Here is a 57,671-nt window from a genome sequence, read left to right as displayed (position 1 = left end):
CGGCGTTCTGCCGCTCCGCCCGGGCGTCGACGGCCGCGAGGCCGGTCAGGAACCGCGCGACCTCGGCGGGGTCGTGGGGGTCACGTGCCTCCGTCGTTCCCATGGCGTCCTCCTCTCGGGTCGGTCACGGGGTTCGACGGGCGCGGGGCCCGCGCGGTTCCCTCGAGTTTCGCGGCAGGGTGCGCGGCGAGGTTGGCGGCAACGTTCGCAGCAAGGACGGGCTCACGTGCCCGCACCTGCACCGGGATGCGATTGTGGTCCGCCGGAGGACCGAGCACGCGGGCGGAGGGAGCGAGGTCGTGGCCGTGCCGCAGGAACCGCTCCGGATCGCGAGCGGATCGTCCGAGTTCACCCGTCCCGAGCACGACCCCGCCCTGCGCGACCGGGTCCAGCGCCTGGTCGAGGTGCTGCGACGGGTGGCCCTCGCCCGCGCCCGCCCCGTCCGCCACACCCGTCACCACGTGGGCGAGCTCGCCCTCGTCGACGTGGCCGACCAGAGCGCGGTCCGGCGCCCGAGCGAGGCCGGGGACGAGATCCTGCGCGCCCCCGCCGAGGGCCCGATGCGGGCGACGTTCGACGCGCTGTTCGACCTCATGCGCGCGGCGGCGGACCAGCCCGAGGCCGTCGAGCTCGTCCTCGCCGGCGGCCTGCTGCACGCGCCCGACCAGGACGTCCGGGTCCACCTGCTCGCCCGCCCGGTGCGCATCGAGCACGACGGCGACGAGATGGTCGTGACGCTCGCGGGCGACGCCGCGCGCTGGGAGCACGAGGAGCTGCTGGCCGGCACCGGGCTCGTCGACGACGCCGCGCCCGCCGAGGACGTCACCCCGGCGTCGCCGCTGGACCCCGACCTCGTCGCCGTCCTCGCCGGGTGGGCAGACCGGCACCTGCGGGTCGAGCACGCCCGCGGCGACGACTGGATCGCCCCGACCGGGCCCGGCACCACGCTCGTGCCCGCCCCCGCGCTCGTCGCCCGCCGGCGCGGGGCGGCGGCGCTGCGCACGTTCTACGACGCGATCGTCGCCGACCTGGCCGACACGGCACGCCCCCTCCCGGTCGGCCTCGCCCAGCTCGTCGAGGCGATCGAGCCCGCCGACCGCGCCGCCTGGCTCGCCCGCACGGGGCACGACGAGGCGCCCGTCGTCGACCCGCTCTTCCCGCTGCCCGTCGGCGCGGCGCAGGGCCGGATCCTCAGTCGGCTGGGTCGCGACTCGGGGGTCGTCGTCGAGGGGCCGCCGGGTACCGGCAAGACCCACACGATCGCGAACCTGCTCTGTGCGCTGCTCGCCGAGGGCCGCCGCGTGCTCGTGACCAGCGAGAAGGCGCAGGCCCTGCGGGTGCTGCGCGACAAGCTGCCGCCGGAGATGCGCGACCTGTGCATCTCGCTGGCCGAGGGTCCCGACGGCGGCGACCCCGGGCTCGGCGCGGGCATCGCGGGTCTCGAGGCGCGCAGCACCGAGTTCGACCCCGACGAGGCCGACCGCACGATCGCCGAGCTCGTGGAGCGCCGCGACGGTCTGCGCGCGGACCGCGACGCCGCGCTGGACGCCCTGGTCGCCGAGCGTGCGGCCGAGACCTCGGTGCAGCGCGACCTCGGGCCCGGCATGACCGGCACCCGCACCGAGGTCGCCCGTCGCGTGCTCGCCGCGCGTGCGCAGGACGGCTGGCTCGCCGACGTCGTCGGGTCCGACACCGAGCTCCCGATCGAGCCCCCGCTGACCGCCGAGGAGTTCGCCGAGCTCCGCACCCTGCTCGCCACCGAGACCCCGGCGCGCCGCGAACGCGCCCGCCAGGTGCTCCCGCCTCCGGTGGAGCTGCCGCCGGAGAGCCACGTCGCCGACCTCGCCGAGACCGTCACCCGGGGCCTGGACGCCACCAGCGGTGACGCGGGCGAGGTCGTGGCCGCGCTCGGGCGTCTGCCGTCCGAGGCGGCTGCGCACCTCCCGACGGTCAGCCGCCGGGTGGCCGACGCACTCGCCGAGCTCGAGGACACCGGCGAGGACGCGGAGTGGGCGCACGGGGTCGCCGACGCGGTGCTCTCCGGGCGCGCCGGGCACCTGTGGGGTCGTGCGGTCGACGGGCTGCGCGCGGTCGACGCGGTGCTCGACCACGACCGTCGCGCCGGGCCCGCCCAGGTGCGGGTCGACGACGGGGTGGACCCGGCGGCTGCGGCGCCGGTGTTCGAGCGCTTCGCGGCGTTCCTCGCCGACGGCGGCACGACGAAACGGCTGTTCAAGCCCGACGAGCAGAAGGCCGTCGAGCCGTACCTGGCGTCGATCCGCCTGCAGGGCGCCCAGCCGACCACGGTCTCGGGCGCCACCGCCGTCGCCCACCACCTGCGGATCCTCGAGATCACCGACCGCCTGGCCGAGGGCTTCGCGCCGCTGGGTCGCCCCGTGCGCCGCGCCGAGCACCGCGCGATGCTCGTCGAGCAGGTCCTCGCCCTGCGCGCGACCTGCCTGGCCGTCGGCAAGGTCCTGACCGCGGCGGTCGACGTCCGGCGCCTGCTCTCCGCCCTGCCCCCGGCCGAGCGCCCGCGGGTGGACTCACTGGCGCGGCTGCAGGTGCTCGCCGCCCTGAGCCTCGACGTCGACGACACCCGCGCCGCCGACCTCGCCCGCAGCGAGCTGGAGGAGGTCGTCGAGCGCGTCCAGGGCGGCGTGCCCCCGGCCCGCCAGGCGCCGGAGCTCGTCGCGGTGCTCGAGGCCCTGCGCCGTCGCGACGCCGACGCCTACGTCGACGCCGTGCTCGCGGTGGAGGCGGCGCACGACGAGGCCCGCGACCAGCGGCGTGCCGACGCCCTCGGCGAGCGCCTCGAACGCGCCGCGCCCGGGGTGCTCGCCCTGCTGCGCGCGCACGCGGGCGAGGCGTGGCCCGAGCGCGAGGCGCGCTTCGACCGGGCGTGGGCGTTCGCGCGGGCCGCGGCGCGCGTGACGCAGTGGGCCGCGGCCGAGGACGCCCCGGACCGCCTCGCCGACCTCGACGTCGAGCTCGCGCGGGTCACGGCCCGGCTGGCGGCGGCGCAGGCGTGGCGGGCGTGCCTGTCCCGGGTCACCGCCGAGCAGATGCGGGCGCTGCAGAGCCACCGCGCGTCGGTGTCCGCCGTGGGGCGGGGCACGGGGCGCTTCGCCGACCGCTACCGCACCGCGGCCCGCGAGGCGGTCGCCGTCGCCCGCGACGCCGTGCCCGCGTGGGTGATGCCGATCCGCGAGGTCCTCTCCGCGGTCGAGCCGCGGCCGGACGCGTTCGACGTGGTGATCGTCGATGAGGCCAGCCAGGCCGACCTGACCAGCCTCTTCCTGCTCTGGCTCGCCCCGCGCGTGATCGTCGTGGGCGACGACCGGCAGTGCACGCCCGCCGACGTCGGCGTCGGCTCGCTCGAGCCCGCGTTCGCGCGGCTGGAGACCGACCTGCCCGAGGTGCCGTTCTACCTGCGCAGCCAGTACACGCCGCGGTCGAGCGTGTTCTCGGTGTTCCGGGCGACGTTCGGCCCTCCGATCCGGCTGCGCGAGCACTTCCGCTCGATGCCCGAGATCGTCGGCTGGTCGTCGCGGGAGTTCTACTCGGGGCCCGACGACACGGGCGCGGGCGCGCCGCTGGTCCCGCTGCGCCAGTTCGGCGCCGACCGCCTCCCGCCGCTACGGGCGACGTTCGTGCCCGGCGCGACGGTGCGCGGCCAGGGCTCGTCGCTGGCCAACGACGCCGAGGCGGCCGCGCTCGTCGACGCCGTCGCGCGCTGCGCCGCGGATCCGGCCTACGCCGGCGCGACGTTCGGGGTCGTCGTGCTGCAGGGCCACGGGCAGGTCGAGCTGATCGACGGCCTGCTGCGCGAGCGGCTCGGGGTCGACGAGTGGGAGACCCGGCGTCTGCGGGTCGGCGTCGCCGCGGACTTCCAGGGCGACGAGCGGGACGTCGTCTGGCTCTCGATGGTCGTCGCGCCGGGGCACCGGCTGGTGTCGCTGACCGCCGAGCGCTACCGCCAGGCGTTCAACGTCGCGGCGTCCCGGGCCCGCGACCAGATGTGGCTGTTCCACTCGGTCCCCGCCGGGGACCTCGCCCCCGCCGATCTGCGTCGCAAGCTCCTCGAGCACGTCACCGCGCCCGAGCCCGACGGGTCCGCCGGCGCGCCGGAGAACCGCCCGGCGCCCGCTCTGGTCGACCGCGACCACCGCCACCCGGCGTTCGGGAGCCTGTTCGCGCAGCGGGTGTTCGCGGACCTCTCCGCATCCGGGTTCGCCGTCGTCCCGCAGGTCGAGGTGCACGGGCGGACCCTCGACCTCGTCGTCACCGGGGCGAACGGTCGGCTGGCGGTCGTGTGCGACGGCGACGAGCACCGGCGCGCCGCGACCCGCGCCGACGTCGAGGCCGAGCACGACCTGCGGCGGTGCGGCTGGCCGGTGGTCCGCGTCGCGGAGTCCCGCTACGTCACCGACCCCGAGGCGGCGCTGGTCCCGGTGCTCGAGGCGGCCGCCGCCGCGGGCATCACGCCCTCGGCGCCGACCGGGCCGCTCGCCGTCGTCGAGTCGGCGCCCGGCGGCCACACCGAGTACCGGCCGCGGCGCGGGCGCTCCGGGCGCGCCGTGCTGGGCGAGGCGGTGCCGGAGACGCTCGAGGACCTGGTCGACGACCTCGCCGCCCAGGGCTTCCCGCCCCCGCGCCGCGAGGCCCGGGTGCACGACCCGCGCGGCGGCGGCGTGCTCACCGACGCCGCGGCCCTCTGGCCCACGGGGCTCAGCCGGCGTGCGCTCGCCCCGCCGGTCGTCCTCGACCCCGACCTCACCGAACCCGCCCAGGACCGCCTGCGCGCCCTCGGCTACCAGGTGTTCACCTCCGTCGCCGACATCCGCGCCCACCTCGGGGAGTCGACGGAGCGTTAGGGGTTTGGGGTCAGCGGCGGCACGTCGCTGACACCCAGTGTCCGTATTCTTCCGTCGATCACCGCGGGCACTCAGGCCGCGAGGTCACGCTCCGCGAAGGTCGCGGCCGCGGTCAGGCGCCGGCGAAGATCTCGTCGCCCTCGTCGTCCGCGTCGTCGCCACCGTCGTCGGGCTCGCCGTCGACGTAGGGCCGGTAGGTCGCCGGGTCGAACGGCAGGTCGACGCCGAACGGCAGCTCGTACTTGTCGTGCAGGAAGCGCTCGCGGTAGAGGTGTTCGGCGGTGTCGACGACGGTGGCCAGCAGCCGCGCCGAGAGCACCGCCCCGACCCCGATCCCGAGCACCGGCACGAGCTGCGCGAGTTCCTTCTGCCCGATCTGGGCCAGCAGGCGGTTGTACACGGCCTGCCCGAGGCGCTTGATCTGCGCCTGTTGCTGCTTGCGCTTCTGGTTCTCCTCGGTCTTCGCCGTGATGAGCTCGGTGAGCTCCTGGTACGCGCCGGGTGCGTCCTCGTCGGACGACAGCCCGACCGCGAGCACCGCCAGCGCGATGATCTGCTCGGAGCGCTTGGTGACGTCGTAGCCGTAGTAGGCCGCGACGTGCGCGACGGCCCGCGTGCAGGAGGCCACGGTGATGAGCGTGTCGCCGGTGAAGGTCGCCACCGTCACCGCGATGCCGGGCAGGCTGCCGATGCCGGCGCCGTTGGTCCCGCCGGCGGCGGCGGTGATGCCCGCGCCGGACAGGAAGCCGGTGATCCCGCCCTGGATGCCCGCGAACACCGTGTAGCCGATGTCGAGGCGAGGCATTGCCGCCTCGACCTGCGCGATGTCGAGCTTCCGGATGTCCTTGAAATCCGTGACGTCATGGCCCAGCGCCCGGAAGTCCGCGAAGACCGTCTCCCGCCGCAGCGTCGCCGCGCCCGCACCCGCGCCCGCGGCGGCGAGCTGGTGCATCATCCCCTGGACGCTGTCGTCCACCTGGGAGACGCCCGGGACCCGGCGCAGGAACGACGTGATCTCTCCGCGGACGCCGGCGAGGCCGTTGAGGACCGGGCTGAGCATGCCGGACGAGCTCTGCAGCGACCGGTCCTTCCACTGGGCGACCTCGCGCCAGCGCTCCACGTCGCCGGGGGACACGTCCGGTGTCGTCGGTGCGGTGTCCTCGGTCGTCGCGGTCACGTGCGGGACGTTACCCACCGCAGGGGCATCCGACCTCATCCCCGAGGTGACGGACGCATGTCGAGGCGCCCGTCCGGGTGGTACCGGACGAGGGCGTCGGCGGCCTCCGGCAGCCCTTCCAGCACCGCGAGCGCCTGTTCGCGGCGTTGCCAGGCCTCGCGGTGTGGTGCGTAGACCGGCCAGTCCTCCCGATCGCGCAGCCGCCGCTCGCGCTCGTGCGGTGCGGCGTCGACCCACACCGTCAGCGCCTGGTGCGCCCGCAGCACCCGCGCTCCCGCGGCACAGCCCTCGAGGACGACGACGGGCCCGGGCAGCGGGCGCTCCCTCTCCGGGCCCTCGCGGTCGTGCTCCCAGTCCCACGACCTCCACCGGGGCGTGCGCCGGTCCCGCAACGGCTCGACGAGCCCGTCGACCGCGCGCGCCGGACCCTGCGCGAGTCCGTCCCAGCCGGGATAGAACTCCTCGATCGAGACGACCTGGATGCCCTCCCGGCGACCGAGCGCCTCGGACAACGCCGTCTTACCGGCCCCGGAGAAGCCGTCGACGCCGACCAGGATCGCGTCGCCGGCGGAGGGCGGGAGCGACGCGAGCGAGGCGGCGAACTCGTCGACCGACGCGGTCACTTCGGTGGCGACGCGGGCAGGTTTCCGATCACCATCTCGGATACCCGCGTGGCCCTCTCACAGGACCTCGACCTCGTGCCCGGTGCGACGCCGATCTCGCTGACGGTGACGTCTGCGGCCTGCCCGACCGCGATGCCCGTGGTGACGGTGCACGTCAGCGCTCCGGGGGTCGTCTGCTGGAGCACCGCAGGCAGGCCACCGACCGTCACGGGCTCGAAGAGCTGGTACATGCTGCGGGCGCGGTAGGTGTCGACCAAGTAGTCGCGATCGGGGTAGAGCGCGACCGAGGTCTGTCGGGTGAACGCGGAGTCCTCCCAGACGCAGGCGGGCCGTCCGGCCGGGAGCGGATCGAGCTGCCCGCGTGGCTCGAGGCCGACCGCCTCGAGCTGCTCCGCCCGCAGCACGCCACACGGTTGGTCGGCGACGCCGCTCGCGTCGAGCGAGCTGCTCGGCACGGGCGCGCCATACCGGTCAGGGGCTGGCGCGGGGCCGGGTGTCGGGGCCGCGGAGCAACCGCCGAGGATCGCGAGAACCGCGGCCGCACCGAGGAGGAGGGCCCGCCTCACGGCTCCCTCAACGCCGCTGCGCTCTGCGCGTCCGCCCCGCCGTATCCGGCCATCGCGCTGCGCAGACCCGCGATCAGGTCGTTGACCTGCTGGATGCCCTGGTCCAGCGCTTGGAGGAAGGACCCGTTGCCGCCGACGGCGGAGACCCCGAGCAGGGTGGCGGCGTCGAGGCTGACCTGGTCCCGCGAGGGCGGCGTGACCTTCCCGAGTCGCTCGGCCTCCCTTCGAATATCGAAGAGTTCCCTCGCCGCCTCCTCCAGCCCCCGGATCGCCCGGGGCGCATCGGCCAGGTCCACCGCGAAGTCCCCGCCCCCGACCCCGGGCGGCCGGTACCGCTCGACGACCCGGCCGTCGGACAGCGCGGTGGGGCTGTCGGCCTGGAGCGGCGGGGGTTGGGGCTCGGTCATCGGGCCGTCCTTCCGCTCGCCGCGCCGGTCGCGGATCACGGTAGCGAGATCTCCGTCCCGCAACGGCCCGCTTTGGAGAAGAAGCACCTCAGAACGGGCGCCGCCGACCCGCGGGCCCACCCGCCGCAGGCCGGACCTTCTCGCCCCGCGCCCGCTGCCCGGCCATGCGCATCGCCTCGACGATCAGGTCGCTGTTCCCGCGACCCGTCGCCGCGTCGGTGCGGGGGAAGACCAGCGGGCTCGGGTGCGGCGCGGTCTGGACCGTCGCCCCGCGCAACGCCTCGGGCAGGCCGGCGCGGACGAGGCGGTCCCAGGCACGCGCCGCCGGTCGTCCCAGGAGGATGACCTCGGTCGGCGCCGGGTCGAGCATCTCCAGCAGCTCGACCATGTACGGCTGGGCGCGCACCGACTCCTTCCACAGCGACCGCACCGGCTTCGCGGTGTTCGCCACCCACCACGGCACGACGTTCCAGTGCAGCGAGATGTCGTAGCCGAGCTTGGCCCGTTCGGTCGCGATGTTGGTGTTGTGCGCGGTCGGGTCGTTGTTGTGCTTGCTGACGAAACCCGAGCCCTCCTCCGCCTCGCCCGACGGGTCCTGGAGCAGCACGAGGACGTGCGCACCGGCACCGGCGCTCGCCGGGTCGAAGTAAGGGATGTTCTCGTAGGTCGTCTCCCGGACGTGGTCGACCCAGCGGTTGAGCGGCCCGACCGTGCCGTCGTAGCGCCGCGCCCAGCGCTCGGCGTGCACGTCCGGGGCCAGCTCACGGCTGAGCAGCTCGCCGCGCCTGTCGGCGAGCTTGTTCCACACCGGGCGTGGCATCAGCGGCGTTCGAGGAGCACGACGGGGATGGTGCGCGAGGTCTTCTGCTCGTAGCCGGCGAATCCCGGGTAGTCCGCCTTCTGCTTCTCCCAGATCGGGGCCCGCTCGTCGGCGGGCAGGTCGCGGGCGTGGAGCGCGACGGTCTCGGTGCCGACCTCGGCCGTGACGTCCGGGTTCGCGATCAGATTGTGGTACCAGGCCGGGTGCACGTCCTCGCCCGCGTACGACGCGAAGACGGCGAGGTCGTCGCCGACGGCCTGGTACATCATCGGCGTCACGCGCTCGGTGCCCGACTTGGCGCCGATGTGGTGCAGCAACAGCAGCGGGGCGCCCTCGAACGGGCCGCCCACGCGGCCCTCGTTGGCACGGAACTCGTCGATGACCTTGTCGTTCCAGGAACGCGTGTCGCTCATGGCACCCATCCTGCCGACCTCAGGCCGACAACGCCGCCGCGACGATCAGGAGGACGAAGGCGACGCCGACTGCGGCCCAGGCGAGCCCGGCCCGCCGCGTCGTCCGACGCCCGAGCGCACTCAGGGCCGTCCCGGCCAGGACCGCGCCGAGGACGGCCGTGAGCACGCCGAGCAGGGCGCTCCCGCCGGCGACGCAGGAGGTCGCGCGGGTGGCGCACGCCGCGAACTCCGAGACCGCGCCGGCCACGCAGATCAGGGCGAGGAGGGCGGCGACCGGCAGCGCGCAGATCGCCGCGGCGGTGCGCCCGCCGGTCCGGGCGGGCGGCGCGGCCGGCATCACCGGAGGCGCCGCGTAGCGCGGTGGGCCCGGCTGCCACGGCTGGGCGAAGGCGGGCGGTCCGAAGGCGGTCGCGGGACGGATCGGCGGTGCCGCGCCCGCCTGCGGGACCGGGCGGTCGACCGGTGGCGCCGGACGCGGCGGCACCTGGGTCTCGGCGCGTCCCTGCGGCGTGGGACGGGTGGGCGCGAGGACGCGGCGCGCGGCCTCGGGCAGGTCGCCCGCCCGGCTCCAGCGGTCGTCCGGGTCCTTGGCCAGCGCCCGCGCCACGACCTCGTCGAACCCGGCCGGCAACCCGCTCGTGATCCGCGACGGAGCCGTGGGCGCGGTGTTGAGGTGCTGGTACATCAGGCTCGCGAAGTCGCGGCCCGCGAAGGCGGCGCGGCCGGTGAGCATCTCGTGGAGGACGCAGCCGAGCGCGTAGACGTCGATCCGACGGTCGGCGTCGACGCCGTCGGTGAACCGCTCCGGAGCCATGTAGGCGGCCGTGCCGATGGCGAGGCCGGTCTGGGTCAGCCGCGTGCCCAGGGCGGCGCCGGTCGCGATGCCGAAGTCGATGAGGTAGACGAAGTCCCGCGGCGCCGCGGTGCCCTTCGACGGCGTGAGCAGGATGTTCGACGGCTTGACGTCGCGGTGCACGAGCCCCTCGTCGTGGGCGGCGTCGAGCGCGGACGCGACCTGCTCGAGCACCGAGACCGCCCGCGCCGGCTCGAGGGCGCCCTCCTTCTCGACCACGGCCCCGAGGTCGTCGCCGGCCACCAGCCGCATGTCGAGGAAGAGCCGTCCCTCGATCTCGCCGAAGTCGTGGATGGGGATGACGTGCGGGTCGTTGAGACGTGCGGCGGCGTGGGCCTCGCGCCGGAACCGGTCCTCGAACTCGCGCTCACCGGTCATCTCCGCCGGCAGGCGCTTGAGCGCGACGGTCCGCCCCTTGCGGGTGTCGACGGCCCGCCACACCTCGCCCATGCCGCCGCGCCCGAGGAGCTCGATGAGCTCGTAGGGCCCGAAGTGCTCGGTCACACGATCTCCCACCCCAGGTCCATCGAGGGCGCATCGTCGCAGGCGAGTACGGTCCACGCCGACGGGCTCCAGCGGAACACGGCGTCCTGGCCCCAGGCCGCGGCGAACGCGCAGGCCACGGCGTCGTCGAGGCCGACCACCAGCGCGCCGACCTCCGCCGATGACCCGTCCTCGGCGCTCGCCACCGTGGTCCACCGGCGCAGGCCCCGGGCGTCGAGGTCGGCCTCGAGGCGGGCCTGCCGCGCAGCGTTCTCGGCGTCCCCGGGACGCTCGGCGCCCGGGTTGTACGCGGTGACGACGTGCGCAGGCTCATCGAACGGGAACGTCCCGCGCACCGTCCCGGGCGGCCGCGGTCGCAGGACGAGCCCGAGGTCCGGGACGCGCAGGATCGCGCGCCCGTAGTCCCCGGTCCGCGCCGTCCTCTCATCCATGACGCCCCGGATTGTGCCGGGAGCGGGTCCGTCGAAAGCGCACCCACGGGACGGCGCCGGTGCCTAGCGTCCTCGTCGTGCCGGACGTGCGGGTGGTGATGCAGGCGCTGCTCGACGCCGCCCACGGGGTGGAGGCCGTCATGGACGAGCTCGCCGCGCACGACGTCGGTGATCTCGGGACGACGCCCGCCGTGTTCGGCCACGACATGCTCGGGGTGGTCACGGCCGACTTCTGTGCTCGCTGGTCCCACGGCCTGGCCAACCTCACCGACGACGGCAACGCCCTCGCCCGCGGTCTCGACGAGGCCGCGAGGGCCTACGCGAGCGCCGAGGACCTGGCCGCCGAACGGTTCCGCTGGGGCCGGTGAGCCGGACGTGGCCGAGCTCGGCGAGACCGCGGACCCGGCCGCGCTCCTGCCCGGCGACCCCGCCGGGGTCCGAGCCGTCCAGGCGATGATGTCGCGGCTCGGGTCTGCACTGATCGGCGCGGGCGACGGGCTGCGCCGCATCGACACCGGCGACTGGCAGGGCGAGGCGGCCGACTCCTTCCGCCGGGTGTTCGATCCGGTGCCGCCGCTGTGGACCGGAACGGGCGAGGCGTTCCTGGAGGCGGCCGACGCCCTGGCTGAGTACGCCGACGTCCTCGAACGGTCCCGCGACGAGGCCGCGACCGCCGTCCAGGAGTGGAACACCGCGCAGCGGCTGAGTGCCCAACCGCGCACCGTCGACATCCCCGATCCGGGTGAGGGCGGTCGCGTCGCTGCGCTGGACCGGCTGCGCGCCGCCCGCACCGAGGTTCTCGCGGCCGGCGACCGCGCCGCGACCCTCGTGGGGCAGGCCCGCGATCTCGCCCCACCGACGCCGTCGGTGGCCCAGCAGCTCGGGGGCTTCCTCGGCGACCTCGCCGGCGGGGCATGGTCGGAACTCTCCGCGACGGGACAGTTCCTCTGGCAGGTCAACCCCACCCGCTTCCTCGTCGAGCCTGCTGCCGCGGCCCAGGGGTGGGAGGACCTCGGCGCCGGCGTCGCGCGCGCCGTCACCCACCCGGCGGAGACCGTCGCGGCGGCACTGAACCCGCGCGAGGCGGCCACCAACCCCACCCGCTGGGCGGGCGAGGTGCTCACCGGCGCGGGACTCTCCGCCCTCGGCGGCGCCGGCGCTGCCGGACGGATCGAACGCGCCACCCGCGCCGCCGGGGCGGTGCCGGCCGGCGCACCAGGAGACGGCGGCGACCAGGCCCCACGCCTCGGGCGCTACAACGGCCTGACCGCCGCGGAGCACGCGGCGAACGAGGGCGTGCTCATCGGGCGCCCGGGGAGTGCGAAGAAGATGAAGGTGCCGACCCGCGAGCTCGACACGTCCCAGGAGGTCGACGAGGTGTACCGCGCGCTGGCGGAAGGTGGGCAGGTTGTCCAGGTGAACGAGAGGCGATCGGTCGTTCTGCTCGAGGACGGCACCTACATCACGTGGCGACCGACGGCTGCCTCGACGGAGGGAGAGTCCGCGGTCGACATCAACGCGCCTATCGACCAGCGCCTCAAGGTGCACACGCCGATGGAGGCGAACGGATGAGGGATGACGAACTCAAGTCGGCCCTGGTCGACGAAGCGCGCGACGATTGGATCGACCTCCTCCACGCCGTCGCCCTCGTCAAGATCGTCGAAGGGGGTGAAGGTCGGGTGACACTCCTGCGCCGCGCCGGGCCGATGATGGTCGATCTCGTGAGGGAGGGGCGACTGGTCTGCGGCGAGCCGGCCATCAACCCCGCCCGTGGGTTCGAGCCGTGGACCCTCGGTGCCGCGGAGGCGGCGACCGTAGTCGAGCAGCACGTACAACGGGTGCTGGACGGCGAGGAGTCGTTGGTGCCGTGGGAGCCCTGCAGCTTCGCGCTGCCCGAGTACGTCCCCGGAGACTCGTGCCCCACCCGCTGAGAACGCTTCGAAAACCGAAGCGTCCTGCGCGGCCCTGCAACCTCTCCCGCCGAGTTGTCCACAGGCCACGCATCGGCGGGAACCGCCGCGACCTCGCGGGACTCCAAGAAGGAGAGGAGACCCGAGGAGGCAGGCATGGGAAAGCCCGCGCGAGCGCGACGGGACAAGGAACGGCGGGTGGCCGGGCGTCGCCACGAGGACCGGGAGGAGCTCGTGCGGCGCACGCTCGGCCGTCGGGCGTTGCGCGAGGAACGGTGGGACGGCGAGCTGACGGTGCAACTCCTCCCGCAGCACCTCGCGGCGGGGGCGTTGCCGTCGGTGGCGGTCGGGCGGGAGCTCGAGGTCGCGCCGGCGATCTACACGGCGGGACACCTGCCGGCGCTCTCGGGCCGCGAGACGTGGATGGTCGACGAGTTCGGCTGCTTCGACGGCCGGGGCACGGTGATCGCCGCGCCGGTCAGCGGCGACGAGTGCACCTGTCACGTCGACGTGCTCGACGTCGCCGGGCGGCTCTTCCCCGTGAACTGGGCCGCGTCCGAGCCGAGCGACGGGCGCCTCTGGCTGGAGGGCGCGCTCTACCTCGACCCGGAGCTGTCGGCCGGCACCGAGCACGGCGAGGCGGTGGCGCTGTGCCGACGGCGCTACCGGGTACGGGAGATCCGCCGCTACCTCCGCACCGCCCTCCGCCCGGGCGCTCCGGTGCGACTCGATGCCGTCCCCGAGCCCGAGGAGGTCACCGACGAGGCGATGTACGTCGCCGACCTGCGTCTCGTCGACGACGTGCCGGACGCGGCGGTCGCGGGGGAGGTGGCCGCGCGCTGACGTCCCTGCCGGTTCGGCGCCCCGCCGGGTCTACGGCCAGACGAGGTCCGCGGTGCGTACGACGGTCTCCAGCTTGCGTCGCTGGTCGTCGGCGGAGAGCTCGTTGCCCTCCCAGGTGCTGGCGAAGCCGCACTGGGGGCTCAGGGCCAGACGGTCGAGGGGCAGGTGCTCCGCCGCCGCGTCGATCCGCCGGCGCAGGTCGTCGACGTCCTCGAGCTCGGGGTGCTTGGTGGTGACGAGGCCGAGGACGACGGTGCTCTCGGGCCGCACGTGGCGCAGGGCGTCGAAGCCGCCGGCGCGGGCGTCGTCGTACTCGAGCAGCAGCCGGTCGTAGCGGGCCTCGGAGAACAGCACTTCGCCCATCTCGTCGTAGGGCACCGTGCTCTCGAACATGCTGCGGTAGTTGCCTCGGCAGATGTGGATGCCGGTCACCACATCGTCGGGCAGCCCGTCGAACACGCGCCGGTCGGTGCGGACGTGCGTGGCGAGCTGGTCGGCCCAGTGCGCGGGGTCCGGGAACATCAGCCGGTTGTCGAGGAACGTGTACTTCGGGGCGTCGAGCTGCAGGTAGCGCACGCCGGCGTCGACCAGGGCGCGGGCCTGGCGCTGGAGGATCGCGACCAGGTCGTCGAGGAACTCCTGCGGGTCGGCGTAGGCCTGGTCGGAGACGCCCGGGGTCCAGTAGCTCAGGAAGTTGGTCGGCACCGGCAGCGTGACCTTGACGGGCCGGTCGGCGTGCGCGAGCACGAACGTCGCCTCGACGTCGACGAGGCTCCCGCGCTCGGTGAGGCGCGACGTCACCACCGGCGAGGTGTGCGAGGCGGTCCGGCCGTCGGGCGCGGTCCAGGTGCGCGTGAAGCCCTCGGGGTCGAAGCCGTCGGCGATGTCGAGCACGGGGCCGTGCCAGATCCGCCGCCGCATCTCGCCGTCGTTGACGACCGGCAACCCGACCTTCCGCTGCAGGGCCAGCGCATCCAGCACCGCCCGGTCCTGCAGCGCCCGGAGATCGGACGTCCCGGCGAGCATGGCGTCCCGCAGCTCGGCCGGGCGCAGGAGGCTGCCGACCGTCTCGGCACGCCAGGAGACGTCACCCATCGCGACGCACCCTCCTCGCCGCCTCCGCGGCGGCCGTCATCTTGGCCATCGCGAGGTTGCGTGGCACGCGCCGCAGCCCGCAGTCGGTGGAGATCTCCAGGGCGTCCGGGTTCCGGTACTTCAGGCAGGTGTGCAGACGTTCGATCAGGTCGTCTGGGGTCTCGGCGTAGTGCGTCTTGATGTCGACGAGGCCCGCCGAGAGGATGCGGCCCGGATCCCACTGGCCGACGAGGTCGATCTCGGCCATCTCCCGCCCGCCGAACTCCAGGCTGAAGCCGTGGACGTTCGCGTCGAGCAGCGTCGGGAAGAGCCACCGGTAGGTCCGCTTGGCGTAGGGCAGGCGCCGGAACGAGCCGAAGCAGATGTGCACGGTGAAGGTGCAGTCGTCGAAGCCGTCGACCACCTTGTTGATGATCTCGACCATCGACGCCGGGCTCCGGTCGTCGTCGGCGACGGCCGGGGTGATGGGTTCCTCGAGCTGGATGTAGTCGCAGCCGGCGTCGAGCAGCTCGCGGATGTGCCCGCGCAGCGCCGGGACGAGCGCCTCCGCGCACGCCTTGCGCGACGGGTAGACGTCGCGGAAATCGAGCTCCGTGGTCATCCCGTAGGGCCCGGGCATGCCGACGCGGGGGCGCCGGTCGGTGGCCGCGCGCAGGAAGCGGTACTCGCCGACGAAGTCCCACATCCACGTGAGCTCGTCGAGGGGCTGGGTGACCTTCCAGACGTCGAGCATGTCGTAGCCCAGCGCGCCGAGCCGTCGTGGCGCGGGCTGCAGGACCAGGCCCGGCAGCGCGGCGGTGATGTTCTCGATCCAGCCGCGTCTGCGGTGCTCGCCGTCGGTGACGATGTCGAGCCCGCAGCGCTCCTGGTCGGAGATCGCCAGGCGGCAGTAGTCGTCGTACAGCTCCTTCTCGTCGTCGGGCCCGAAGCGCCCGGCGGCCTCCGCGGGCTCGACGACGTCCCACCAGCCCGGGCGCGCCCAGCCGCCCGTCGTGGTGACGGCCAGCTCCGTGTTGACGGTCATCCGCCCTCCTCGAACTGCATGCCGGTCGCGGCGACGAGCTCGTCGTGCACCGCGCCGTTGCTGGCGACGACGTCGTGGCGCGACGACGCGTCCCGGGTCCGGCCCTCGAAGTCGGTCACGCGCCCGCCGGCCTCCTCGATGAGCAGGCGCCCGCCCGCGACGTCCCAGGGGTTCATGTCGCGCTCGACGTAAGCGCCGAGGTGACCGGCGGCGATGTGGGCCATCACGAGCGCCGGGGCGCCGGGGAAGCGCACGCCGGCCGACACCGTGAGCATCGCCCGCATCAGCCGGGCGAACTCGGCGATCACGACCGGGTCGGACGACTGCGCCTGGACGATGACGACCACCTCGGCGACCTTCTCGGCCACCGCCACCCGCAGCGGACGCCCGTTGCACGTCGCCCCACCGCCACGGACCGCGCGGTAGAGCTCGTCGCGCAACGGGTCGTACACCGCGGCGACCACCGGCTCGCCCCCCACGGTGATCGCCACGGCCGTCGCGAACCACGGGAAGCCGTCGATGTAGGCGCGGGAGCCGTCGAGCGGGTCGACCCACCAGACCAGGCCCTCGGACGCCACACCCGTGTCCGACGGCGACTCCTCGCCGACCACCACGTCGTCGGGGCGCTCGGCCGCGATCGCGGCGAGCACCGCCTCCTGCGCGGCGAGGTCGGCCGAGGAGCTCACGTCGACGCGCTCGTCCTTGAGCGTCACCTCCAGGACGCGGTCCTGGTACTCGAGCAGCACCGCGCCACCGGCCCGGGCGGCACGCTCGGCGGTGCCGGCGAGAGCCTCCAGATCGAGCGCTTCGAGATCGAGATCCGTCACGCCAGCACCTCCACCACGCCGCGGTCGCCGTCGATGCGCACCCGGTCGCCGGTGCTGATCGTCGACGTGGCGACGCCGGTCCCCACGACGCACGGGATGCCGTACTCGCGGGCGATGATCGCGGTGTGGCTCAGGGTGCCACCGGTGTCGGTGACGCACCCGACCACCAGCCCGAACACCGGCGTCCACTCGGTGGTGGTGCCGCCGCAGACCAGGACGTCGCCGTCGCGCACCTGGTCGATGTCCTGTGCCGCGCGCACCACGCGGGCGGTGCCGACGACGGTGCCGCGCCCGGCCGCGAAGCCGCTCAGCGACTTGGCCGTGCCCTGCGCCTTGATCGTGGCGAAGTACTCGGGGGTCAGCCCGAAGAGCTCGGTCATGATCGGGTCGTGGACCGCGTCCGGGACGCTCCCGACGACGGGCGGCAGCTCGCTGCCCCGGGCCGACCAGTGGTCGTAGTAGTCGCGGCGGGCGACGACGAGCGCCGGGACGTCCGAGGGGCCGCCGCCACCGAGCATGTCGAGCAGCTCGTGGCGGAAGAGGAAGAACACGTCCTCGCGCGCGCCGAGGCGCCCCTCGGCGACGAGGCGGTCGGCGACGGCCAGCGTCAGCCGGCGCACCGGCAGGTGGATGCGCCGGTCGATGAGGAAGTTGTGCTCCTCGTTCCACCAGACGAAGTTCGCGGACCGGTTGGAGGCCAGGGCCTGGTCGAAGGCCACCCGCCCCTCCTCGGTGAGGGTCGCGCGGGCCTCGTCGACGAGCCGGTCCCGCTCGGCGAGCACGTCCCGGCGGGCGGCGGCGAAGTCGTGGCCCTCGGGCCGGGTGAGGAACTCCCGGATCGACGCCAGCGGAGTGGCCGGGTGCTCGGCCCACGACGGCCGGTCCATCGTCGCGGTCTCGTCGGTGCGCTGGCCCCACACGGCGAGGAACGCCTCGAACTCCGCCCACCACGTCGCGCCCTGTGGCGCCGCGTCGAGCGCCGCGCGGACGGCCTCGACGGTGGGCTCGGTGAGGGCGACGGCGACGTCCAGCTCGCGGGCCCGCCCGGCGAGGCGCCAGAGCTCGGCGTCGGTGTGCAGGTACGACGTCTCCTCGCCGGCGAGCCACTGCGCGATCTGCCCGGTGTCGAGCCCGAGGTCGGAGGCGAGCTGGAAGAAGCCGACGTAGTTGGCCGCGAGCAGGTACATCACCTCGAAGTGCACGCCCCACCCGCGGCGGTGGAAGGCGTGGGCGTCCTTCAAGGCGTCGTGCAGCTCGTCCAGCGACAAGGCGTCGACGTCGAGCCCGTCGAAGTGCGCGTACGCGGCCTCGAGCTCGGCGCGGTAGCCCGCCCAGTAGGTCGCGAAGTCGGCGAGGCGGGGCCCGGCGAAGGCGCCGAAGCGCTCGGCGCGCGCACCGATCTGCCACGGCGAGGTGATCGGGCACTGGCCGAGGTAGACGTGCACGCCGGCGATGCGGTTGACCATCCCGGCGGTCGGCGGGATCCCGACGATCTCGGCGCCGTACTGCGTGCCCCAGGTCTGGGCGTCCTCGAGCAGGCCCATGCTCGCCGGGGTGATGCCCTCCGAGAAGTGCTGCGAGTCGCGCATCCAGAACCGCGACTCGTCGTCGCGGGTGAACGGCGCCAGCGGTTCGGCGAGGAACGGCCGGGACTCCAGGCGCGGCTCGTAGCCCGGGTAGAAGTCGCCGTCGGCGTACTCGCCGAGCGGGATGACGGTCTCGTTCGACACCGGCGTCACGTCCTCGTGGTTCAGCGGTGGTCGCGAACGTAGGAGCGGGTCGCGCCGATCGGTAGCCGCTTCCGGCGAGGGACGTCCTCTTCCGGCGGCCCTTGACACCCGCTCGCCGTCCCAGTGGTCTGGGTCACTGCGCGAAGGGAGGTGCACTTGTGGCGGCAGTGCTGCGGGGCGGGTTCCGCACCGACGACCCCGAGGACGCCCACGAGCGCACCGAGAAGCTGATGACCGGGCACCGGATGACGGTCGACCGCCGCGGTGCCCCGTTCCGCGCCGACGTCGGCTGGGTGGGCGGCGACGGGCTGGGCCTGCTGAGGTTCTCCTACGGCGCCGAGGTCGAGATCCGCTCGCACCCCCTCGACGACTTCGCCACCGTGCACCTGCCGTCGCGCGGCGGCTTCCGCGCCGAGCACCGGGGCATGCGCGTGCGTGCCGACCGGACGACCGGCGCGGTGTTCTCGTCGTCCGGGCCGCTGACGATGCAGTGGGACCCGGGCCTCGAGCTGCTCGTCCTCAAGATCGCCCGGGACGACCTCGAGCGCGAGCTCGCGACGCTGCTCGGACGCGCGCCCGAGCGGCCGGTGGCCTTCGACCTCGAGGCGCCCCGGGTCCGCGGCGCCCTCGGCGGGCCCGCCGAGCTGGTCCGCAGCACGTGCGCCGCCGCCGGCGCCGAGGGACCGCCGGCGCGGGTGTGGTCGTCGCTCAAGACCCTGGTGTGCACGACGCTGCTGCTCGGCCACCCGCACTCGTTCAGCGAGGCCCTGCGCGCGCCCGCCCCGCCTGCGTCGTCGACGGTCGTGCGCCGCGTCCTCGACCGCGCCGCCGAGGACCCCGCGTGCCCGCCGACGGCACCCGAGCTCGCCCGGCTCACCGGGGTCAGCGAACGCACGCTGCGCACGATCTTCCACGCCGAGTTCGGGGTCGGGCCGGTCACCTACCTGCGGCGACGGCGCCTCGACGCCGTGCGCGCGGACCTCCTCGCCCTCGACCCGGGCGCCGCCACGACGGTGGCCGACGTCGCCCACCGCCACGGCTTCGCCCACGCCGGACGCTTCGCCGCCGAGTACCGCGCCCGCTTCGGCGAGACGCCGAGCGCGACCCTGGGCCGGTAGACCGTGTCCCGAGGACACGGCTCCTCGTCCCGGACCCCGTGCGCCGGAGGGGTGACCCTGCAGCGCGGGGTGTGCCGCCACGAGATCATGGGGTAGCCGCCGCGTCGACACGAGCAGAAGGGGCTCCCAGCGATGTCAGTGATGACCACGGACGCTCCTCGCGAGCGCCTGCGGGGGCCGGTCGTGGTGGCGCTGGCCGCCACGGCGCCCCTCCTGCTGGTCGTCGGCGGGCTGGTCGCGGAGTCCGTGCAGCCGCCGGGGAGCTACGACGCGGTCGGCCAGACGGTCAGCACGCTCGCCGGCCGGGGGGCGACCGACCGGTGGATCATGGCCACGGTCCTGGCCGCCATGGGCGTGATCTACCTGGTCGTGGCCCTCGGGTTGCGCCACGTCCCGCGCCCGGCACGCCTGCTCCTGGGTCTCGGTGGCGCGGCCGTGGTCGTCGCCGCCCTGGCCGCCCAGCCCGCGCACGGCAGCTCGACGATCCACATGACGGCGACGGTCACCGGCCTGCTCTCTTTCATCGCCTGGACGATCCCGCTCGCCGCCGACCGCGGCCTCGACCCCGGCCTGCGACGGGACTCGGTCGTCGCGCTCGCGCTCATGGCGGCGGCCCTGGTGTGGCTCTGCGCGCAGGCCTGGACCGACGGCACGTGGCTCGGTGCCGCCGAGCGCGCGATCCTCCTGGTGCAGACGGTGTGGCCGGTCCGGGTCGCGGTCGCGTCGTGGCGCGGGCCCGTGGGCCGGGCGTGGGGCGGCGCCGGGTGGACGACGCTCGCGCTCGCCGTGCTCGCGCCGGCGGTGCTCGTCGTCGGCCTCGGAGCCGCGCAGTCCGCGTGGCCCGGGCCCGACCCGTGGAACCAGTCGCTGAGCGCGCTCTCCGGTCTCGCCGCGACCAGCCGGTGGATCATGGCGGCCACCCTCGGCGTCGCCGCGGTGCTGCACGTGCTCGTCGCGGTCGGTCTGCGTCCGCGGGTCCCCTCGGCCGCCTGGGTGCTCCTCGGCACGGCCGGGGTGATGCTGCTCGTCGCGGCGCTGAACCCGCAGCCGGTCGGCGGCTACTCCGCGGTGCACATGGTGGCCGCCGGCCTGGCGTGGCTGGCCTACTCGCTCTGGCCGCTGGGGCTCGCGTTCTCGCCGTCGGTACCGCTGTGGCTGCGGCGGGGGTCCGCGCTGGTCGTCGTCGTGCTGGCCGTCCTCGTGGCCTGGTTCACGATGCAGCTGATCACCGGCGGCACCTGGTACGGCACGTCGCAGCGCATCGTGATGCTGGTCCAGTCGGTGTGGCCGGTCGTGGTGGCCGCAGCGGTGCTCACGTACCGGCCCGGCGCCGTGGCGGCCGAGAAGCCGTGAACGCTTCGGAAATCGAAGCGTCCATCGTGGGCCGCAGGAGCACCGTCAGGCCGTGAAGATCCTCGTCAGGGCGGGCGCCACGTCGGTGTGATCGCGCACGGACCGGCAGCGGCCCCGGCCGGCGCGCGCGAGGTCGCGGCCCAGCTCGACGTCGCGCTCGCCCGAGACGTCGAGCAGCACGTCGAGGCGCGGCAGCCGGGCGGCGATGCCGCGCGGATCGGGGCCCGCGTTGTGCACGGCGTCGGAGAGCAGCAGCACCCGCGCGTCGCGCGTCCCGCCGACCATCCGCGCCGCGGTGGTGAGGGCGAAGGCGACGTTGGTCAGCCCGCGGGTGGGCACGCGCAGCAGCAGGTCGAGCACCGCGAGCGGGGCGACGCGCTCGCCGGGGCGCACGAGCACCGCGGCGTCGGACCAGAACGCGAGCACCGCGAGCCGGTCGCGGCCCAGCTCGCCCGCCAGGGCGCCGACGGTGGCGGCCGCGGTCAGCGCGCGCTCGCCGGTCATCGACCCCGAGACGTCGACGGCGAGCACCACCGTCCGCGCGCTGCGACGACGCTCGCGGACGATCAGGTCCTCGTCGGTGGGCATCGGGTTCGCGGCGAGCACCTCGAGCGTGCCGTCCAGGTCGAGGTCGTCGCCCGCGCCGTGCCACCGCGCGCTGACGAGCTCGCCGGCCGTGCCCGTCGCGTCCGCCTCGTGGGGCCGGCGCAGGGCGAGCCGGCGGGCGATCCGCCGCAGGCGCTCCCGGGCGACGGCGTCCCCGGGACGGTCACCCAGCTCCTCCAGCGGCACCACCTCGGCGGGCTCGTCGGACGCGCCGGGCGCGGTCGGACCGCCGGCCGAGCGGTCGCGACGACGCCGGCGACGGGTCCCGTCGGAGAGCACGAGCCCACCGCCCGCGCCGCCCCGCTCGTAGAGCGCCGGCTCCTCGCTGAGCTGCTTCGGTCTCCGGCGCAACGACCGCCTCGCCCGTCGGGTGACCGGGCCCTCGGCCGCGACCTGCTTTCAACCCGGCTCGGCGCGCGCCGGGTCGAGCACGAAGTACGACTCCCAGATGGAGCGCAGCACGTCCTCCGGCGTCGCCTCCACGACCTCGTCGAGGTGGATGCGCCCCGAGAGCGCGAGCAGCATCCCGTCGAGGACGAGGTCCGGGTACGCGTCGGTGTCACCGCGCAGCCGGGTCAGGCGGTCGACCACGAGCGCGAGGTCGATCGCCCCGCGCACACTGCTGCCCTGCCGGATCGCCTCGTGCTCGCGGGTGGCCCGGGTGAGGGCCACCGCGTCGGCGATCAGCTGCGGCTGCTCCAGGTCGGTGCGGGCCGCGACGATCGCCCGCTCGGCGGCCGCGTCCTGGTAGCCGACGGCGAGGCGGCACAGCCGGTCGCTCACCGACGTCGAGAGCCGCGTGGTGCCGATCGTGTCGTAGGGGTTCATCGTCGCGACGACCCGGAACGACGGCAGGGCCTCGACGGTGCCGACGCGCGGCACCGCGATCCGGCGCTCGGCCATCGCCGTGAGCAGGGTGTTGAGCGTGTCCTCCGGCGCGCGGTTGAACTCCTCGACGTAGAGGAAGCCGCCCGAGCGCATCGCGTCGAGCAGGGGCCCGGGCACGAACGTGTCGGCCGAGTAGTCCTCGCGCAGCACCCGCGCCGGGCTGTGGTGGCCCACCAGCCGGGTCGGGGTGAGGTCGGCGTTCCCCTCGACGAACACCAGCGGCACGTCCCACTCCGCGGTGATCGCCGAGAGGATCGTCGACTTCGACGTCCCCGGCGGGCCCTCGAGCAGCACGTCGCGCCCGGCCGCGACGGCGGCCAGGAGCAGGTCGAGCTCCCGCTCCCGGCCGACCACCCGCGCGGCGACCTTCTCCCGGACGTCGGGCAGGCGATCCAGTTCCGTCACTTGACGCTGAACCCCGCGTCGACCGGCAGGGTCACGCCGCTGACGTAGCGCCCGGCGTCGCTGACCAGGTAGAGGATCGCGTTGGAGATGTCGACGGCCTCCACCATCTCGACCGGCAGGAGGTTGGCCAGCGCGTCGCCCTTCTCGGGGTTCGCTGCCATCCACGCCTCGAGCTGCGGGTTCACGACCATCGGCGTGTTCACGCCGGTCGGGTGCACGGTGTTGACGCGGATGCTGTGCGGCGCGAGCCAGTGTGCGAACGTCCGCATCAGGCCGACGACGCCGTGCTTGGCGGCCGCGTAACCGCTCATCGCCCCGCCACCGTCGCCGCCGCGTCCGGACAGGCCCTGGGTGGAGCTCGTCAGCACGATCGCCCCGCCGTCGCCCTGTTCGATCATGCGCGGCGCCGCGACCCGCACCGTGTTGTAGACGCCGGTGAGGTTGATGTCGATGACGTCCTGCCAGCCGCGCTCCTCGTCCTCGGGCTCGCCGCCGACCTGGTTCGCGATGCCCGCGTTGGCCAGGATGATGTCGACCCGGCCGAGCTCCGCGACCCCGGCGTCGAACGCCTCCTGCAGGCCGCGCTTGTCGCGCACGTCGGCCTGGCGCGTGACGATCCGGCGGTCGAGGTCCTCGACCTCCTTGGCGGTCTGAGCGAGGTCCTCGGGCGTCGACATCGCGTACTGCACGGTGCCGACCTGCTCGCAGAGATCGATGCCGATGATGTCGGCGCCCTCCCGCGCGAGCCGCAGCGCGTGGCTGCGTCCCTGCCCCCGCGCTGCCCCGGTGATGAAGGCGACCTTCCCGTCGAGCTGTCCCATGCTCGCGGCTCCTTCGCGTTCGACAACGTTGTCCCCCCCACCGTGACCCACACCACGTCGATCACGCCACGGCCGGACGGCCGATCTTGTTGCTCATCGCTGGCGAGTACTCCCCGGGTACGGCACGGTGCTCGCCGTGTGGGGTCGCCTCCTGGCCGTGGTGCTGCTCGCGGTGATCGGCGTCTACGCCGTGCTCCTCGAGCGCCCGCCCGACCCGGCGCCCGCCTCGGCCCCGCCCGCCGACTTCAGCGCCGACCGGGCCGTCTCCGTGGTCGACCAGCTCGCCCGCGAGCCCCGTCCGATCGGCAGCCCGGCGTCCGACGCGGCCCGGGACGCGCTGGTCGGGCGCCTGCGGGCCGAGGGGTTGGCGCCGCGGGTCGACGCGACGGCCTCGCTCGCCGCCGAGGAGGGGCAGGCGCGGGCCGCGCGCGTCGAGAACGTCGTCGCCACCGTGCCCGGGACGGACCCGACCGGCGCCGTCGTCCTCATGGCCCACTACGACTCGGTCGCCGCCGGGCCCGGCGCGGCCGACGACATGTCGGGTGTGGCGGCGATCCTCGAGACCGTGCGGGCGTTGCGCGCAGGCCCGCCGCTGCGCAACGACGTCACCGTCGTGCTCACCGACGGCGAGGAGGCCGGGCTGCACGGGGCGCGGGCGTGGGTGCGGGAGCAGCTGGCTCCCGATCGCCCCACCGTCGTCCTCAACTGGGAGGCCCGGGGCGTCGAGGGCCCGTCGCTGATGTTCGAGACCTCCCGGGGCAACTCCGGGCTGATCGACGCGTGGGCCGCGAGTGTGCCCCACCCGCGGGGTGACTCGTCGGCGGTCGAGGTCTACCGCTTCCTGCCCAACGACACCGATCTCTCGCCCGTCCTCGACGCGGGCCGGCCCGGCATGAACGCGGCGTTCATCGAGCGGCCGTACGAGTACCACACCCCCGGCGACGTGCCCGCGAACCTCAGCCGCGCCTCGGTGCAGAACCACGGCGGCAACGCCCTCGCGCTGACGCGGGCTCTGGGGGCGCGGGACCTCGCGCCCCTGGACCCCGCGGCCTCCGGCGCGCCGGTCGTCGGCGACCGCACCTACTTCATCGTGCTCGGCCACCTCGTCACCTACGACAGCATCTGGGCCTGGGCGGTCGCCGGGCTGGCGCTGCTCCTGGTCGTCGTGCTGATCGTCGTCGCCCGCGTCCGACGGAAGGCGACGATCGGAGGCGTCCTCGGGGGCGCTCTGACGTACCTCGTCTCGCTCGCGGTCGCCGTCGCGGCGGGCATCGGCTTCTGGGCGGCGCTCGTCTGGATCCGCCCCGCCTACGCCGACACCGGCCCGTTCCTCGGCCGGCCCACGTTCTACGAGATCGCGGCCGGGGTGCTCGCGTTCGCGGTGACGACGCTCGCGGTGAGCCTGCTGCGGCGACGGCCCGGAGGCGCGGCCCTGTGCGCGGGCGCCCTGCTCGTGCTCGCGCTGCTCTCCGCCGCACTGGCGGTGGCGGCGCCCAGCTCGGTGTTCCTGCTCGCCTGGCCGGTCGCGGGCCTCGCGCTGGGGCTGACGGTCGTCCTGCTGGTGGGGGAGCGGCTCTGGCTGGCGGTGCCGTTCCTCGTGCTCGGCGCGGTCCCCCTCGTGGCGCTGCTGATCCCCTTCGCCGTGGCGTCCTTCGACATCGCGGGGATCTCCGACGGGCTGTCCGTCGCGGTGTTCGTGCTGGTCGGCGTGCCGATCGGGGCTGCGCTGTCCGCGCTGCCGCAGCCCGGCGCGGTCCGCGGCTACGCGCTGCCGATCCTCGCGGTCGTCTGGGTGCTGATCCTCGCCGCCGGGGGCCTCTTCCTCGACCGGCCCGACGCCCGCACCCCGTACGGCAGCAGCCTCGCCTACGTCGTCGACGCCGACCGGGGCGATGCCCGGTGGGTGACGGCCGACGAGGCCCCGGCGCCCTGGATCCGGAGCTACGCGGGGAGCGCGCGTGCTCCTCTGGCCGCCTGGCCCGGCGACGCGCCCGTGGGCACCGGATCCGCGCCGCCGCTGCCCCTCCCCGGCCCGGTCGCCACCGTGCTCGAGCGCACGCCCGCCGGCGTGCGCCTGCTGCTGAGCTCGCCCCGTGGCGCGCCGACGATGTTCCTGCGGAGCGAGCGCGGCGGGCCGATCACCGTGCTCTTTCCCGGCCGCCCGCCGGTGGCGGTGGACCCCGGTCCCGGCCCGCTGGATCTGCGCCTCGACGACGTCGGGCGCGAGGGCGTCGTGGTGGACGTCGCGATCCCCGGACCCGTGGCGCTGCGCGTCGACGACCAGACCCTCGGCCTCGGCGCCGTCCCGGGCTTCACCCCCCGCCCACCGGAGCTGCGGCAGGCCCGTGGGAACGAGAGTGACGTCGTGGTGGTGTCGCGCGCGGTGGCGGTGCCTTAGACGTCTCCGGGCACCCACTGCGTGAGGTCGCGCCAGGTCAGCCTCCGGTTCGGGCTGATCGGTCGCGGCTGCTCGGGAGCGGGGTGGCCGAGGCAGACGATCAACACCGGGTCCCACCCCTCGGGCAGGGCGAGCGCCTCCGCGACCGCGGCGTGGCTGAATGAGCTCACCGGCGCCGCGCCCAGACCGACCGCCTGGGCCGCGAGCAGGATCGTCGCCGTCGCGGTGCCGACGTCGATCCACGGTCCGGGCGCCTCGGGCCGGAAGCCGTACCGCTCGGAGAGCCCGCGGTCCACGCAGATCACGATCGCCGCCGGCGGGCGGGGGATCATGCCGGGCGACACCATGCGCAGCACCCGCAGCGTGCCCGGGTGGGTCGTGGCGACGTAGCGCTGGAGGTGCCGGTTGCCGGCCGTCGGCGCCCAGCGGGCGGCGTCGAGGATCGTCTCGACGTAGGCGCGCTCCACCGGCTCGTCGGTCATCGCCCGCGTGACCCGGCGGCGCCGGATGGCGTCGAGGACGGGGTCGGTCACGTCTCGGCCCCGTACCGCGCGCTGAGGTGCGCGGCCAGCGACCGGCAGGTGGCGTCGAGCTGCTCGACGTACTCGGTGCGCTCGCGCGGCACGGCCAGCAGGGGCATGTCCGCCAACGGCCCGGCCAGCGCCTCGGCCGTCGCCGCCGAGGAGCGCGGACCCATCGCCTCGGCCAGGCGGTGCGCGGCGGTCAGCAGGCGCATCGGCCCGTACTCGGCCGCCTCGTCCACCTGGGTCCGCGCCGCGGTCACGAGGTAGGCGAGCAGTTCCAGCGCGTCGTCCTCGTCGAGGACCCAGGGTGCGGTCACCCCGTCATCCTGGCCCGATCAGGCGCGCTCGTCCGAGACGACCTCGTACCAGCTCATGTCGCTCGGGCCGTCCTGCAGACCTTCCATGCGCTCGCGGGTCTCGAGGAACGCCTCGTCGGAGTGCCACGCCTCCCACGCCGCGCGGGTGGTCCAGGTGCCGATCACCGTGCGCTCGTTGGGGGCGTCGAGCGGGATGACGAGCTGGTTGCCCACCCAGCCCTCCTTGTCGCGGGCGGTCTCGAGCCGGTCGCGCATCGCGGCGTCCCACTCCGGCTCGCGGCCGGGCGTGAGGGTGACGTGGGTGATGACGGTCATCATGACGTCACGGCTACCCGCCTGCGGGCCGCGGGAACGCGACCTCCCCGACCGCCGTCCGCTCCGCGACCTGCGCGACCCGCCCCGCCCGCGTCACCGGCCGCTTGGCCTCGGCGATCCACGCGAGCATCGCCCGGCGCTTGGAGCGGCCGAACGCGTCCCACCGCTCGCGGGAGCCGGGGTGGGCGTCGAAGGCCTCGGCGAGGTCGGGTGGGACCACCAGGTCCTCGACGTCGTCGAGCATGGTCCAGGAGCCGTCGGCCTTGGCGTCGTCGATCAGCGCGCGCCCGGGGGGTGCCATCTGACCCGACGCCTCGAGCCGTTCGATGCGCTGCTTGTTCGAGCGCGCCCAGCCGCTGCCGCGCCGGCGCGGGGCGAACCACATCATCGAGCGCTCGTCGTCGAGCGAGCGGTTGGTGCTGTCGATCCACCCGAAGCACAGGGCCTGCTCGACGGCCTCCTCGTACCCGACGGTCGGGCGCAGCGTGCGCGCCTTCCAGGTCACGAGCCAGACGCCGACGCCGCGGTCGTGGTGCTCGGCGAGCCAGGCCCGCCACGCGTCGATGTCCTCGGGGTGCACCTGCTCGCCGGTGACCATGACCGTCCTCCCGCGCGTACCGTCCGGCGTCGTGGTGGCACCGGGTCCCGACCGAAGCGGCCGCCGCGGACGTCTGTTGCTGATCGTCGCGATCACGAGCCTGCTCGGTACTGCGGCCGTCGTCTACGGGCTGGTCGTGTCGTTGTGGGCGCCGGTCGTCCTGGGCGCCGTACTGCTGGTGGTCGCGGTCTACTGCGCCGTCGTCCTACGGGGTCTGCGTCGACGCTCCTGACGGCCGTCGACGTTCCTCGATCCTGTCGGCCAGCAGGCCCAGCGGGAACGCCAGCGCCCAGCTGATCCGCGCCCACATCGGCGAGACGAAGGCGAGCGGTATCGAGGGCAGGAACGCCAGCACGATGGCCCCGGTGCCCCAGTACTTCTCGTGCGCCCACTGCCGTGCGCGCTCGCTGCCGGCGACCCCGTCGCGCTCGGCGCAGAGCCACATGAACAGCGAGCTCAGCGACGTCGCGATGAGCGCGAGCGCGTAGATGATCGTCCCGGCCGCACTGTCTCCGTCGCCCAGCAGCGCGGTGGGGAAGGGCAGGAGCACGACGAAGAAGAGGAAGACGAGGTTGCCGACGAGCATCTTCGGGCCCGCGGCGGTCATCATCCGCAGGTCGTCGTGGTGCAGCAGCCAGAAGCGCCCGATCACCGCGAAGCTCAGGAAGAGCGCGAGGAACTGGTGCTGCAGCGCGAGCAGGTCCTCGACGACCTGACCGTCCCTGACCTGGGCCTCGGTCAGCGGGAGGATCAGCAGCGTGATCGCGATGGCGAAGATGCCGTCGCTGAACGCCTGGACGCGGTCGAGGGTCGGCGGTGGTGGCTTGTCCTCGTCGTCCACCACCGACGCCCCCTGGTACTAGCCGCTGATCTCGTAGGTCGGGGTGATGATCGCCCGTCCGATGCTGTGGAAGAAGAGATTGAACCCGAGGAACGCCGGGGTCGCGTCGGCGCCCACGCCGAGGTCCTCGACGTCGACGGCGTGGACGACGAAGAAGTAGCGGTGCTCGCCGTGCCCGGCGGGCGGCCCGGCACCGATGTAGCGCTTGGCGCCGGCGTCGTTGGGGAGGGTGATGGCCCCGTCCGGGAGCAGGCCCTTCTCGGGGTCGCCGGCATCGCGCGGCAGGCTCGTGGTGGAGGCGGGGATGCCGGTGACCGCCCAGTGCCAGAACCCGCTCGCGGTCGGTGCGTCGGGGTCGTAGCACGTGACGGCGAAGCTCTTCGTGCCCTCCGGCGCGCCGGACCACTCCAGCTGCGGCGACACGTCCTCGCCCCCGGCGCCCATGATGCCGCTGACCTGCGCGTTCGGGAGCGTCTGCCCGTCGCTGATGTCGGTGCTCGTGACGCTGAACGACGCCACGTCGGGCAGGAACTCGTAGGGGTCGGGCGGCTGGTGGGACACGGCACGGCCTCCTCGGTGCGGGGATCGTCTGTCCGCGCCAGTACCCGTGCGGTCCCGCCCGGCACGCCTCCCGGACGACCGTCGTCGTCAGACGGTCGCCGGCGCGGCGTCCCGATCCTCGGCGGGCACCGTCGGCGCGACCAGGAGCGCCACCCCGAGCACCGCGAACCAGAGCAGGCTGCTCAGCGCGGCGACGATCGGCAGCCAGAGGTGCAGCAACGGGAGGACGCCGAGAACGCCGGCCACGGCGACCCAGGAGGGCAGGACCCGGGTCCGCCACACGACGAGCGACGTCGCGAGGATCATCGCCGCCGCCCCGAGCTGGGCGTAGTGGTAGCTCCAGACGGCCAGCGCGAGCAGAGGCTGGGAGAGCACGGGGAGGACGACGCCGCCGAACCGCACGACCGCCGCGGGGTACGCCACCTCGGCCGCGAAACCCGCGGCGGTCAGGGCGAAGAAGAAGACCCCGCCGGCGAGGGCGAGGTGTAGACCGCCGCCGCCGGGCCCGCGGCCCGGCGCAGAACGTGGACCAGCACCGCGAGGAACACCAGCCCCAGCAGGACGTGCAGCATCGGCAGCGATCCGTTGACCGTGACGAACTCTGGCCGCGCTGTCGCAGCACCCAGTCGCCCCCTCCGGGGTGCGGCTGCCCCGGCTGGGACCCCACTCTTGGAGGCGCACGTTCGAGTGGCATCCAGGGGTTTCCCGGTGGGAGTCCCCGCTCAACCGGAAGCCCCGCTGGGTCTCGAACCGCTCCGGCGTTGTGTACTACCGCTTCTACTGCAACAGGAGGCAGCTAGGCCGCTCTGCCAAGGTCGCAGAGGTCGTGAGTGGATCTTAGGCTCTGCAGGATGTCACCCGGACCGGGCCTGAGCGCCAGCATCGAACGTCTCCCCGGTGAGACTGCGCGCGATACCTTCAGCCGGACAGCGTCACCTCTCGAGGGAGAACCGCAGGATGACTTTGCTCAGGACCCTCACGCCCCGCCAGGACGTGATGGCGGGTGAGCTGACGGAAGGCCGTTTTGCTGCGGGGCTTGAGGACGTCGCGTCGGGGACCGCCGCCGACGCCTACCGCAAGCCGGAGTCGTTCTTCGCCCAGACCTATCCAAGCGAGGGCCTGCGCACTCTGCTGAACGAGGCGCTCGGCCGGGTCGGAGGGACCCGCCCGGACGCGGCGAGCGTCCTGCGGCTGGAGACGAACTTCGGCGGCGGCAAGACCCATAATCTCATTGCGCTTTTTCACGCCGCGCGCACCGGAATCCCGGCCGACCTGGCCGTGACCTTTATGGATCCCGCCGTCCTCGCGGGCGCTGGCGTGACACCCGCCACGGTCGCGGTTTTCGTCGGCACTAGCGCAGGCGCGAGCACCTTCCCGACCGTGCACGGCATCGCCGCCCGAACGCCGTGGGGCTACCTCGCGCTCCAAATCGGCGGCCTCGCCGCCTACGAAATCGTCCGGGGAGACGACGAGGCGCTTAGCGCACCCGGCAGTGATCAGCTCAAGCGAATATTCGAGGGCAAGCCCGTCCTCATCCTCATCGACGAGATCGCGCGGTATCTCTCCGCAGCCGGCGCGCGCAAGGTCGCGGAGAGCACCCTCGCAAAGCAGACCCTGTCGTTCCTAATGGCCCTGTTGGAAGCGGCGGACAGCAGCGAGCAAGTCGTCGTAGTCATCACGACCGCTGGCGAGACCGACGCCTTTGCCGCCGACACGGAGGACCTCGCCTCAACGCTCAAGGAGGTCGCGAGCCTGCTCGCCCGCAAAGAGCTCGTTCTGCGCCCCAGCGGAGAAGCAGACCTCCCGAAGATCCTCGCCCGCCGGCTCTTCGAGACCGATTTGACACACCTGTCCGAAAAGAAGTCCGTCGCACTCCGGTATGCTGAGGCGGCCGAATCAGCCCACGCCGCCGGCCTCGACCTCCCGCCTGAGATGGTCAGTGGTAGTTACGCCAAGGACATTGAGACGAGCTACCCGTTCCACCCGGACCTTGTCCGAGTCCTCGACAAGCGGCTGTCAACAATCCCGAACTTTCAGCGGACCCGCGGGGCGCTGCGGCTGCTTGCCCGGGTGATCCGGCGAACCTGGGGCAACGGAGTCGACCTCGATCTCATCCACCTGCACAACCTCGACCTTTCGGACAGCGCACTCGCGGAGGACCTCTCGAGCCGCATTGACCGCCCCCTCTACGAGCCTGTAATTCGCGCGGATATCGCGCAGCAGGCAGGGGGCGCACCGAGCCATGCCGACGAGGTCGACTCGAGGATGGGCACGCCTTACGGGCGCCGCCTCGCCACCACGGCATACCTGTTCAGTCTCACGCGGGAAGTCCCGGGTGTCTCTGCAAGCGACCTCTATGGTGCAGTCCTGACCCCCGGCAACGACGCGAATTTGATCGTGAAGGCCCTCGACGGCCTGGAGACCACCTGCTGGTACCTGCACGCCGACGTCCGTGGATACCGCTTCTCGACCGAGGCGAGCCTGGTCCGGCTCGTCCAGGAGGCCGAGGATAAGATCCCCGGCAGTAAGGTACGTGAGCGGGCGACGAAGATCCTTAGTGAGCAGTTCAAGGACTCCGCTTTTAAAGTTCGCCGCGCATGGGAAGACGCGAAGATTCCTGATAACAGTGAGGATGCTTACCTCGTCGTCTATCACTGGGACGACTTTGGCGACGGCCTCGGCGTTGACCCCGACGGACCTGTACCCCGGAAAGTCGCGGAGACGTACGAGAAGTCTCCCGGTGGGGGCGTGCGCGAATATCGCAACCGGCTGGTGTTCCTCGCTCCGAGCTCCGGCGGTCACGAGCCGATGCTCAGGGCTGTCCGCCGGCTACTCGCGTTGGAGCAGCTGCGCGCGACCCCGGAGCTCCTCGCCACGCTCGGTGAGGAGAAGCGCGCCGACGTCGGTAAGCAGGCTTCCGCGGCAACCGGTCTTGCTCGCGTTGCGGTCTGCAACCACGTCAACGTCTTGTACGTCCCGGGCGCTGGCGAGCTGGAGACCGTCGTACTCGGGACGATCACATCGGCCAGCCTGGTCCCAAATCAGACCGATGCGATCCTCGAACGGCTGGAGTCGATGGATAAGACACTTGTTGCAGGGAGCAAGCCGCTCGACCCGGCGTATGTGCGCAGCAAGTTAGGCGCGCAGTTCGACTCGCCGCAGCCGACCATGGAGGTGGCACGCGCCTTCGCGCGGCGCCCTGATCTCAAGATAGTTCTGGACCGGCAGCAGCTCGTCAACTTGCTTATTGCAGGGGTGCGTAATGGCGTGTGGGAGTACCAGGCGCCGGGAGGTGGAGCGGACAGCTGGGCCACAGCAGCACGCCCTGGGCCGACCCCCCGTCTCGGCGAGGACGTACTGCTGAACCCACCCGGTTCATACAAGGACACCGGCCCCGAAGCCTGTCCGCTTTGCGACCAGGTCCACACCGGGCCGTGCGCCTCGGGCGGCGGTGCAGGCGGTGCAGGCATTAGTGGCGGAGGGGACTCCACGCCCGCCGTCAACCGCTTCCATGGCAGCGGTGCAGCCGGACCAGCCCTCGTCACGGCGCGCACGGCGGCGGCGGAAGCTGACAAGACTCACGTGACTGGCCTGCACGTTGAGGTCGCCGAACTCGGCGACCACGCGGGTAAGGAGCTCCAGCGGCTCCTGACTCTTGCGCCCGGTACCGGCCCGAAGGCGACAGTTACCTACGACATCACCGCCCGAATTCAGCTAGACAGCCCTGAGCACGAGGTCAACATCGTGTTCCGAGGCACGGCGGCTGAATACAGCCCCCTCAACGAGGCGCTCAGGGCGCTTCTTAAGCGTCCCGCCGACCTCAAGGCAACGGTAGATCTAGCCTGGCCCCAGGCCGTCGAACTGCAGGGGCCGGAGGTGGCCAACGTCGTCAAAGCCGCCCAGTCCACTGGACCGACGAAGTGCGGAATTTGCATCAACACCCAGGAAACTCCTTGACCAGAAACGAGCGGTACCAGTGTGTCGTCGAACGGGACGAGGACGGGCGTGTCGCCGCTCTGACCGTGCTGACGACTGACCTCGAGGGTACGGAACGGCAGGTCCGCGTTAACGGGTACCGCGCGATCCACCTCGTAGCGGGTTTTCAAGAGATCCTCCGATCGTCGAGGCTACGAGGACGCGACTGGACGAGCGGCGAGCCCATAGTCGTCGACCCTCAGCTCGGCGCTCAAGTCGAGCTGCTCCTACGTGCGGTCAAGCCGCTACAGCGCGTAGACCGCATCACCACAGTCGCTGAGGGCGTCGCGGCGATGAGCCGGGAGGAAGCGGCCTACTGGCACGCGCAGACCAGCCGACGCAACGGCCTGCGATCCCTGCGCCTACTCCTAGGGGAAGGACCGAAACGATGACCGTCCCCAGCCTGATCGACCAGTGGTTCCCCGCCCAGCAGATCGGCGCCGAGAGCCTGCGCGAGCGAGGCAGCGCCACCGCCATGCCTCCAGTGAACGTTGTGCACGTCTGGTGGGCCCGCAGACCACTCTCCGCTAGCAGGGCCGCGATACTCGGCAGCCTCTTGCCTGCCTGGCCTACCCCCGCTTCGGCGGGGCAGGACAGCGATGCCCAAAGGGTTTTGGACGGCCTCCTTAAGGAGTTCGTCAACGAGGCTGCCTATCACCAATGGTTCCTGCAAGTCGTCGGCATCCCGCGCGGCAAGGACCCGGTCCGGGCACGTGGCGAAATCGCAGCTGCAGTCGCAGCCGGAGTCCGGACGAAGGGGAATGCGTACGGCTATGAGCGGGCGTTCACCCGGGCCCCTGAGGCTGACGAGATCGCTACGCTCCGTAGACTCAGCGCCCTCCGAACAGGAGCCTCGCGAGACGAGCCGCCGCTCACTCTTGACCTGTTCGCAGGCGGAGGCAGCATCCCCTTTGAGGCCATGCGACTGGGGTGCGACGTCGTCGCCAACGAACTCAATCCGGTCGCGTCCGCGATCCTGCAGGGCACGCTCGGTGTTGCTCACGACTTCGGTCAAGATCTGGCCGAGGACGTCGAGGCGTGGGGCCGTCGCTGGGCTTCCGCTGCCGAGGCGCGACTCGCCGGCTACTTCCCAACCGACGCAGAAAACCCCGTCCAGTCCTACATCTGGGCCTTCGCGGTACCGTGCCCTGTGACTGGGCTCCCGACCCCGCTAGCGCCAAATCTGTGGCTCGCTCGCACTGACTCAGTTGGAACTCAAGTTGCTGTGCGACTTGATGTGGATCGAGACGCCGGGAAGCTATTGCCTAGCGTCGTCGAGGGCAACATGGCGGCACATTACGGAGATAGGGCGACCTACAAGGGCGGCGTAGCCGAGAGCGTTTGGACTCGGGACGCGACTTTCTCCGGGGAATACATCCAGCAGCAGGCCAAGGCAGGTAATGGCACATATGTGCTTCTCGCCGTTTGCTACCAGGAGGCCTCGGTAAAGGGGCGGCGCTTCCGTGGCCCAAACGACGCGGACATTTCTGCGATCGCCGAGGCGGAGAAGGAACTTGCATCTCTCCGACCTCACTGGGAGATCGACGGGCTGATGCCTGACGAGCAGATCCAGACCGGCCAAAAGACGGATGAGCTGCTTCGTATGGGTGTTGCACGCTGGTCGGAAGCTTTCCTACCCCGCCAGCTACTGTCCAACATGGTCCTGTTAGAGGAGCTCATCCGCATACAACCGGAGATGCGGCGCGAGCTCGGGAACGAGAGAGGTCGAGCCGCGGCCCTTCTCCTCGCCTTCGCCCTAGACCGAGCGCTTGACTACAACAGCAAGCAGTGTAACTGGGACGCTAGCAGGGTGAAGATCCGAAATAGCTTTGATCGTCACGACTTTGCGTTCTCATGGACCTGCGCGGAGTTCGAAACTGCACGACTACTCATTCCGTGGGTGGCTAATAAGGCAGCAAGTATCCATCGACAGCTCAGTCGCAATGTGCACGGGACCACACAGGCACGGCTGGAGGGCGACGGGGCGGTACTTGGTCGTCCGCGCGTGTTGCGCGGGAGCGCTACCTCAGTGGACATGCCGAGCGGCTCCGTCGATGCCGTCATCACGGACCCGCCGTACTACGACAATGTTATGTACGCGGAACTGAGTGACTTCTTCTATGTTTGGCTCAAGCGTTCCTTGAGTGGTATCTGGCCTGAGTTCTGCGACCTCATGATCACGGACAAGCTAGATGAGGCAGTGGCTAACCCATCTTTGTTTAAGGATGTCGCAACGCACTCCGGCCGCGGAAAGCGAGCGAAGGGAACGACCACAGCGTCGGAACTCGCCAGCGCGCATTATGAGGATTTACTCACGCAATCCTTCCGGGAGGCGCACCGGGTCCTCTCCGAGCAGGGCGTGCTGAACGTGATGTTCACGCATAAGCGGGTAGATGCCTGGGACACGCTGGGGGCGGCGCTCCTCAACTCCGGCTTCGCCATCACGTCGTCGTGGCCCATCGCAACTGAGTCTGAGAACTCCTTGCACCAGGCGAAGAAGAACTCGGCACAGTCCACCATCCTGCTGAACTGTCACAAGCGCGGAACCACGACCCCTGCTTATTGGGCCGACATCCGGCAAGAGGTAGGACAGGCCGCCGTGGATGCGGTCGGTCGGTTCAGCAGCCACGGGCTCAAGGGCGTCGATCTCACTCTCGCGACCTACGGCCCAGTTCTCGCGGTCCTGTCGCGTAACTGGCCGGTGTTTACCGGCGAGCTGGATGCCAACGGCAAGCCGGAGGTCCTGCGACCGGACATTGCCCTCGACCTTGCTCGCGAGAGGGTCGCGGCCTTGAAGAAGCGCGGGCTCCTAGGCGGCAAGGATGTTGAATTTGACCGAGTCACCGATTGGTGGTTGCTAGCTTGGTCGGACTTCCAGGCCGCGGAGTTTCCGGCCGGCGAGGCGCTGAAGCTTTCACTTGCAACGCACCTGGACCTCGACGCGCTAACTACGACGCACAGGCTCATCAAGGCGGTTTCCGGCAAGGTGACGCTGCTGTCCCCGGCGCAGCGGCGTACAGCAAGGGCGCTCGACACCGACGCGAACTCGTACAATACCCTTGTGGACGCGTTGCACGCGTTAATGCTCGTGTACGAAGAGGACGGGGTTCGCGCCGCCCAATCATGGTTGGATCGGCACAGGTTTGCAGACGAAACGCGATTTAGAGAATTGGTTCGCGCGGCATTGCACGCAGTGCCTCGGCGCAAACAGAAGGGCGTCTTCGTTCGCCCGGAGGCGCGCATCCTCGACTCGCTACGAACCTCTTTCTTCGACGACATCCACATGCTGCCGGACCCCGACGCGGTGCTCGCCGAGGCGCCCCCCGCGCTGTTCTAGCCGTGGCACATGAGATCGCGCCAGGCGCGCGCCGACCCCCCTTGCGGACTCTCGACCTGCCGCCCGGCTACGACAGCGGCGACGACGTCCTCAACTCGTTCTATGTCCCCGCGCTGCAGCGGGCGACATCGTACTCCCGGTCTGTCGGATACTTTCGTTCATCCTCACTATCTGTCGCGGCGAAAGGCTTGTCCCGGTTCGTCAATGGGAACGGCAGCGTCCGCCTCCTTTGCGGCGCGGAGCTGCGGGACGAGGACGTTGAGGCTCTCCAGGGAAAGATCATCACCGCTGGCCCCCTCGCGGACCGGCTCGCCGCCGGCCTAGTGACAAGCGACGACATTGGCCGGCGCCGAATCGAGGTGCTCGCATGGCTCGTCAAGCAGAATCGGCTAGTCGTGAAGATCGCTGTGGCGGTGGACGAGCACGGCAAACCGATTGTCGGCGACGGCAGCAAGCCGTACTTCCACGAGAAGATCGGGGTGCTCCGAGACGAGACGCAGGATGCCGTCGCTTTCCAGGGGTCAGTGAACGAGTCCGCGACCGCTTGGACCCGTAACTTCGAGTCGTTCAGCGTCTATAGCAGCTGGGGCGATTCCGCCCCGCATTTCGCGTTCTGGTCGAGCAGGTTCGAGAAGCGGTGGACAGGCCAGGTCCCCGGCTTCCGAGTCTACCCGCTGCCGGAGGCAGTCGAAGAAGCGCTAATCGCGCGTGCCCCCGACACGGTGCCCGGGGAGCGCGACCCCGAGGAGGCACCGCCTATGGGGGAGCCAAATACGGTTGCCCGGTTCCTCCACGCGGCGCCCCGCCTCCCGTGGGCTGGTGACCTTGCGGAGGCGACCAGCGGCGTACGGTTGTTCCCCCACCAGCGCCAGAATGTCGCGCGGCTCGCGGGCATGTACCCGCGCTCGTGGCTCGTAGCGGACGAGGTCGGCCTCGGCAAGACCATCAGCGCCGGCATGGGCCTCCGGCAGCTGGTCCTGAATGGCGAGGTTGCGAAAGCCCTCGTGTTAGCCCCCGCGAACGTCTGTCGGCAATGGCAGGACGAGCTGTTCGAGAAGTTCGCGCTCTGGGTGCCTAGACTCGATCAGGGCAAGATCTACGGCGCGCACCCCGATGACGTCCGACCCGCCGGCCCGAACCCCTATGCCGAACACCCCTTGCTCCTCGCCTCTAGCCACCTTGCGCGGCGACCTGACCAACAGGAGCTCGTCCTCGCCGCAGGCCCGTACGACCTGCTCATTGTGGACGAAGCGCACCACGCCCGGAGAAACCACGCGAACGAGGACCGGTACCGGCCCAGCCGGCTGCTGGAGCTCCTCGACAGGGTCAACGAAGGGAACGCGGCAAGGGCCATCTGGTTGATGACCGCGACCCCGCTACAGACGAACGCGGTTGAGCTCGTCGATCTCCTCCGGCAGACCGGCCTGTCAGGGCCGCTCACGGAGGAACGGGCCTTCATCCGCTTCTACGCCGAGCTGGCCAAACCCGATACCCGTCAAATCGCCTGGGCGTGGCTCGCGGAGCAGGTCCGGCGGACTCCTTCATTGCCCCAAACCCGCGCAGAGGAGAGCCTTGCCGCCGACATTTCCCGGCAGCTGGGACCGGTTATCGCAGAAATGGTCTTCCGTTTCGGCCTCGACGGGGTCGACTCGTCGCAGCGGATCGAGGAGGTTGGCGAGGCCGGTAGGGAGGCGCTGCGGGCCTGGTTGCGCGCTCTAAGTCCAGTCAGGCAGTACGTAGCCCGGCACAGCCGAGCGACCCTAAAGGCCTACGTGAAGCGAGGGCTCATAGCGGAGAATCTCGCGGACCGCGAAGTCCTCCCCGTCGTGGTCGACCTGCTCCCCGACGAGCAGCAGCTCTACGACGACCTCGAAGGGCTCATTGACCGGCTACTTGAGGCTCACGGGAAACGTCGCGGCGCGGGTTTCGTACTGACGGTCTACCGCCGTCGATTGACCAGCAGCTGGGCGGCGATATATAAAACGCTCCAGAAGCGGCTCGCTAGCGAGGAGACGTTCCTCGATCAGGTGCTGCTGGACGACGCGGCGGACGATCTCGACGACGAGGACGGGGCACCGGCGGTCAAGGAAGCGGACGCTATTCCACTCACCGCGAAGGACCTGCAGGAGATGCAGGATTACGCATCCCGGATCACACGGGTTCACGACAGCAAGTTTGAGGCCCTCGAACGGCACCTCGATGAGGCGCGTGGCAACGGCCACAGCACAATCGTCTTCACGCAGTTCACCGACACTCTTGACGCGCTGCGTGATCGGCTGCACCACAGGTATCGCAGTCAACTCGGGACATTCACCGGCGACGGCGGCAAGGTGTTCCGCGAGAGCGACGGTTGGACCGACATTGGAAAGCGGGACCTCGTCGAGGCGATCAAAGCCCGCGCGGTCACTGTTCTACTCGCGACCGACGCGGCCAGTGAAGGACTTAATCTCCAGACCTGCAGCTATCTCATCAACTACGACATGCCGTGGAATCCGATGCGTGTCGAGCAGCGTATCGGCCGCGTCGACCGTCTCGGTCAGATCAGGAACAAGGTCGTTGTCCGAAACTTCTTTATCGAAGGAACCGTCGAGGAGGAGGTCTACAGAGCGCTGGCGTCTCGGATCGACCTATTCAGCGGAATCGTTGGTGGTCTCCAGCCTATCCTTGGCGCGGTGGAGGGAGCCTTTCGCGGCGTCTTTCGGGCCGCTGCGAGCGAACGGGCGGCCGCCCGGCATGCTGGCGTGCAGACGCTCATCGGCCTGGTCGAGTCGAATCCAGGGGCAGACCTGCCACTCGATGTAGACGAGGACCCACTCCCGATACCCGGGCCCGTCCCCAGTGCCGTCACGCTCACTGATCTCCGCGAGGTCGTGATCGAGCGGCTAGGGGCTGTCCTTGACGAGCCAGATCGCCCCGTCACATCCGATCCCGAGCGCGTCAGCCGCGACCCGGAGTCTTGGGTCGCCCTTGCCACGTACGGGCACCCGCGGCTGGGTCACACCCTTGATAGTTACACAGCCCCCCAATCGTCCCTCGTCATTGTCGAGGCGTCAGCGCGCGGGCCCGCTATCGCCATGCGCTCGGACACTTCTCCGCCCCAGCCCGCCGCTCGGCTCGCCGATATTGACGAGATCGGGCCGTCAGTCAGTCGGTCCGAGGCCGAGGCTACCGCCGAGATTCAGCTCGCCAGGGCCACAGCCAGCCGCCAGGCTCGGTACGACGCCGTTAGAGATCGCCATCGGGAGGACGCCCGCGAGCGGCTGCGAGCCAGGTTCACCGACCTAGCTCGGTCCGTGCTCGCGGACGCCGCCGCCGCGGCACGCTCCGCCGGGACGACTACGGAGCCCGCCCTTCTCTGGCTCGAGCTTAAAGACGAGACCGGCATGATTCGCTACCTGGACACGATTCGAGACCAGCTTAGAGTCAGCAAGGGTCCACTGCTACGTCCCACGGACGACGACCACCTGCTGAACGAGGTCGAATGGAGCCGTCGTAAGTATCGGTACGGCGAGAAGCTCAGGTCGCTCGCGGCAGAGGTCCGACGGCTCGACGCCAGCTCGCCCTCCTGACTGACGCGTCAAGATCGAGAACCGGAGCTGAAGCAGTCGTCTCCACCTCACTGCGTGTAGCCCCGAAGTCGAGCTTCTTTCGGGGCGTAGGAGTCGTTAGAGCGATTCGCGGCCGGGCCCTGCCCTTATGGCAACCAGGCGACCCACCGCTAACGCGTCATCTGTCGGCTATCTTCTCGGAACAGAGGGGTGAGGCTGCGCATTGCCGGCTCTTATCGGGCTGCGAGTACGAGCGCGGCATCGGGTATGTGCAGTAGTTGAGAAGATTGCCGAACCTGAAACCGAACCCGCGGTGGCGCGGAGGGGGCTTGAGGCGGCTATCTCGGCTAGGCGGGCCGCTGCAGCCCTACGGTTGGATGTCATGATGTCTCGGTATCGCGAGCGGCTCATATCTCAACTGCGAGAGCGAAAGACCAAGGGGTGAGATCACCAGTCGCTTTCTAGTGTCGCCTGAGAGCGATAGCTTCGTTGGGCCGAAGGAAGAGCAGTGTGCTTCCCGCGATGGGAGCGAGGACCACATCGGCGAGCGCGCGCTCGTAGACGTCGAGTTGTCGCTGATATGCGGCCAAAGTCTCGTCGCTCGCAGCGGTGTCGGTCTTGTAGTCCACTAGCACGAGGCCGTTGTCGTCGCGAAAGAGCAGGTCGACGTACCCTTCGACCAGCTGCCCATCAATGACGCTTCCGACGTAGGTCTCACGCCAGTGTGGTCGAGCTGCAGCACGCCGTATGGTGTCTGAGTCAAGCGCGGACCGGACCGCACCCGTGATGTCGTCGACCGCGTCCGGCACCCCCTCGGCCAGGGCTTGGGACTCGGCGAGGTCCTGCAGCCCCTCGCCGGTCGCGAGGTCGATGGTCTGCAACACAGCGTGGACGGCGCGGCCGACCGCCGTGCCGTAGCGACCCTTCAACCAGGGCGGGAGCTCGATGTCGACCGGGTCCTTCGACAGGCCCGGCGGGAACGACGGAAGCTCGACCTCGCCATGCGCGATGGCGGTCGCCGACACGGCCTCGCGGATCGAGGCGTTCTCGAGGGACGCGGTGTGGAGCGCCTCCCATTCCTCCCATTCGGGAAGGGGGTCGGCGGGCTCCGGGATGCCGTTTCCCGACCACACCAGATCGTCGCCCGCCGAGAACTCGTGCGCCGGCGCGGAGGCAGCTCCCCGCGCGAGGAGCTCGGCGAAGACGCAGTCGAGCTCGGCCTTGTCCGGCTTGACCTCCTTGCGGTGAAGCGAGACGGCGAGGTGGCTCTCGGCACGGGTGCAGGCAACGTAAAGGAGGCGGAGTCGCTCGCCGTGTTCGATCTGCTTCTCGAGCGCATCGGCGTCGTCGTACCCGCTGGTGCGGAGCTTCGCCGACAACTGGGCCTCGACGCCACCGTCCGAGGGCCAGAGAATTGAGGGCCTTGTGTTCCGCCCACCCGACGACAAGCCGGCGACGATCACAAAGGGGAATTGGAGTCCCTTCGAGGCATGAATGGTCGTGATCCGCACCGTCTGGGTGTCGGTCTCCGGCAGCACGGTCTCGGTCACGCGCGCGGAGTCCTCCGCCTGCCGCGCGGCCCACGACAGGTACTCACGGAGCGACCCATGCTCGGCCTCCGACCACGCTCGGGCCTGGTCCACGACGAAGCGCAGGCGGCGCCAGACCTCGTGGTACCGCGGCGAGTCCACGACAGCTTCCAGCAGCCGTCGGCGCTCGACGATCTCCTCGAGCAACTCGGACGGGGTCCGGCGGGTGCGCGCTCGGGACCAAGCGCGCAGTTGGTCAAGGGCTTCGGCAACGGGCTCCTCGGAGTCGCGGGGCGCGAAGAGGTTCCACGACCCGCCGCTGGCACGCCACCGCCACAGCTCGCGGTCGCTGCACCCGAAGAGCGAGCTCCGCAGCGTCGCGACCACGGCGAGGTCATCGGTCGGGTCGTCGATCGCCCGCAGGCAGGTCATCAACTCCCGGACCTCGGTGGCGGCGTACACGATCGACGCCGCCTCGGTGCGGTAGGGCACCTGCGCACGGTCGAGGGCCGCCTCGATGGCGTTGATCGCGGTTCGGTAGGGCAGCAGGATCGTGATGTCGTCCGGCCGGATCGTTCGCTGCCGCCAATCGGCGCGGCGCTCGCCGACCGTCCACTCCTCCTGGAGAGCCGTCACGACCAGGCCCGCAATGTCCCGCGCCTCGGCGGCCCGCACCTCGTCGGCGGTGGGTGAACGGCCAGCCGGGTGGGCCGTGCGTCCCAGCAGCGTGACAGTGCCGGACCCTGCTGCGCGTCCGGGCTTCACCTGCAGCGGCTCATAGGCCGGCTGAACGGCGGGACGCGACTGGATCAACCCACCGAATACGCCGTTGATCCACGTCAGCACCTCGGGGGCGGACCGGAAGTTCGTGGTCAACGGCAGCGTGGTCCCGAGCGCCGCCTGTGCGGTGAGGTAGGTCCTGATGTCCGCTCGGCGAAAGCGGTAGATCGATTGCTTGGCGTCGCCGACCACGAAGAGGCTGCCAGCGGGCACGCTCACGTCGGTCCACGCGTCGGCGGACGCATCCCGCCCGCCGGCGATCCGCACCGCCAGCTCGATCTGGATGGGGTCGGTGTCCTGGGCCTCGTCGAGGAGGAGGCGGGGGTAGCGCTGCTGGAGTGCCGCACGCGCGTCGCCGCTCTCCCGCACCAGCCGCCGCGCGAGGACGAGCAGGTCGTGGAAGCGGAGCTCGCCGGACTCCAGCCGCAGACGCGCCGACGTCAGCACCTCATGGGCGAGCCGGGGGAGGAGGCAGCGCAAGACGCCGTCGACGACGTCGCGCTGTGCCTGTTTGCCGTCCTCGTGCAGCTGCTTCATCTCGTCGCGGATGGCCTGGGCCTGCCCGCCCCATGCCGGTCCTCGGCCCTTGTTGCTGCCGTGCGGAATCTCGTCGACGAGGTCGAGGAGCTGCGCTTCGTCATCGGTTGACTCGGCTCGGGCGAGCCACTCCTCGAGGAGGACGAACCGTTCGAGGAGAGCGTCCGACTGATCGGTGCACTCGCGCCGGCGCAGGAGCAAGGCGCGTGCGCGACGGATGTAGGAGCTGATGTCCACGTGTGGTGGCGGTGGCGGCACGACGCCGGTCAGCCGCTCCTCCACCACGTCCCAGTTGGCCTCGAGCCGGGCGACGAGTTCGCGGACGTGGTCGAGCTTCATATCGGCGGCGAGCCCGAGACGGAGCAGGGGCGCGACGTCGGCATCGGACAGCAGCTCGGTGCGGAGGTCGTTCCATCGGCGCTCGGCGGCGACGTCGGACCCGACCTCGTCGAGCACCTCGATCAAGGGCGGGAGGCCAACCTCGATGGGGTGCTCGGAAAGGACCCGACGGGCGAACGCGTGGAGCGTCCCGATGGCCGCTGTATCGAGCTCGGCGAGCGCGTCCTCGTGCCCGACAGCCTCGAGCTTCTCCCGCAGGCGATCGCGCAGCTCCGCGGCGGCCTTCTCGGTGAAGGTCACGGCGGCGATGTGACGCATCGGCACGCCGGACCTGACGACGTTGACGATGCGCTCGACGAGCACCGTCGTCTTCCCGGAGCCGGCCCCCGCGTCGACGAACAGGTTGCTGTGGAGATCAGTCCGGATGCGCTCGCGGACCGCCTCGTCGGGGGCGGTCACGAGTCCTCCACCTCGCCGTAGAAGAGCACCCGGACGTCGCCGGCCGCGACGCTCTTCCCGGGCCAGGCGCGCTTGGCGGCGGCCGTGCCGAGCCCGTCGACGTCGCACCACGGACAGGCATAGGCCCGGTTCCCGGTGTCGTCGGGAGGGCGGGCCAGGAACCACCCGCGACTGATGCCGTCGACGACGGTGCGCAGGACGCGGCGAGTGCCGTCGAGGACGTCGTCGGAGGCGTCGAAGCCGACACGCTCGAAGCCCCCGCGCAAGCTCGTGAACCAGTACTCGACGCGGACCGGTGTCGCGGCCTCCCCGAACGCCTCGCGCGCGGCGAGGGCGTAGACGGGGAGCTGGAGACGCTGGCCGTGGTCGGTCGGTTCCTCGGGCGTGACCTTGCCTCGGTAGGGCTCGGCTTTCCCCGTCTTGTAGTCGGTGACGACGAGGCCGCCGTCACGCCGGCGGTCGAGGCGGTCGATACGGCCGCGCAGCCGGAGCGTCCGTCCGTCGCCGAGATCGAGGCAGACGGGTGGAGCTGCTCCGTTGCCGAACGCGTGCTCCGCGCCGATCGGCACGGCCTCGTCCAGCCGCGCTCGACGCTCGTCGTCCTTGACCAGCCACTCTTCGAGGTCACGCAAGAGCACTCGCCGGTCCTGCTCCCACAGCAGCGGGAAGCCCGTGATGCCCCGTGCCTCGGCCTTGGCGAATTCATCCTCCGCCAGCACCGCGAGCCGTTCCCTGGCCGACTCCGGCCAGGCCTGCCCGGGCCCAGGCGCCCACCCCTCATCGAGGGCGCCGGAGACGAGGCGCTCCCAGACGGCGTGCAGAACGTTGCCGCGCTCGAGCGCGGAGATCTGCACGACCTCGTCGGGCTCCTCGACCGGCGCGACGCCCAAGAGACGCCGGAGGAAGTAGGCGTGAGGGCACTTCACCCAGTCCTCGAGCGCCGTGGGTGACAGCCCCTCTGCGTCTGTGGGGACTGGCATGTCCTCGCCGCCCAGGTCGCCGTCGTACTCGGTGAACTCCGAGCTCTGCCGGCCTCGGCGCAGCGCCCGAGCGCGGCGCAGGGCGAGGTCGAACTCTTCGTCGAGCGTCTCCTCGACCGCGGCACGTTGGCGCCACTCCTGGGCGTGGGCCGGCTCCGCCGTTGTCGTCAGGGCGCCTGTGTAGGAGGTGGAGGCGACGAGATGCTTCTCGATCTCTCGCCACCGCGAGGGCTGGAGGTCGGGTCGGTCTCCCAGCGTCCGCAAAGACTCGAGCAGCCACCGGCTGGGCTGACGCTCGCCGCCGCGGCGGAGGTCGCCCCGCGGGAAGCTCATCGTCCGGCCGCCCGTAGGAGCCGCCGTCAGGGCCGCCAGAACGTGCCGATGCTGGCGTGCGGACCGCTCGGCGACGGTAGGGAGGGCTCCGCCCGTGAGCTCCCGGACGCGTTCGGGCAGGAGCGGGTCATCGGCGGAGCGTGCGGGGAGGAGTCCCTCGGCGGCGCCGACGACGAACACCTCGTCCACGTCGCCACCGACACCCTCGGCGACGGGCCCCACGTGGACCCCGATGCCGATGGTCCCGACGCGATCGAGCACCGCGTCGAGTTCGAGCTCGAGGACCTCGCGCAGAGCACGCGCGGAGGGTTTGCCCGACATCCCGGCGGCGGCTTCCAGGGTCGACGCGACCCGGCGCGCCGCGGACGAGTCCTCCGGGTGGAGCGCATCGTCCGGCACGAGCACGTCGCCGAGGAGCTGGCGGGCGGATGCCACCAGCTCCCGCCACGTCGTCGCCGTGTTGATCGCTGCGAAGGTCGACTTCAGGAGGCTGACGAACTCGCCGAGCTCGTCCGCCGACGTGGCGTTTCGCTCGCGCCGGGCCGCCAGCCACTCCCGTGGCTCTGCTTCGGCGCGCTCCGCTGCCGCTTCCTCGCGCTGTTGACGAGCGAAGTCGACCAGGCGCGACCAGTCGTCACCGGCGACGATCCCGGCGTCGCGAGAGACGCGCTCCCAGGCGCTGCTGGGCGCCGGCCGGCCGGAGGCGTGCACGGGACCGCCGGCGATCATCGTGAGGACGTCGCGCCGTCGGAAGTCGCCCTCGGCGAGGGCGAGGAGACGGAGCACGGTGGAGCCGTACGCGCTCTCGACGGCGGGCCGGACCCCCCGCCCGAAGAACGTCACCCCAGCCTTCCGCAGGTGCTCGTGGAGGAGTCGTGCGTAGGGGTCGGTGCTCCCGTGGAGGACCGCGATCCGGTGGCCGGGGCGCCCGCGGAGCGTCGTGACGATACGACGAACGACGGCTCGCACCTCGTCGTCGGGGTCTGAGGCGTGCAGAACGGTGTCGGCCCTCGCCTCGTGACATTCCGCGTCGGGGAGGGAGACGCCCAGATGCGCCGCGCAGCTCCGTGGTCCCGCGTCGGTCCGCGAGCGTCCGGTCAGGCCGACGACGAGGTGCACGTCCTGGGCGGTCGACAGGGCCGACAGCAAGCTGAGTTCGGGGGCGTCGAGGTCCTGGGGCAGGAAGACGACCAACGGGCCGAAGTCCTGGCGGGCGACCGAGGTCGTCGCCTCGCCGAGAAGGGCTGGCTCGTCGTAGGTCGCTACCGCGAGACGGTCACGCACCGCGCGATGGACGCGGACGGTCTCCGCGACGATGGGCTCCGCGGCTTCTGCCAAGCCGCTGACCACGTGCTCGTCCAGAAGGCGGAGCGTGCGGTGGGCGTCGGCCAAGGCCCGCACCGTGCCGATGTGGTGGGCGACGCGCTGGAACTCGCCCGGCTGCTCGGTGAGCACCTCTCGTACGGCACCCGCCAGCGCAGGCCCGGTCAGCGGCCGGCGCCCCTGGGCGAGGAGCTGATCGGCCGCAAGGATCTCGGCGATACGCCGCAGGGTGAGCACGGAGAGGGCAGCGATACCGGGAGGCTGACCCTCGCCTCCACGGGCGAGGGCACGGCGAGCCGCGACACCGATGCGTTCGCTGGGGACGACGAGCGTGACCTGCCGCAGCGGGTCGTCGCCCTTGATTGCGTGGACGACGCGACGGAGCTCGGCGTACGCAGCGGCGCCGTAGGACGTCGTCGTCGCAGAAATCGGCACGAACAGGCCACCCCCCGGTGCTCGATCGTGTCCGCCGGCTGCCGACGGTCGGAAGCGCCCTGCGGTCGAGTCACTCCGACGAGCGACGGGCGGTCGGGGTTCAGGTGCAGTACCGATCGACCCACCGCTGGGCCCAGGAGGGCATCGCCGAGAGGTCGAGACAGCCGAAGGCCTGGCTCCAGCTGAGGTCGTGACCACCTCGTGCGGTGAGGAGGAGGTGGCGAGCCCCGATGCCGAGTAGCTCGCGCATGAGGTGCTCTTGGAGCTCAGTCTGTCCGACGCGTCGCAGACGTCGATCGTCGAAGATGCGCTTCTCTGCGGCCATCGCCGGATAGCTGCCCTCGGCGGATTCCACCTTGGCCTCGATCACGACGGCGTGGTGCGTCGTGCTGTGCACGACGAGGTCGGGCTTGATGTTGAAGGACCAGGAGAAGCGACAGGTGGCGAGGAAGTCGTCGTCGTCCGCGATCGTCGAGTGGAAAGCGCGCACCGACCAGCGGCTCGGGCTCTGCCAGTACTTGGTCGAGATCCCACCGAAGTGCGCGTTCCACGTCGCGGGGTCGGCGTCGGCAAGGGCCCGCACGTCCGCGGTGTCGAGCTTCGCGACGATGAAGTCGCGGCGCCGGGGGTCGGCCGGTGGCAGCACGTTCCACAGGTCGCGGAGGAAGGCGTACTCCACGTAGACCGCGACCTCGTCTCGGTCGACGGGAAGGTCCGGAGCGACCTCGTGGAGGAAGCGGTGCACGTTGTCGCCCTGCAGCAGGGCTGCGTAGAGCAGCGCGACGACGTTGCGCTCCTCGCGGTTGATCGTCCAGTACGGCGCCTCGGGCGCGGCGATCTCGCGAAGGTTCACGGACGCGGGCCGCAGACGACGAGGAGATCACGGGCCCGACTCATCCCGACGTAGCGCATCTCGCGCGCTCGTTCGGGCTCGCGGAATCCGTTCACGGCGAGCACCACCACCGGGCGTTCCAGCCCCTTGACGCCGAGGACGTGCCCGTAGAAGACGTCGCGGTCGTCCCAGAAGGTGTCCCAGTAGCCCTCACGGCCGAGGTGATCGGTGCGCGCGACCTGCTCGGGGTGTCGACCCCATGTGGTCAGGAGCATGAGGTGGTCGGCGGACCAGTTCTCCCGTTCGAGGAGGCGCTCGACCTCGGCGTCCGCGTGCTCGACGGCCTCGTCCGCCGGGCACGAGACCCACTCGACGCGCGGTCCCTTCGGGCCGGCCGGGGTGAAGGGGTGGCGACCCAGAGGCTCGAAGGCCTGGGCGATCGGCACGGAGTTGCGCAGGTTTTCGTCGAGGGAAGCCCGGGCGAACGCCCCGTCGAGGAGCGCTCCGCGGGAGAAGACGAGCTGTCCCTCGTCCGCGAACACGACCACGCGGCCTCGTTCTGCGTCGGCCAAGGCCGCGTACACCGGTTCCCACCAGTTGAGTGCGAAATCTTGAGCCTCGTCGACGACGACCGCGTCGAAACGTTCGTCGTCCTGCAGATAGTGCGCGAGCTGAACCATCTGGGCCGGCAGGTCGACGTCCCAGAAACTCTGTTGTGCGCCGACAGGGACCTTCGCGCCCCAGCGATGGCCCAACGAATGGAAGGTGCCCACGAACGACGGTCGCTCGTGCTCACTTAGCATTGCGACTCGGCGTTGCAGCCACTGGGCGAGGCCTCGCGAATAGCAGAGCAGCGCGACACGGGCACCGTCAGACGCCAACCGTCGGGCCTGCTCCACCGCCAGCCAGGTCTTCCCGGTGCCGGCGCCACCGAGGACCTGCACCCGACGGTTGTCCCGGAGGAGGTCGAGCACCGACGCCTGCCGCCGCGTCAGCGCGTCGACGGCATCTTCCCGTTCCTCGACCGCGACGGCTGTCGCGGTCACCTGGTCGATCTGCGGGGTCGATGGTCCTGCGAGGGCTTCGATGAGGCGGGAAGCGTCATCGTGGTCGACCGGCGCGTGCTTCGATGCTGCGCGCATGTGGATTCGTAGGCGCTCCGCGAGTTCGCTGATGTCAGCTCGGCCGCTGATCGCCTCGCGGGGGCACTGGGGAGTCTGGAAGTCGTCGGCGAGGTCGGTATGAGGCAGCACCACGTGGTGGACCATGGCCGGGTCGTTTCGCCGCCACCGCGAGCTCCGGCGCAAGTAGCTCCGCATGGCGTACTTCGCCTTGAGGGCTTGTTCGACGGGGTTCACACGCTTCGTCTCGCCCTGGAGGTGCTGGTGCCAGTCTCCACCGGCGTACTCGACCACCGCCCCCTTGATCTCGATGACCGCAACGCCGACACCGGGCCAGACGACCACCGCGTCGGCCTCACGATCCCCGTCGCGGTCGGTGAAGCGCAGGTTCGGGAGGACCGTCGCCACGTCGGGAAGCTGTCGGCACAACTCGTCGAACACCTGGCGCTCTGAGCGATTGATGCCTTCGCCGTCTTCGGGGATGCGACGTGCCACACCGGCATCATCACGGAGAGCGACACCTTGCGTCACCCCTGGGTGAGAATCTCGAGCCCTGTCCGGCGTGCGGCGAGCGGCTGTCACGATGCGACGCACTCGCCGACGTGTCGGAGGTTGCGGTGCCTGCTGAAGACATCGACCGGAAGTTTCGTGGCGCGTGGGGCGTGTTCGCCGCGACCTGCGGGGCCTACCTCGCGCAGGAGCCGTCGTTCCAGATGTGGTTCGGGCACTACGTCATCTCGCAGTTCGGGATCGACCGCGTCGCCCGCGAGCCGATTGTCCACACGAAGCCGTTCCCGCCGGGCTCCTGGCGTGCCCGTCTGGGGGCTCAGGAGGCACGCCTCGACCTCGTGGTGTCCCGCGCCCCCGGCATCCGCGCCATTCACTACGCGAACCGCCACTACAAGTCCGCCGACGGCACCGGGCTCTCCGCGCTGACCGACCTCGCAGTGATCAGCGAGCTCAAGGTCGCGGCGACGCAGTGGGAGGGACTCGGTCACGCCGAGGTCGTGCTCGACGCGGTCAAGCTGACCGTGTTGCTGCGGGAGTTCGAACGCGTGCACCCCCACGTCGCACCGCCGTTGGCGTATCTCTGCGTGCTGGACAACCATCCCAAGCGGACCTACAAGACCGAGGTCCTCGAAGAACGCCTGCACGCCGACCCGGAGGTCGAGCGTTCACGGTTCGAACTCCTCGTGGCGGAGGCATCGCCTCGACCGGCGCTTGAGGCGACCATGAGCTCGGGATGACGGGCTGCCGAAATGAGTCTCGCTGGCCGACGGTGATCTTCCGTCCACCGGGTCCCGAGACTCATCTGAGCCATGTGCCACTCTGCCGTCGTGGATGGGGGAGTCGACGACGGGCTGTACGAACTACTACGCACTAGGGGTCTCGAACGCCGGCTGCGTGGTCTGCCGGACGGCGCCGCCCGATTCGACGCGATTGATAAGGCGAGCGCGCCTGACGTTCTCGCCCGGCACGTCGCTGAGGTCGTCCGCCGTGCACTGTCCGACCAGGCGAATGACGACCGTCGTCGGGATCTTGTCAACGGGATCGTCGACATGGTGAACCAGAACCAGGGCGAGGACGCTGTCGTGGCCTTGGAGCAGCTGCTTGCTGTGGCGGTGGCCCCCGGCGTTCATCGGGTCGTCCGACCGACAGTGCCGCTGTCGGAAACGGCGTTGCTGACCAACACGCCGGACGAACCCAGTCTGGGTGCGGAGCTGAACGCTGAACTTGCGAGTGCCGACCGAGTCGACCTGCTGTGCGCGTTCGTCAAGTTTCATGGCACGCGCCTTCTCTCCGAGCAGCTCACGGCGTTGCGCGAACGCGGCGTGCCGCTGCGGGTCATCACCACGACGTACTTGGGCGGTACTGAACGGCGCGCCATCGACGAGCTAGTCCGGCGCTACGGCGCCGAGGTTCGTATCCGGTACGAGGAGCAGTCAACGCGGCTGCACGCGAAGGCCTGGCTGTTCAGGCGAGACGGCGGGTTCGACACGGGGTACGTCGGGAGCTCCAACCTGTCGAAGTCCGCGTTGGTCGACGGGCTGGAGTGGAACGTCCGCATCTCCTCGGTCGCCACGCCGACCTTGGTCCGCAAGTTCGAGGCCACCTTCGACACCTACTGGAACAACCCGGAGTTCCGGCCTTATGACCCAGACCGCGACGCCGAACTTCTCGACCGCGCGCTTGGCGCCCAGGCGGGCGCGGGTTCATCAAGCTTGGTCCTCTCGGGGCTCGAGGTCCGGCCGCGCCCGCACCAGGAGCGCATCCTCGAAGCCCTCGAGGCCGAGCGCACCGTGCACGACCGGCACCGCAACCTCGTCGTCGCCGCGACCGGTACGGGCAAAACAGTCGTGGCCGCTCTCGACTACCGGGGGCTCGGCGGCAGCGAGAAGAGCCTGCTGTTCGTCGCGCATCGTCGGGAACTGCTCGAGCAGGCACAGCGCACCTACCGCGAGGTGTTGGGCGACGGGCGTTCGGTGAGCTGCTCGTCGGTGGTCAGCGCCCTAGCCGGTGGAAGCACGTATTTGCTTCCGTTCAGTCGCTCCGCGAGGTAAATCTTCCGGCGTATGACGTGGCTGTGATTGACGAGTTTCATCATGCAGAGGCGCCCTCGTACCGCGCGCTGCTCGGGAAGCTCGAGGCGAGCGAACTCCTCGGTTTGACCGCCACGCCCGACCACGCCGACGGCGTCGACGTGCGGGAATTTTTCGGCGGCCGCACAGCCGTCGAGATCGGTCTCGGGGAAGCCCTCGAGCAGGACCTGCTGTGTCCATTCCACTACTTCGGCGTCGCGGACAACACTGACCTCAGAGCGCTCGAATGGAAGCGCGGCTCCTATGACACCGAAGCCCTCGATCAGCTCTACACCGGCAACGACGCTCGTACACGGATCGTCCTCAACGCCCTCCATGATCGGGTGGCTGATCCCCGGCGGGTACGTGCCCTCTGCTTCTGTGTCTCGGTGGCGCATGCCGAGTACATGGCGCGGAAGTTCAGCGAGGCCGGCATCCGGTCACGGGCGGTGCACGGTGGGACCGCGTCGGTCGAGCGCGACCAGGCGGCGGCCGACCTTCGCTCGGGCGCAGTCGCGTGCCTGTTCACCGTCGATCTCTACAACGAAGGCGTCGACCTCCCGACGGTCGACACCGTCCTGTTCCTACGGCCCACTCAGAGCGCGACGATCTTTCTTCAGCAGCTCGGCCGCGGGCTTCGGAGAGCGCCCGGGAAAGCGGTGCTCACCGTTCTCGACTTCATCGGGCAGCATCGCCGTGAGTTCCGTTTCGACGTCCGTTATCGCGCGCTGACCGGATCGACCCGTGCCGGGCTCGTTCGCGACATCGAGGATGGCTTCCCGTTCCTCCCTTCTGGTTCGCGGTTGATTCTCGATCGTGTCGCGGAGGGGGTTGTCCTCGAGAACGTGCGCCAGGGCCTGAAGGGCGGCCGGAAGGCGCTGGTGCAGGACGTCCGGTCGCATGGCGACCTGTCGCTCGAGGACTACCTCCAGGCGAGCGGGCAGGAGCTCGCCGATGTCTACGGTCGCGTGGCTGGGGTCAGCTGGACCGGCTTGCGGAGGGAGGCCGGGTTCGCGACGAAACCCGGGGGTCATCGGGAGGACGAACTGCTCCGGCGGGTCGCGAGCCTGATTCACGTGGACGATCCAGGTCGCGCCGCCACATACAGTGAGTTGTTGAGTCCTGAGGGTCCGGCCTTCCCCTCGCTGTCGCCGGACGACCAGGCCCTCGCGCGGATGCTCGTCTACACGATCTGGCCGGACCTCGGTCGCCATGCCTCCTTCGAGGAGGCGCTGCGGACGCTGCGCACGCACCCGGCTGTTGTCGAGGAGTTGGGCACCCTGATGGCGCTCGCCGCGGATCGGGCGCGGATGGTCCCGAGGGGCCTCGGTGTCCCGGGCGTCTCGCTTCAGTCGCATTGCACCTATCGGCGCGATGAGGTCTTGGCGGGTATCGGTTGGGCAGACGGGACACGCAAGACGCGTGGGCAGGCCGCCGGAGTCGTGTACTCGGAGGCGACGAACGTGGACGCGCTGTTGGTCACTCTGCACAAGGAGGAAAAGGACTTCGCACCATCGACGAGGTATCGGGACTATCCGATCTCGGCGGACCTCTTCCACTGGGAGTCGCAGAACGCCACAGCGCTCGCGTCGCCGATGGGTCAGCGCTACATCAAGGGAGCGAGCAACGTCGTGCTGTTCGTGAGGGCGACGCGCGCCGACGAGTTCGGGTCCGCGCCGTTCCTCTGCCTCGGGACGGCCTCTGCCGTAGAGCACGCGGGCGAGCGCCCGATATCGATCACCTGGCGTCTCGATCGGCCGATGCCGCAGTCTCTGCTTCAGGCTGGCGCCGTTGACACTGCTTAGGAGGAAGACCGTTCAGCGGGTGTCCGAGTCACATGTCGTCAAGCGGATCGATGGGGTGGGCCCGCCACACGTAGACGGGCTCGAGGCCCTCGAGGAACGCCGCGGCGAGCTCGCACCACCGTCGCGCGGGGATGGCCGTCGCCTCCTCGAGCTGGACGCAGGCTGCGGGTAGGTCCCACTCGTCGTCGCAGAGCTGGGGCACGAAGAGCCCGCTGGAGGAGCTCCACCGCGCGATGCGGCTCCCGCGGCGCCCGGAGCTGCGCTGCAGGATCTCGGCGAGTCTCGGGTGACGGCGGGCCGCCGGGTAGCGCGAGACCCACGGCCACGAGTCGAAGGCGGTCGTCAGCGCGGTGTCGAGCGGGGCGGTCGAGCTGATCGCGTTGACCCCCGCGACCAGGCAGCCCACGGCGAGACCCTCGCCGATCTCGGTCTGTTGCCGGGTCTTCGTCAGATCTTCGGGCATCGTCGTCATGGTCTCTCGGCCGAACGACGTGCCTCCCGGCGACGCGCCAGGCAACACCCCGCCGCAGAGCCGTGCCGAGCGGCGCGGCGGGTCGCTACGAGTCAGCAGTCTGTTGGGACGTCACCGGCGCTAGGCGCAGCTCATCACCGACCGCGACCTCACCCGGCACCAGCACCGTGTACTTCGCCCCGAACACGACGCCCTTGTCGGTGAGGCGGTAGGTCGCGAGGGTCTCCAGCGGCTCGGGGCCGGAGCGCTCGCCGGAGCGTTGGTCAACGGTGACCACGGCGCAGCGCACGGCCTGCTTCGAGAACGCCAGGTGAGTGCTCCCGAGAAGGACGCGGTCGAGCGAATCCTCCGCGTGGGCCGCGCAGTCGGTGAGGACGACGTTGGCGCGGAAGCGCTCGAGGGGGATCGGCTCGCCGGTGCGTTCGGCAGCGCGGTCGGAGAGGTCGTCGGCCGCGGCGCGGGAGAGCAGCAGGAGCGAGCCGCTGTCGGCCCAGCCGGAGAGTCCGGGCACGAGGCCGTCGGTGGGCCGGTGGTGTTCGGGCGTGACGCCGACGAGCCGGCTCTCCACCCCGAGCACGTCGGAGAACCAGGCAGCGGCCTCGTCGCCCTGATCGAGCGCGGGATGGTCCTTACCGAAGATCTCGACCTGGCGCCGCGGGCCATCGCTGACGATGTCGACCGAGCACTGCTCGCGGCTGTCCGCGGCGAGGGTGAGGCGGTCACCGTCGAGGTGCGGCCGCACCGTCGCGAGGAGGGGATGGCGCCGTTGGGTCTTGAACCGGCCGTCGGGGCCGATCACCATGAACTGCCGGTCGCCGACCAGCCCGGTCGTCGTGACCTCGCGGCGGTCGACCGCCATCCCCGCACAGCTCTTGATCGGGAAGACGGTGAGGGACGCCACGCGAGCGATCGGTGGTCCGTTCTCCTCGACCATGCCGCTCCCGACGCCGTGTGAGAGCTAGCGTGTCACGCCGCTGCGCCCCTGGCGGGGTCACGGCCAGGAGGCGTCGGGCAGACCGAGGGTCAGGCCGGGACCTGGTCCTCCGACACGGCCCGCACGCCGCCGTCGACGAGCACGAGGTGGTCCTTGCCCGGCTCGCGGACGAGGATCGCCTCCTCGATCTGGGCGAGCAGGGTCTGCAGGCAGGCGGCCTCGGGGTCGTCGAGCTCGTCCGGCTCGTCATCCAGCGACGGGTGGGCGCCGGGGGCGACGCCCTGCTCGTCGCACACGTGGGCGGCCAGCCGTTCGGGGCACACGTGCAGCCGCACGGCGGGGTCGACGGGCTCGCCGTCGAGGTCGATCAGGTCCACGCCACCGGACGGGGTCCCGTCGAGGTTGGCGCGGAAACCGAGGGCAGAGAGGAAGCGGTCGTAACGCTCCTGGTCGTTCAAGGCGTACCTCCGTGGACGGATGACCGATGGTGCGAGGTGCAGGGCTGGTCCTGCCAGTGCGGAGGGGTGTGACCCTGGCCAAGTGGACAGTGACGTCCGGCTCACGGACCCGTCAGGCGATCCTCCACCGGCGCCAGTTCGAACGGGCGGTGGGGTTCGGCCTGGTACCAGTAGGCCGTCGACGACCAGTCGTCGCTGCGCTTGTTGGCGTGCCCGTGCTCGATGCTGACGCGGATCGAGCGTTCGAAGACGACCGGGTCCTCGACGTGGAATCGGTAGAGGCTGACCGGGCCGCGCCAGTTCTTCCCGCCCGCGAGGGTGACCCCGTGGTACGGCGCGGAGTAGGTCTGCGTCGGGCACCAGGCGGTGTTGACGTAGTCCTCGGTGCCGGTCCCGTGCAGGGTCGGCGGCCACTCGTCGCCGTCGATGAAGATCATGTCGTCGCCCTCGCCGTACCAGTTCCACTTCCGGGTGCGGCGCCGGTTCTGGATGTTCAGCACGCAGCCGACGTAATGCCCGTGGCCCTCGGCCTCGAGGATCGTGTAGTTGTCACGGCCTGTCAGGTTCGTGCCGCCGAACTGGTAGGCGGCGTTGGACGGGCCGGGGCGCACACCCGCGGTCGGGTTCTGACGGCGCCACTGGGCGTGGAAGCGCCCGATGTCCGCGTCGAGCGAGTCGAGCTCCTCGTAGTCGACGTAGAAGTAGACGACGACGTCCGCGTCGTCGACCTCGCTCGTCACCTCCATCCGTGCCCCGGACCCGAACGGCATCGCGAACCAGCAGTTGAACGCCTTGCCGTCCTCGGGGCTCATCTGCAGCGGCAGCGACACGAAGTTGGTGGTGCGGCCGTGGCCGACGCCGAAGAAGTCGCCGAGCGGGACGGCGACGCTCGGGTGCTCCTCGCCGTCCCACCAGGCGCGTAGGACGAGACGGCGCAGCAGGTCGTCCGTCCCGCCGAGCGGCCGGCGCAGTGAGCGGGGTGCGGCGATGGTCATCCAGACGTGGGTGACGACGCCGGCTCCGGCGACGTCGAGCATCGTCGCGGTCTCGCCGGGGCGGAGGCTGGCGCGGTCGTCGTTGCCCCCGGTGCGGTCCCAGCTCGACGAGCGCCGCCGTCGCGTGCGCCGCAGCCGCGGCAGGTCGCGCAGGCTCGATCCGTGGGGGCCGTAGTCGACGGTCATGGGTCCAGCGTGCCCAACCGGAGCGAGTCGACCGAAAATGGAAGGAACCGCTCGGCGCCCGCGGGAGTCAGAACCAGATGACGACCCGAGGACAGAAGGAGGCGGTGGCGATGTCGACCGCGGAGGAGATGCCGACGGCGGAGGAGCTGGACGAGACTCCCCCACTCGGCCGGGTGAGGGCGCAGGTGTTCGCGCTCCTCCTGATGGAAGGGCTGATCCCCTCGATGGCGACCGGGGACGTCTGCGAGCTCGCCGTGTCGATCGACGACTGGAACGTCGTGGAGGCGGCGGACGACGGCATGGAGTACTTGATCACCGATGACGACTGCTGGTCGGTGACGCGAGGGCTTCTCCGGCGGGAGTCGGCTCCCGGCCCTGAGGACGGGCAGCTGCGGGTCGACACCTGCGGACAAGGGTTCCTGCTCCACGGCACCGCGGCCGACCATCCGCTGCCCGACCGACCGGTCTACATCGAGGGCTTCGTCTACGTGGAGCCCGCGAGGATGCCGATGTTCGGCGTCGACAACCCCAAGGCGCGGCCGATGCGACGCCCGTGGAGGGTGGTCGCGCTGCACCGAGAGGTCGTCGCGCGTCGTCGTGCCGAAGGGAAGTCCGCGACGTTGATCGATCGGCTCCCGGACCCCGCGGACGTCGACACCGGCAGCTACTACTTCGCCGACCTCGTGCTGGCCTGACGGGTGACCGCTGCCGGTCGTCGTCCGGTGTGTACCGACGTCAGCGGCGGTCGGAGGCTCCGGTGATGCGGTCGAGCCACTCGCGCAGGACACCGAGTTCCGCCGCGCTGAGGGTGTCGACGTCCGGCAGGGCGGCGCGCAGGGCGGCGGCCGCGGGAACGGGGCCGGGGTCGGGGAGGGCGGGCGCGTCGGTGGTGATCGCGGCGATGACGGCCTCGCGCGCGGACGTCGCGAGGAGCGGGTCGCGCTGGCCCTCGGGCGTGGCGATGAGCGTCAGCGTCGTGCCCTCGCCGACGGCCCGGACGAGGCCGACGGCCCGGTCCTCGGGCACGCGCAGGCGTCCGGCCTCGGCGATCCGCCCGATGTGCTTGGCGAGGACGTCGACGGCGGCGGTCGCGGCCGGCGAGCCCGGGCCGGTGCGGGCGTACATCAGGCGGTAGAGCGCGGGGTGGGCGAGGCCGAGCCCGACGTGCAGGTCCCAGCCCTCGCGCAGGTCCTGCACCGGATCGTCGCCCGGCTCGGTGGCGGTCTTGGTGGCGAGGTAGGACGCGAAGCCGTGCGCGGCGACGGCGTCGAGCAGGCCCTGCTTGTCGCCGAAGAGCCGGTAGATGGTCGGCGCCTGGACGCCGGCCGCGGCGCTGACCGCGCGGGTCGAGACCGCGTCCGCGCCGTCCTCCTCGAGCAGGCGCAGCGCTGCCGCGACGATCCGCTCGCGCGGGCCGTCCGCCCCGCCCTCGGTCTCCACGATTCCGACGATAGCGCGAACGCGCTTCCACTGCTAACAACAGTGCTACTGTTCGAGCGTTACCACTGGAAACGGAGTCCTCATGATCGTCGTGACCGGAGCGAGCGGCCAGCTGGGCCGCGCCGTCCTCGAGCGGCTGCTCGACCGCGTGCCTGCCGAGCAGGTCGGCGCGAGCGTCCGCGACCCGGGGAAGGCGCGGGATCTCGCGGAGCGCGGTGTACGGGTGCGCCGCGGCGACTACGCCGAGCCGTCGAGCCTCGTCGCGTCGTTCGAGGGGGCGGCGCGGGTACTGGTGGTGTCGGCGAACACGCTCGGCGAGGAGGGGCTGCGGCAGAACCGTGCAGCGATCGAGGCCGCCGTCGCGGCGGGCGCCGAGCGCGTGCTCTACACCAGCCACGCGGGCGCCCGGCCGGACTCACCGTTCCCGCC

At 71.4% G+C, this 57,671-nt stretch carries 51 protein-coding genes (2 of these 51 only partly in view); 18 read left to right on the top strand and 33 right to left on the bottom strand.

The window, feature by feature from the left end; genetic code table 11:
- Positions 1–103, bottom strand: the 5' end (the start) of a protein-coding gene (locus PH191_RS20300) for a DUF2786 domain-containing protein (RefSeq protein WP_274196437.1). It extends 1,094 nt beyond the left edge of the window; 103 of the gene's 1,197 nt are visible here — the first part of the coding sequence; it begins with the start codon at positions 101–103; its stop codon lies beyond the left edge, outside the window.
- Between the two features lie 196 nt (positions 104–299).
- Between PH191_RS20300 and PH191_RS20295 the strand changes: the two genes are divergently transcribed.
- A complete protein-coding gene (locus PH191_RS20295; RefSeq protein ID WP_274196436.1) occupies positions 300–4,877 on the top strand; it encodes an AAA domain-containing protein in 4,578 nt (1,525 codons plus the stop codon).
- Between the two features lie 112 nt (positions 4,878–4,989).
- Here the strand turns inward: PH191_RS20295 and PH191_RS20290 are convergent, their stop codons facing one another.
- The 8 genes from PH191_RS20290 to PH191_RS20255 all read right to left on the bottom strand — a co-directional run bounded on the left by PH191_RS20290 (position 4,990) and on the right by PH191_RS20255 (position 10,671).
- Entirely contained in the window at positions 4,990–6,054 is a 1,065-nt protein-coding gene (locus PH191_RS20290; RefSeq protein WP_274196435.1) for an EcsC family protein, read from the bottom strand.
- 35 nt (positions 6,055–6,089) lie between these two features.
- Positions 6,090–6,677 carry a nucleoside/nucleotide kinase family protein gene (locus PH191_RS20285; protein ID WP_274196434.1) on the bottom strand — a complete coding sequence of 196 codons (588 nt, stop codon included), beginning with the start codon at positions 6,675–6,677 and terminating at the stop codon, positions 6,090–6,092.
- Positions 6,674–7,243, bottom strand: a complete 570-nt coding sequence (locus PH191_RS20280; RefSeq protein WP_274196433.1) for a DUF3558 domain-containing protein — start codon at positions 7,241–7,243, stop codon at positions 6,674–6,676. Before PH191_RS20280 ends, PH191_RS20285 begins: the two co-directional genes overlap by 4 nt.
- Complete coding sequence (locus PH191_RS20275; protein WP_274196432.1) at positions 7,240–7,650, bottom strand: hypothetical protein; 411 nt, start codon at positions 7,648–7,650, stop codon at positions 7,240–7,242. The genes PH191_RS20280 and PH191_RS20275 overlap by 4 nt, the downstream gene beginning before the upstream one ends.
- A gap of 88 nt (positions 7,651–7,738) precedes the next feature.
- The gene (locus PH191_RS20270) at positions 7,739–8,470 is read right to left on the bottom strand and encodes a uracil-DNA glycosylase family protein (protein WP_274196431.1); all 732 of its coding nucleotides are present in this window, start codon (positions 8,468–8,470) and stop codon (positions 7,739–7,741) included.
- The gene (locus PH191_RS20265; RefSeq protein WP_274196430.1) at positions 8,470–8,883 is read right to left on the bottom strand and encodes a nitroreductase family deazaflavin-dependent oxidoreductase; all 414 of its coding nucleotides are present in this window, start codon (positions 8,881–8,883) and stop codon (positions 8,470–8,472) included. Before PH191_RS20265 ends, PH191_RS20270 begins: the two co-directional genes overlap by 1 nt.
- A gap of 19 nt (positions 8,884–8,902) precedes the next feature.
- Positions 8,903–10,240, bottom strand: coding sequence for a protein kinase domain-containing protein (locus PH191_RS20260; protein ID WP_274196429.1), 1,338 nt, complete (start codon positions 10,238–10,240; stop codon positions 8,903–8,905).
- Entirely contained in the window at positions 10,237–10,671 is a 435-nt protein-coding gene (locus PH191_RS20255) for a DUF3293 domain-containing protein (protein WP_274196428.1), read from the bottom strand. Before PH191_RS20255 ends, PH191_RS20260 begins: the two co-directional genes overlap by 4 nt.
- A gap of 77 nt (positions 10,672–10,748) precedes the next feature.
- On the opposite strand from PH191_RS20255, the gene PH191_RS20250 reads away from it, so the two are divergent.
- The 4 genes from PH191_RS20250 to PH191_RS20235 all read left to right on the top strand — a co-directional run bounded on the left by PH191_RS20250 (position 10,749) and on the right by PH191_RS20235 (position 13,424).
- Positions 10,749–11,039, top strand: coding sequence for a hypothetical protein (locus PH191_RS20250; protein ID WP_274196427.1), 291 nt, complete (start codon positions 10,749–10,751; stop codon positions 11,037–11,039).
- A 7-nt stretch (positions 11,040–11,046) separates the two neighbouring features.
- Positions 11,047–12,243 carry a putative T7SS-secreted protein gene (locus PH191_RS20245; RefSeq protein ID WP_274196426.1) on the top strand — a complete coding sequence of 399 codons (1,197 nt, stop codon included), beginning with the start codon at positions 11,047–11,049 and terminating at the stop codon, positions 12,241–12,243.
- Positions 12,240–12,602 carry a hypothetical protein gene (locus PH191_RS20240; protein WP_274196425.1) on the top strand — a complete coding sequence of 121 codons (363 nt, stop codon included), beginning with the start codon at positions 12,240–12,242 and terminating at the stop codon, positions 12,600–12,602. The genes PH191_RS20245 and PH191_RS20240 overlap by 4 nt, the downstream gene beginning before the upstream one ends.
- Before the next feature lie 135 nt (positions 12,603–12,737).
- Positions 12,738–13,424, top strand: a complete 687-nt coding sequence (locus PH191_RS20235; RefSeq protein ID WP_274196424.1) for a hypothetical protein — start codon at positions 12,738–12,740, stop codon at positions 13,422–13,424.
- Between the two features lie 30 nt (positions 13,425–13,454).
- On the opposite strand, the gene PH191_RS20230 is transcribed toward PH191_RS20235, so the two are convergent.
- Genes PH191_RS20230 through PH191_RS20215 form a run of 4 tightly spaced genes read right to left on the bottom strand, consistent with a single transcriptional unit; the run spans position 13,455 to position 18,100 of the window.
- A complete protein-coding gene (locus tag PH191_RS20230; RefSeq protein ID WP_274196423.1) occupies positions 13,455–14,519 on the bottom strand; it encodes a cobalamin-independent methionine synthase II family protein in 1,065 nt (354 codons plus the stop codon).
- On the bottom strand, positions 14,512–15,543 hold the full coding sequence (locus PH191_RS20225) for a cobalamin-independent methionine synthase II family protein (protein WP_274196422.1): 1,032 nt from the start codon (positions 15,541–15,543) through the stop codon (positions 14,512–14,514). Before PH191_RS20225 ends, PH191_RS20230 begins: the two co-directional genes overlap by 8 nt.
- The gene (locus tag PH191_RS20220; protein ID WP_274196421.1) at positions 15,540–16,370 is read right to left on the bottom strand and encodes an inositol monophosphatase family protein; all 831 of its coding nucleotides are present in this window, start codon (positions 16,368–16,370) and stop codon (positions 15,540–15,542) included. The genes PH191_RS20225 and PH191_RS20220 overlap by 4 nt, the downstream gene beginning before the upstream one ends.
- Positions 16,367–18,100: a PEP-utilizing enzyme gene (locus PH191_RS20215; RefSeq protein ID WP_274196420.1), complete on the bottom strand. Its 1,734-nt coding sequence runs from the start codon at positions 18,098–18,100 to the stop codon at positions 16,367–16,369. Before PH191_RS20215 ends, PH191_RS20220 begins: the two co-directional genes overlap by 4 nt.
- A gap of 158 nt (positions 18,101–18,258) precedes the next feature.
- On the opposite strand from PH191_RS20215, the gene PH191_RS20210 reads away from it, so the two are divergent.
- Entirely contained in the window at positions 18,259–19,218 is a 960-nt protein-coding gene (locus PH191_RS20210) for an AraC family transcriptional regulator (protein WP_274196419.1), read from the top strand.
- 141 nt (positions 19,219–19,359) lie between these two features.
- Positions 19,360–20,571 carry a DUF998 domain-containing protein gene (locus PH191_RS20205; RefSeq protein WP_274196418.1) on the top strand — a complete coding sequence of 404 codons (1,212 nt, stop codon included), beginning with the start codon at positions 19,360–19,362 and terminating at the stop codon, positions 20,569–20,571.
- A gap of 45 nt (positions 20,572–20,616) precedes the next feature.
- Here PH191_RS20205 and PH191_RS20200 read toward each other — a convergent pair whose 3' ends face one another.
- The 3 genes from PH191_RS20200 to PH191_RS20190 are packed head-to-tail and all read right to left on the bottom strand — an operon-like array spanning position 20,617 to position 23,291.
- Positions 20,617–21,528 (bottom strand): vWA domain-containing protein, encoded by a 912-nt coding sequence (locus PH191_RS20200; RefSeq protein ID WP_274196417.1) that lies wholly within the window; start codon positions 21,526–21,528, stop codon positions 20,617–20,619.
- Between the two features lie 48 nt (positions 21,529–21,576).
- On the bottom strand, positions 21,577–22,470 hold the full coding sequence (locus tag PH191_RS20195) for an AAA family ATPase (RefSeq protein WP_274196416.1): 894 nt from the start codon (positions 22,468–22,470) through the stop codon (positions 21,577–21,579).
- On the bottom strand, positions 22,467–23,291 hold the full coding sequence (locus PH191_RS20190) for a mycofactocin-coupled SDR family oxidoreductase (RefSeq protein WP_274196415.1): 825 nt from the start codon (positions 23,289–23,291) through the stop codon (positions 22,467–22,469). The genes PH191_RS20195 and PH191_RS20190 overlap by 4 nt, the downstream gene beginning before the upstream one ends.
- Positions 23,292–23,427: 136 nt before the next feature.
- Here PH191_RS20190 and PH191_RS20185 point away from each other — a divergent pair, with 136 nt between their 5' ends.
- The gene (locus tag PH191_RS20185; protein ID WP_274196414.1) at positions 23,428–25,689 is read left to right on the top strand and encodes a M20/M25/M40 family metallo-hydrolase; all 2,262 of its coding nucleotides are present in this window, start codon (positions 23,428–23,430) and stop codon (positions 25,687–25,689) included.
- Here PH191_RS20185 and PH191_RS20180 read toward each other — a convergent pair.
- Genes PH191_RS20180 through PH191_RS20165 form a run of 4 tightly spaced genes read right to left on the bottom strand, consistent with a single transcriptional unit; the run spans position 25,686 to position 27,443 of the window.
- A complete protein-coding gene (locus PH191_RS20180; protein WP_274196413.1) occupies positions 25,686–26,222 on the bottom strand; it encodes a nitroreductase family protein in 537 nt (178 codons plus the stop codon). The genes PH191_RS20185 and PH191_RS20180 overlap by 4 nt on opposite strands.
- A complete protein-coding gene (locus PH191_RS20175) occupies positions 26,219–26,530 on the bottom strand; it encodes a DUF6092 family protein (protein WP_274196412.1) in 312 nt (103 codons plus the stop codon). The genes PH191_RS20180 and PH191_RS20175 overlap by 4 nt, the downstream gene beginning before the upstream one ends.
- Positions 26,531–26,548: 18 nt before the next feature.
- Positions 26,549–26,848 (bottom strand): antibiotic biosynthesis monooxygenase family protein, encoded by a 300-nt coding sequence (locus PH191_RS20170; protein WP_274196411.1) that lies wholly within the window; start codon positions 26,846–26,848, stop codon positions 26,549–26,551.
- A 10-nt stretch (positions 26,849–26,858) separates the two neighbouring features.
- Entirely contained in the window at positions 26,859–27,443 is a 585-nt protein-coding gene (locus PH191_RS20165; RefSeq protein WP_274196410.1) for a YdeI/OmpD-associated family protein, read from the bottom strand.
- Between the two features lie 31 nt (positions 27,444–27,474).
- On the opposite strand from PH191_RS20165, the gene PH191_RS20160 reads away from it, so the two are divergent.
- Positions 27,475–27,675, top strand: coding sequence for a hypothetical protein (locus tag PH191_RS20160; protein WP_274196409.1), 201 nt, complete (start codon positions 27,475–27,477; stop codon positions 27,673–27,675).
- On the opposite strand, the gene PH191_RS20155 is transcribed toward PH191_RS20160, so the two are convergent.
- The 4 genes from PH191_RS20155 to PH191_RS20140 all read right to left on the bottom strand — a co-directional run bounded on the left by PH191_RS20155 (position 27,649) and on the right by PH191_RS20140 (position 29,417).
- The gene (locus PH191_RS20155) at positions 27,649–28,287 is read right to left on the bottom strand and encodes a TMEM175 family protein (RefSeq protein WP_274196408.1); all 639 of its coding nucleotides are present in this window, start codon (positions 28,285–28,287) and stop codon (positions 27,649–27,651) included. The two genes, PH191_RS20160 and PH191_RS20155, sit on opposite strands and share 27 nt — an antisense overlap.
- A 15-nt stretch (positions 28,288–28,302) precedes the next feature.
- Positions 28,303–28,845 (bottom strand): YbhB/YbcL family Raf kinase inhibitor-like protein, encoded by a 543-nt coding sequence (locus PH191_RS20150; RefSeq protein ID WP_274196407.1) that lies wholly within the window; start codon positions 28,843–28,845, stop codon positions 28,303–28,305.
- Positions 28,846–28,932: 87 nt separating this feature from the next.
- On the bottom strand, positions 28,933–29,268 hold the full coding sequence (locus PH191_RS20145; RefSeq protein ID WP_274196406.1) for a hypothetical protein: 336 nt from the start codon (positions 29,266–29,268) through the stop codon (positions 28,933–28,935).
- A gap of 23 nt (positions 29,269–29,291) precedes the next feature.
- Positions 29,292–29,417, bottom strand: a complete 126-nt coding sequence (locus PH191_RS20140) for a hypothetical protein (RefSeq protein WP_274196405.1) — start codon at positions 29,415–29,417, stop codon at positions 29,292–29,294.
- 325 nt (positions 29,418–29,742) lie between these two features.
- Here PH191_RS20140 and PH191_RS20135 point away from each other — a divergent pair, with 325 nt between their 5' ends.
- Genes PH191_RS20135 through PH191_RS20120 form a run of 4 tightly spaced genes read left to right on the top strand, consistent with a single transcriptional unit; the run spans position 29,743 to position 39,726 of the window.
- Positions 29,743–32,802, top strand: a complete 3,060-nt coding sequence (locus PH191_RS20135) for a DUF499 domain-containing protein (protein ID WP_274196404.1) — start codon at positions 29,743–29,745, stop codon at positions 32,800–32,802.
- Positions 32,799–33,212, top strand: coding sequence for a DUF7680 family protein (locus PH191_RS20130; protein ID WP_274196403.1), 414 nt, complete (start codon positions 32,799–32,801; stop codon positions 33,210–33,212). Before PH191_RS20135 ends, PH191_RS20130 begins: the two co-directional genes overlap by 4 nt.
- Complete coding sequence (locus tag PH191_RS20125; protein ID WP_274196402.1) at positions 33,209–36,157, top strand: DUF1156 domain-containing protein; 2,949 nt, start codon at positions 33,209–33,211, stop codon at positions 36,155–36,157. Before PH191_RS20130 ends, PH191_RS20125 begins: the two co-directional genes overlap by 4 nt.
- Positions 36,158–36,198: 41 nt before the next feature.
- Positions 36,199–39,726 (top strand): DEAD/DEAH box helicase, encoded by a 3,528-nt coding sequence (locus tag PH191_RS20120; RefSeq protein ID WP_274196401.1) that lies wholly within the window; start codon positions 36,199–36,201, stop codon positions 39,724–39,726.
- Between the two features lie 440 nt (positions 39,727–40,166).
- Here the strand turns inward: PH191_RS20120 and PH191_RS20115 are convergent, their stop codons facing one another.
- The 4 genes from PH191_RS20115 to PH191_RS20100 form a co-directional block, all read right to left on the bottom strand.
- Positions 40,167–43,349: a UvrD-helicase domain-containing protein gene (locus tag PH191_RS20115; RefSeq protein ID WP_274196400.1), complete on the bottom strand. Its 3,183-nt coding sequence runs from the start codon at positions 43,347–43,349 to the stop codon at positions 40,167–40,169.
- Positions 43,346–46,420, bottom strand: coding sequence for a PD-(D/E)XK nuclease family protein (locus PH191_RS20110; protein WP_274196399.1), 3,075 nt, complete (start codon positions 46,418–46,420; stop codon positions 43,346–43,348). The genes PH191_RS20115 and PH191_RS20110 overlap by 4 nt, the downstream gene beginning before the upstream one ends.
- Positions 46,421–46,520: 100 nt before the next feature.
- Positions 46,521–47,273, bottom strand: a complete 753-nt coding sequence (locus tag PH191_RS20105) for a hypothetical protein (protein ID WP_274196398.1) — start codon at positions 47,271–47,273, stop codon at positions 46,521–46,523.
- The gene (locus PH191_RS20100) at positions 47,270–48,868 is read right to left on the bottom strand and encodes an NERD domain-containing protein (RefSeq protein ID WP_274196397.1); all 1,599 of its coding nucleotides are present in this window, start codon (positions 48,866–48,868) and stop codon (positions 47,270–47,272) included. The genes PH191_RS20105 and PH191_RS20100 overlap by 4 nt, the downstream gene beginning before the upstream one ends.
- On the opposite strand from PH191_RS20100, the gene PH191_RS20095 reads away from it, so the two are divergent.
- From PH191_RS20095 to PH191_RS20085, 3 genes are all read left to right on the top strand, one after another.
- Positions 48,862–49,620, top strand: coding sequence for a hypothetical protein (locus PH191_RS20095; RefSeq protein ID WP_274196396.1), 759 nt, complete (start codon positions 48,862–48,864; stop codon positions 49,618–49,620). The two genes, PH191_RS20100 and PH191_RS20095, sit on opposite strands and share 7 nt — an antisense overlap.
- 90 nt (positions 49,621–49,710) lie before the next feature.
- Positions 49,711–50,934, top strand: coding sequence for a DEAD/DEAH box helicase (locus PH191_RS20090; protein WP_274196395.1), 1,224 nt, complete (start codon positions 49,711–49,713; stop codon positions 50,932–50,934).
- Positions 50,862–52,757, top strand: coding sequence for a DUF3427 domain-containing protein (locus tag PH191_RS20085; RefSeq protein ID WP_337994085.1), 1,896 nt, complete (start codon positions 50,862–50,864; stop codon positions 52,755–52,757). The genes PH191_RS20090 and PH191_RS20085 overlap by 73 nt, the downstream gene beginning before the upstream one ends.
- Positions 52,758–52,785: 28 nt before the next feature.
- On the opposite strand, the gene PH191_RS20080 is transcribed toward PH191_RS20085, so the two are convergent.
- The 4 genes from PH191_RS20080 to PH191_RS20065 form a co-directional block, all read right to left on the bottom strand.
- Positions 52,786–53,220 carry a hypothetical protein gene (locus PH191_RS20080; RefSeq protein ID WP_274196393.1) on the bottom strand — a complete coding sequence of 145 codons (435 nt, stop codon included), beginning with the start codon at positions 53,218–53,220 and terminating at the stop codon, positions 52,786–52,788.
- Between the two features lie 94 nt (positions 53,221–53,314).
- A complete protein-coding gene (locus PH191_RS20075) occupies positions 53,315–54,130 on the bottom strand; it encodes an MOSC domain-containing protein (protein ID WP_274196392.1) in 816 nt (271 codons plus the stop codon).
- Positions 54,131–54,252: 122 nt separating this feature from the next.
- Positions 54,253–54,621 (bottom strand): hypothetical protein, encoded by a 369-nt coding sequence (locus PH191_RS20070; RefSeq protein ID WP_274196391.1) that lies wholly within the window; start codon positions 54,619–54,621, stop codon positions 54,253–54,255.
- A 101-nt stretch (positions 54,622–54,722) separates the two neighbouring features.
- Positions 54,723–55,802: a glycoside hydrolase family 172 protein gene (locus PH191_RS20065; RefSeq protein WP_274196390.1), complete on the bottom strand. Its 1,080-nt coding sequence runs from the start codon at positions 55,800–55,802 to the stop codon at positions 54,723–54,725.
- 77 nt (positions 55,803–55,879) lie between these two features.
- Here PH191_RS20065 and PH191_RS20060 point away from each other — a divergent pair, with 77 nt between their 5' ends.
- Positions 55,880–56,497, top strand: a complete 618-nt coding sequence (locus PH191_RS20060; RefSeq protein ID WP_274196389.1) for a hypothetical protein — start codon at positions 55,880–55,882, stop codon at positions 56,495–56,497.
- Positions 56,498–56,537: 40 nt separating this feature from the next.
- Here PH191_RS20060 and PH191_RS20055 read toward each other — a convergent pair whose 3' ends face one another.
- A complete protein-coding gene (locus PH191_RS20055; protein ID WP_274196388.1) occupies positions 56,538–57,242 on the bottom strand; it encodes a TetR/AcrR family transcriptional regulator in 705 nt (234 codons plus the stop codon).
- A gap of 82 nt (positions 57,243–57,324) precedes the next feature.
- Here PH191_RS20055 and PH191_RS20050 point away from each other — a divergent pair, with 82 nt between their 5' ends.
- Positions 57,325–57,671 carry the 5' end (the start) of an NmrA family NAD(P)-binding protein gene (locus PH191_RS20050; RefSeq protein WP_274196387.1) on the top strand. Its footprint extends 520 nt past the window's final position, so the window shows 347 of its 867 coding nt (coding positions 1–347); its start codon is at positions 57,325–57,327; its stop codon lies off the right edge, out of view.

Origin of the sequence: Actinomycetospora callitridis (assembly GCF_028737265.1) — a bacterium.
GTDB lineage: Bacteria > Actinomycetota > Actinomycetes > Mycobacteriales > Pseudonocardiaceae > Actinomycetospora > Actinomycetospora callitridis.
The sequence above is the reverse complement of the archived record's forward strand: the minus strand, read 5'-3'. Positions and strand labels throughout refer to the sequence as shown.

What these genes read in the sequence shown, in the direction of transcription:
- PH191_RS20275 (WP_274196432.1), bottom strand. Translation starts at nt 7,650, where the DNA reads ATGACCGAGCCCCAACCCCCGCCGCTCCAGGCCGACAGCCCCACCGCG.
- PH191_RS20270 (WP_274196431.1), bottom strand. Translation starts at nt 8,470, where the DNA reads ATGCCACGCCCGGTGTGGAACAAGCTCGCCGACAGGCGCGGCGAGCTG.
- PH191_RS20265 (WP_274196430.1), bottom strand. Translation starts at nt 8,883, where the DNA reads ATGAGCGACACGCGTTCCTGGAACGACAAGGTCATCGACGAGTTCCGT.
- PH191_RS20255 (WP_274196428.1), bottom strand. Translation starts at nt 10,671, where the DNA reads ATGGATGAGAGGACGGCGCGGACCGGGGACTACGGGCGCGCGATCCTG.
- PH191_RS20240 (WP_274196425.1), top strand. Translation starts at nt 12,240, where the DNA reads ATGAGGGATGACGAACTCAAGTCGGCCCTGGTCGACGAAGCGCGCGAC.
- PH191_RS20235 (WP_274196424.1), top strand. Translation starts at nt 12,738, where the DNA reads ATGGGAAAGCCCGCGCGAGCGCGACGGGACAAGGAACGGCGGGTGGCC.
- PH191_RS20230 (WP_274196423.1), bottom strand. Translation starts at nt 14,519, where the DNA reads ATGGGTGACGTCTCCTGGCGTGCCGAGACGGTCGGCAGCCTCCTGCGC.
- PH191_RS20225 (WP_274196422.1), bottom strand. Translation starts at nt 15,543, where the DNA reads ATGACCGTCAACACGGAGCTGGCCGTCACCACGACGGGCGGCTGGGCG.
- PH191_RS20205 (WP_274196418.1), top strand. Translation starts at nt 19,360, where the DNA reads ATGACCACGGACGCTCCTCGCGAGCGCCTGCGGGGGCCGGTCGTGGTG.
- PH191_RS20190 (WP_274196415.1), bottom strand. Translation starts at nt 23,291, where the DNA reads ATGGGACAGCTCGACGGGAAGGTCGCCTTCATCACCGGGGCAGCGCGG.
- PH191_RS20170 (WP_274196411.1), bottom strand. Translation starts at nt 26,848, where the DNA reads ATGATGACCGTCATCACCCACGTCACCCTCACGCCCGGCCGCGAGCCG.
- PH191_RS20165 (WP_274196410.1), bottom strand. Translation starts at nt 27,443, where the DNA reads ATGGTCACCGGCGAGCAGGTGCACCCCGAGGACATCGACGCGTGGCGG.
- PH191_RS20140 (WP_274196405.1), bottom strand. Translation starts at nt 29,417, where the DNA reads ATGCTGCACGTCCTGCTGGGGCTGGTGTTCCTCGCGGTGCTGGTCCAC.
- PH191_RS20125 (WP_274196402.1), top strand. Translation starts at nt 33,209, where the DNA reads ATGACCGTCCCCAGCCTGATCGACCAGTGGTTCCCCGCCCAGCAGATC.
- PH191_RS20080 (WP_274196393.1), bottom strand. Translation starts at nt 53,220, where the DNA reads ATGCCCGAAGATCTGACGAAGACCCGGCAACAGACCGAGATCGGCGAG.
- PH191_RS20065 (WP_274196390.1), bottom strand. Translation starts at nt 55,802, where the DNA reads ATGACCGTCGACTACGGCCCCCACGGATCGAGCCTGCGCGACCTGCCG.
- PH191_RS20060 (WP_274196389.1), top strand. Translation starts at nt 55,880, where the DNA reads ATGACGACCCGAGGACAGAAGGAGGCGGTGGCGATGTCGACCGCGGAG.